A 57,001-nucleotide genomic window follows, 5' to 3' on the forward strand; every position below is an offset into this window, starting at 1 on the left:
ACACCATCAGTATTCCTATGTCGAACCCGTTGCAACATCGCTGTTCACAGTTCGGGCTCCCATTAAACAGCCTCTTACGTTGTGTTCAAAGGGATATATACTTTTGTATATGTCCTCTCGAACTTACATTCGAGCCATTTGCCACGTTCGTGATGAGCGTGGGATAATAAAGTTGCATCATATTCTATATATTATTTTTTATTTCTTCTTCACATAGTAATTCATTAATTATCAACATGATAATCTAGAATTAACAGTCCGTCTGCTCTTGCGGTGAGAAAAAGGAGTTGGTGTGCTGACAGAAGATTTTGATTTTCGGGATAACTCATCTGATTCTGAAGAGATCATTCGTGCAAGACTTCCGAACGAGCGCAATCGGGAGATATTCGCCATTGCCGAATTAATGATGGGTGCAAATCACATCAGGGTGAAGTGCGTGGATGGAGTATCCCGGCTTGGCAGGATTAAAGGAAAGATTAAGAAAAAAGTCTGGATACGTGAGGGTGATATTCTGATAGTAATACCCTGGAATTTTCAGGATGACAAAGCAGATATCATCTATCGGTATACTCGCCCTCAGGTAGAGTGGCTGAAGAAAAATGGCTATTTGTAACCACTTTTTCGTGTAATTTTTTTCTTCCTTACAAATATTACTTCCATCATCCAGTGCAATTTATTTGGTTATAATTAAAAATTATTTAATGTGAGTGTGATTGAAACCTTCCAACTGTAAAAAAACAAATGCGGCACATATCTCTTTTGTAAAACCCATCAAACATATACGAAGTCCATGAATATTGATACACCAACAAAACCCCCTTCTGGTGGTCCTACTAAAGATGAAATTCTTGCAATTTCTCTTTTCAAACTAAATCTGTCTCCTTGTGATATCTTTGCTGATCTTGGCTGTGGTACTGGCAGGATATCGCGGGAAGTAGCACCTCTGGTGAAACAGGTCCTAGCTGTAGATAAGCGGGCTGAAGCTTGCAAATGGACTGAAAAGGAAGCACATGCGAGCGGAATCTCAAATATGTCAGTATTCAATGATGATAATAGAACATTTCTTTCAACGATTGATCATCTGGATAGTGCCTTTGTCGGGGGTTCACAGGGGCTTGAGGAAGTAATAGATGCTCTAGCAAAACTTAAGGTTAGATCTTTGGTGATTAATGCAGTGATGCTTGAAACTGCCAATACTGCAGTCTCTTATCTGAAAAAACATGGCATGTTCAGGGAGATAATTATGGCACAGATCTCGAGAAGTTACTCAATTGGGTCAGGGATAATGTTCAAACCAATAGATCCAGTCTTTATTATCTGTGGAGGTTTCTGATGCTGACAGCAGTCGGACTAGGTCCTGGAGATCCTGAATTACTCACATTATCAGCAGTACGTCACTTAAGAGAGGCTGATCGTGTTTTTGTTCCCGGTGGTATTGCCAGAAATCTGGTGGAACCTTATTGCACCCCGGTTGAATTGTCATTCCCGATGAGTCATGATGAAACAGCGATCTCAAAGCAGATAGAACAAAATGCTGAAATTATTGCTCCTATTGCAGAAACCGGGAATGTAGTCTTTGGAATTATCGGCGACCCAAATATATTTTCCACATTTTCAAGACTCTGTGTTGTCATTAGGGAAAAACATCCAAACATTCAGATCAGTACAGTTCCTGGTGTTAGTTCTATTACAGCGCTTACATCAGTAACTGGCATACCTATCAACGGTGGTTTTTCAGTATCTGATGGAAGTTCTGATTCGGTGCGAATCCAGATGAAAGTCCGGCGTCCGCGTGAAACTGCAGAACGACTGAAAAAACAAGGATATCATCGGTTTGTTCTTGTAGAGCGGATGTATATGGAAGGAATGAAGATCTGGAGAGATGATCTTCCTGATGAAAGCAACTACTTCTCACTTCTGTTTGCGGAGAAGGCTCTATGAATTCAGTATGGTTTGTTGGTGCAGGACCGGGTGATCCTGATCTAATAACAGTAAAAGGAAATAATCTGATTAGTTCAGCTGATCTCCTGATCTATGCAGGCTCTCTCGTAAACCCGGAATTAGTAAGGAGATCCTCCGCATCGGAAAAATATGACAGCAATGGAATGTCACTAGAAGAGATGACTCCTCTAATGGTTCAGGCTGTCCGTGATGGGAAAAAAGTAGTAAGGCTTCATTCAGGAGATCCTGCTCTTTATGGTGCAATAATAGAACAGATGGAACTTCTTAAGAAAGAAGGAATATCTTTCGAGGTCGTCCCTGGTGTTTCATCTCTATTTGGGGCTGCTGCCGCGCTACAGACTCAACTTACCCTACGTGGTGTTTCTGAGTCTGTTATCATCACAAGGCCAGCAGGAAAGACTCTTGAGCACGATCATATTACAGAATATTCGCAGCATCATGAGACGATGGCAATATTTCTCGGATCAGATCGTCTGGCTGAAGTAGTTGCAAAAATATCACATCCACCTGCGACACCAGCTGTGGTCATCTATCATGCTACCTGGCCTGATCAGAAGATTATCAGGGGAACTGTTGGAACCATCGCGCAACAGGCAAAGGATGCTGGTATTTGCCGGTCAGCACTCCTGTTAATTGGTGATGTTTTTGGTGATGAACTTCCCGGACATGTCAGATCTGAATTGTATTCATGACTGGGACTATCGTTACTGCTCTTCCTTACTTTTCAGATCCTGCAAAGCGGATTGCTGAGTCAATCAGTGGAACTTTTGTGCCATATCACGACTCAGTTTTTACTGAAGTTATTGGGTCAGCAGATCGGATTGTAGCTCTGATGGCAACCGGGATTGTGGTGCGAAAGATTGCTCCACTTCTTACTGACAAATGGCGTGATCCAGCCATTGTGGTAATAAGCCCTGATCTGAAGTATGCTATTCCAATATCGGGGGGTCATCATGGTGCAAACGATCTTGCATATGACCTTGAAGAGAAACTAGGTTTTATCCCTGTTATCACAACAGCAACAGAATCAACCGGAAGAGATTCGGCAGAGGGTATTGCCAGGGAGAAATGCCTTCGCATTGTAAACCCTGCTTCAACACGGAGATCGAATGCAGCAGTCCTTGAGGGTATTGCGGGTATTTATTCTGTTGAAGGGCCTGGGATGGTCATCGCTGGAAGTGGCGTTTCATTTCTTGTATCCGATGCCCCTTGCACAGCGGGCATAGGGTGCCGGAAAGGAACACCTTCTCACGAAATAACTGATGCCATTGATACAGCTTTACAATCGGTTTCATTGACGCGGGCTGATGTCAGTATTTATGCAACAAGTACTCTGAAACTTCATGAACAGGGCTTGACTGAAGCAATTCGTGAGATAGGGGGGAATCTGATATTTCTTGATCATGAAACACTGAACAAAGAATCTGTTCATTCAGTATCGGCAGCTGAACGATTTGGTCTTCCTGGTGTTGCTGAACCGGCTGCCCTGGCAGTATCATACAAAAAAGAACTAATTATGGAGAAAAAAGTTTATGGAAATGTCACGGTTGCCTTCGCCCGATAAGTTAGTTACAGGCAGGCTTTATATTGTAGGGATTGGTCCCGGGTCCCCGGAAATGCTAACTCGTCGTGCTGAAAAGGTGATCGCAGAATCAGATGTCGTTATCGGCAATGATTTCTACCTGGATCAGATTTCTCATCTGGTTCAGGGAAAAAATGTCATAAGAAGCAGAATGGGAAAAGAGGTTGATCGAGCAAAGGAGTGTATCAATCTTGCCAAAACCACGAGCGTATCTATGGTGTCCGGTGGCGATCCCGGTGTGTATGGAATGGCAAGCATTGTTCTTGAGGTCCTTGAACATACCGGACTTGCTATTCCTGTAGAGATTGTCCCAGGTATAACTGCCGCAACTGCTGGAGCTGCACGGCTGGGGTCCCCACTATCCGGGGATTTCGCTGTGGTAAGTCTGTCTGATCTCCTCACCCCTCGTGAAGTTATAAAAGCGAGATTATCAGCCCTCTTTTCAGTGAAGATGCCGGTTGTTCTCTATAATCCAAAAAGCAGAACCCGGACTGAACAACTGGGTGAGGCCATTGCCCTTGCATTAGAATATCTCCCCTCTGATACACCTGTAGGCATAGTACGAAATGCGTACCGTGAAGATGAATCAGTTCTCTATACAACCCTCGGAAAAGTCTGGGAAATAGAGGATTTAGTTGATATGCATGCTGTTGTTTTTATTGGTGGAGAGGAGACAAGAATCTGGAAGAGAGGAGAAGATGTCAAAGGAATCATTACACCCCGGGGATATCATCGAAAATACCTATATTGATATTGGCGCTGATACCGAGGAGGGATATGATATATCATCCCGATCCAGGGAGATCGCACGTAATACTATCGGTGATAAGACACCCGAAGACCGAATCAGGCAACGATGTTCCATTGCAGTAGGTGACTTTGCAATGGCTGAACTGATGCGGTTCTGCTATGATCCTGTGTTAGCAGGTCTTACAGCCCTTGCCAAAGGGGTACCCATATTTACTGATATCAGGATGGTAGAGACAGGTATTCAGAAGAAAGGGCATACAAGTCAAGTGCACTGTGTTCTTGATATTCCCGCTGAAACAGAACAGTCTGGTACGATTACCCGGACCTCTGCGGGATTTCTTGCTGCCCGTGATCAACTTGATGGATCTATAATTGTTATTGGTAATGCTCCTTCGGCACTACTGGTTGTATGCGACATGATCAGGGATGGCTGTAAGCCCGCATTGGTAATCGGGACACCGGTCGGTTTTGTAAATGCAGCCGAATCAAAAGAGGTACTCAGAACCATATTGATCCCCTCCATCTCAAATGAAGGAACCCGTGGTGGAACACCCATTGCAGTAGCAGCGTTGAACGAGATCATCACGATGTTTGTTTCCAGGCAGTAATCGGAGAATTGTATGTTCGATCCGGTGAGTGGATTTGTTTATCCTGAATCATGGGTCGATGCCTGTGAGGATCCCAAGGCTCTGGAGGCAGTAGAATCCGGTCTTGCAGTTCTCACCGCAGATGGTAAAATTCTCCACCGAGGTTTTACTACCGGAACCACCGCTGCAGCGGCGGTAAAAGCAGCGATCCTCTCACTGAAGGATCCTGTTTCCGGACTCGTTACAATCCTCACCCCTTCTGGTATCAGGGTCCTGGTGAAGGCAAGTGGTGAGAACGGGCATGGAATATCAGAAAAGTATTCTGGTGACTATCCAGATGATGTCACCGCGGGAATCCGGTTTCACGCCTTTGCTACACTTATAGCAGGGGGCTGTGAGGTTATTACAGGAGATGGAATTGGGAAGTGGGATCGTGAAAACCCCCGTTACCCAAAAGGGTCGCCTGCAATTAGTCCTCCGGCAATGGCTGAGATTCGGGATGCCATGAACGAGGCGTTGAATGAGATTAATCTTTCAGGAGTCAGGGTAATCCTATCTGCTGAAAACGGTTCTTATATTGCATCCCTGACACTTAATGCAAAGGTAGGGGTAAGTGGCGGTATTTCAGTTTTGGGTTCCACAGGTTTTGTTGAGCCATGGGATGATCACCTGGAAGAAACAATGATAAACCGGATTTCCGGTACATCACGGGTTGTTTTGACCACCGGGAGGATTGGTCTCAAATATTCACGACTTCTATTCCCAAGCCATGAAGTAATTCTCATCGGGTCTCGTATTGGTCCCGCATTACACCATGCTCATGGTGACGTAATCCTCTGCGGGCTTCCTGCTCTGATTCTAAAGTTTATTAATCCCGCAATCCTCGAAGGTTCAGGGTTTGGGACAGTTGAAGAGATGATAGGAACATCAGAGTTTGATAAACGGGTGCAGGAGTCGATGTTATGGTTCTGTGCAAAAAAGCCAGGGCTCCGCATTATTCTTCTAGATCGTATAGGGCGGATACTGAAGGAGGCTCCATGAAAATTGTAGGTGTCGGATGCGGCCCAAATCTCCTTACCTGCCAGGCAAAAATGGTTATTAAATCCGCGACTCTCATTTTCGGATCAGAACGGGCTATCGCTCTGGTACAGGATTCAATACCTCCTGAATGCGAAGTGAAAACCATAGAAGATTATCGGGCACTCAAGTCTCTTCCTGATGAAACAGTCCTCTTGTCTACAGGGGATCCTATGTTATCAGGTCTTGGTTATCTCCCAGGTGAGGTTATTCCAGGGATCTCTTCTGTTCAACTTGGGGCAGCACGACTCCATATCCCTCTCACAAATCTCCTGGTACTAACGGCGCATGGCCGTGGCTATGATGAAACAATGCATACCGTCTGCGATGAAGTGAAACGGGATCGCTCACTTTGTTTGATAACAGATCCTGAGTTCAATATTGGAAATCTTGCGGATAGGCTCAATCCATATCCTGATTACCGTCTTGTGATCTGTCAGGATATTGGTTACCCTGAGGAAAAGATCATTAAAGGAACTGTGGATAGTCCTCCTCATGCGACATCTGGGATGTATATCCTGTTTCTTCTACCCTCTGTATAATCTGTTTTTTACAGCGCTTTTGCTATGCAATAAGAATTCTTCAAAAGGGATTGGCCCCTGTGGTGACCTTTGGGCAGTCAACCGGTTGATTCAGGTTTCACAAGGGCCAATGGGGTCTTCATCGAACAATGCCCTCCTACAACAACAGAAGTGATAACCGCATTTGATGGGGGGTGTGAAATGAGGTATTTCACATGTATGCGTCAGGTGTTATTCGGATGGGGGGATGTGTTATCACTACTTTGTCTGCTGCAGAGAGGTGATAAGTAGTCTATTTTTGAGCTATATTAATTTTAGGGCTTGTTGGAAGGCATTTATCAAAACAGGCCAATAATTAGTGCTCAAAGATTAGGCAACCCAAATGTTGTCTAAATTGAAACCTTATCTCTTGTGTAATGGGACAAGATTAAATAAAACGACTGCCTATTATGCTATGTGAAGACTACTACCCGGGTCAAGAAAATTAACGGGCATGACTACTTGTACGAAATAACATATTATTACGACAAGGAAACCCGTAGAACCAGACAAAAAAGCAGGTACCTGGGTAAGTATGTTGATGGAAAACCTGTCCGGGTACGGGAGAAGGCAAAGAACCCTGAACGGGTATATGTATATGGAGAATTGATTCCGTACCTGAATGCAATTCGCTCTCTTGAGCTTCATGAGATTCTGGGAACACATCTGACTGAACATGAGGCACGTATTAGTCTCACACTGGCTATTATCGCTCTTACCTGTCCTGATGCGATCTATAATCCTGGAGCGTGGTTTGAGGGAACAGCTCTCTCCCGCATCTATCCCGGCCTAAAAATATCGTCACAAACCGTCTCTAAATTGCTTAAAAAACTGGGGGAAACTGGCCTCCCAATGGATATATGCCGTTCCTGTATAAGTAAACAGGAAAGTGGTGATAGCAGAGTATATGATCTGATGATCCCTAAACGTCACCATTCCACCTCTTTAAGAAGACAGCAGGTAAATACCCAGTTCTTTGATCAGATCTCACTCTATTATGATTGGAGTATGAGTGTTCCTGCGGCATACTTTCCCCACCCTAAAAACCTGACTGCAACAAGACTGGTAAAAAATGCAGTAGCGGGGATGCATATCTTTCATTATCGCAGCACTACTCTAATCTCTGGCAGAGAGTTTAATTCTTCAATGAATATTTATGGACTCATTTTCAGTGGTACTCCGTTTGTAATTCCCATCAATCCGGATAATGAACTCGTGAGGGAGGAGATAAAACGGCGCCGAAGTGAATTGATGCATCCAAAGAATCTGAAGATATTTCACGGTGAAACACTCTTCGTGGTTCCAATATCCATTCCGGTTGAATCCGTACAGATGCATGGATATGTCTGTTATAGTCCCAGACAGGACGAAGAAGAGAGAAATGAGTACAATGAGGATCTTGAACTCATCCTGGACAGTCTGCACAATACCCCAATTTATAAATGGACCGATCCCGCAGCAGCTGTTCATGATATAGCGGGAAGATATGAGCCATTTATTCAGTGGAAAGTTGAGGAAGGACGGCTCCATGTTAGTATCAAGCAGAAGGCTGTGTCACGCCAGCTTCGCGATGGAGGGATATCTGTTATCCTATATGGTGGGGGAGATTTTCAATGGGATCAATGCATGCAATGGACCAGTGAACAAAAAGAAGATGAACTATTTTTTGGCACTGTTATTAGCAGCCTTCAGATTTATCCCCACACAGTAGATGCTGATATGATTAGGCAGGGTCTTTTTTTCATTGCATACATCAGCCTGATGCTTAAACGGTGGGTTGAACGACAGTTTGAATCTGCGGGCCTTCTGAGTGTGTCAAGTGTCCAGAAGATCATGATTGATCTCGCCAAAATCCGTCTTATTGGGTTAGGCAATGACCGTACTGTTGTTACTGGGTTGCATTCAAGGCAGCACGATATCCTTGAATGTCTAAAATGGCCTGCAGATCTTCAGGCTTGAACCCTCCACGATGAGCCATATCAATCGATTTCGGTTGATCGTGGAATTCAGTATTTAGGCCTATATTTCTTCCTTTACTTCAATAATAATAGGTATTAGGCTTGTCAATAATCCATCCCTGTTGATTTTTTGCTAAATGGTCTGTTAATTTAAGGTAATCCTTGAAGATAATGCCAATTAATCAGATTTTATTCTGCAATCGTTATGATCCCGTTGTTTATACTGAGAAGCCCTTCTTTGACCATACCTGCAATTATTCGTCTTATTCTCTGCGTATCCTCTTCGGAATTTTTTATTATTTCCTCAAGGGGTGAACTTTTTGTAGCAAGCAGTCTTTTAAGAAGAGAACTTCTGATTTGGCGATCTGACCCTTCAAACACTGATTGTCTGGAATAATGGTGGCTTTTTCTGTTTGGGTTTTCAATCCTCCCGGCAAGCCAGGTACCGTAGTCCATAAGAGCATAATACCAGTCGCGGGGATTCTCATGATCAAGCGTTCTCTCTACAAGGGGACGAATTTCTGAATCCGCAATCTTTTCCCTATCAACAAAAAAATGATGAATAAACACTCGTCTGATATTGGTTTCAATAAAAACAACAGGTTTGTTGAAGGCAAAAGCAGTAATTGAACCAGCGGTAGCGCTGCCTATTCCGGGAAATGTTACCAGTATTTCTGGATCTGTGGGGAGCGCACCGTTCCAGTCGTTCACTACCGAACGCGCGAGTCCATGAAGATACTTTGCCCTTCTATTATACCCAAGGCCCTGCCATGCTTCCATTACATCTGTCAGAGAAGCATCAGCGAGAGATATAAAATTCGGGAACCTGTTAATGAAAAGAGGGAATTTTTCTATCACTCTCGAAACCTGGGTCTGTTGAAGCATGATTTCAGATACTACGACCCTATATTGGGTTATCTCATCGCGCCATGGCATGGGGCGCCTCATTCTAGTGTAAAACTCATGGATAAGATTAATAAACGCTTCTAGATCATCAGGATCAGAGCCTTGGAAGGTATGGGCGACACCGGTTTCGAGTTGATGCTGAGTCAATGGATATATCCTCCCATATCACTGAAAGAATCACATCAAAGATGGAGACTTCATCTCCTCCTGAAAAGTTCTTCCAGTTTAGACCTTGTGAATGAGATGATAGTGGGTCTTCCATGTGGGCAGGTATATGGTTCAGAGGTGCGGGAGAGCTGACTGATGATCTCCTCTCCCTGTTCTGGTGTAAGGATGACTCCTGCCTTTACTGCGCCACGGCAGGCAACCATCCGGGAGACAGATTCACTCATCCTGTTCTCCTGTCCTCCAACAAGAGCACTGGAGATGATCTCCTTGATTGCATCCGGATCCTCACATCGTCCGAGTACAACCGGAACACTTCTCACGCACCAGGTATCTTTCCCAAACGGTTCAAGATGAAACCCTTCCTTTTCGAGATCTGATCTGATCTCGCTGAGAAGATGGACTTCTGATGTGCTTAACTGAAGGACGATGGGAACGAGCAACTCCTGTGAGAGGGTTCCCTCTTTCTGTTCCCTTTTTAATTGGTCATATCTGATCCGTTCGTGTGCTGCATGTTGATCGATGAGGATCAGATCACCGGAACTATTTGAGGCAAGAAGGTAGGTTGCAGCAACCTGCCCGATATATTTTAGAGGGGGGAACAGTGATTCCTCTTCTGCTCCTGTTGGTTCCATTAAAAGTCGGGTCCGTCTGAGTTGTCTTGCAGTGGTCCGATATCCTGCGAGAGTGGCCTCACAGACACGCTGCGCTGGTGTTTCAGATGTCCGGTATATTAGGCCCGGGCTTTGATTCTCTTGATCATCAGCCACAAGATGGAGTTCACTCTTAATGGAAATGCCTGAATGAGAGAGATCCTGGCCCTGCAGTGCTTCTTTTACTCTGGTAACGATAAACCTGAGAAACTCAGGTTCATCAGATATCCTGATCTCCCGCTTAGTCGGATGGATGTTTGCATCAACACGAGCAGGATCCAGATTTATTTTCAGAACCGCAACAGGAAACGAATGGGACGGGATAAGTGTACCATACCCTGATCGTATTGCCCCGGAAATACGTGACGAGACGATCATCCTTCCATTGACCGCTACAAGGATCCGCTGGGTATTCTGCCTGATAAGTTCTGGATGTGAGATGTATCCTTCCAGGGAGATTCCATTCTCTTCCCCACTTACCTGGATCATCTGTGCTGCTTCATCGGGCCTCAACGCCCGTAGTACCTCTCCGAGGGTCCTGGTTCCATGACTTGTGGATTTTTCCTGTCCGTTCAGAAGGTATCTGAAGGTTAGTTCCGGGTATAAAAGGCTGAAAACCTCGATCACCGACGATATCCGGGAGAGTTCTGTTGCAAGGCTCTTGAGAAATTTTCTCCGTGCAGGTGTGGTAAAAAAAATCTCTTCCACTGTGAGGGTTGTTCCGGTAGGGGCGCCTGTTGCCCTATTCTCAAGAATCTCCCCTCCACTGATGATAAGATGGGTTCCTGCATCTTCACCCTTCGAACGGGTCACCATGGTGACGTATGCGATGGCGGCGATGCTCGCAAGTGCCTCTCCTCTGAATCCGAGCGTGCGACAGGTGTTCAGATCCTCTGCGGTCTGGATCTTACTTGTGGCATGAGGAGAGAAGGCGAGTGAAACTTCCTCTGTCGGTATGCCACAGCCGTCATCAATAATGCGTATCCTGGTGACTTCTTTTCTGTTTGAACTGATCTCAACGGTTATTGTGGTTGCTTTGGCATCAATGGCATTTTCGATGAGTTCTTTAACGATAGACGCCGGACGTTCAACTACTTCACCAGCTGCGATCTGATTGATTGTATCCCCGTCAAGAAGCCTGATATGCGGATTTGGCATCTCTATCACGTCAGATCCTTGGCTCTACTCTTGAGATCAGCTAGCAGGGAGAGGGCCTGAAGAGGAGTGAGTGAGTTTACATCTATCGAATCTAGTTCTTCCCTGATGGGATCTGGTTCTGGTGTCACGGCTGAATGGGTAGCAGGTGCATCAAGCAGTATCATTTGGGTATATCTTTTAACACCACCCCCTGGTGATTCCTCTCCCCTCATAACCTTCTTCATCAGGTCTTCAGCACGAATAATCACAGGGCTAGGAACTCCTGCAAGTGACGCAACGTGGATACCGTAACTGCGGTCAGTTGCACCGGGTATGAGTTTTCTGAGAAATACCACGTCTTTGTCTGTCTCCCTGACTGCAAAGTGGCAGTTTCGCACCCGTTTCAAATCCTCTTCCACTCCGACGAGTTCATGGAAATGTGTAGCAAAAAGAGTTCTCGGCCCTTTGCTCTTCTTTCCATGCAGGTGTTCAAGCACTGACCTGGCTATACAGTACCCGTCAAGCGTGCTGGTACCTCTCCCTATCTCGTCAAGAATTACCAGACTCTGATCAGTCGCATGGTTCATGATTGTGGCGAGTTCGAGCATCTCTACCATGAATGTACTCTGCCCACTAGCGAGGTCATCAAACGCCCCGACCCTGGTGAATATCCGATCTACCAGGCCCACTTTTGCGTATCCCGCAGGAACAAAACTCCCCATCTGTGCCATAACGATGATCAGAGCAACACTTCGCATATACGTGGATTTCCCAGCCATGTTTGCGCCTGTGATGATCAGGATCTGCTCACCAGAAGCACTCATTTCTGCGTCATTTGGCACAAAACCTGTCTCAAGTGAGGCTTCAACAACCGGGTGACGCCCCTCCCGCACGAGAAGAACAGGTTCATCAGTGAGATGGGGTCTCACGTATCTGAATTTTAGGGCAGATTCAGCAAGACCGGCAAAGAGGTCGATTCTTGCCATTGAATGTGCTGTCTCCTGAAGAGCCGAAACGTGCTCACGCAGGGTATCAAGAAGGGCAGTATAGAGTTCTTCTTCAAGACTTAGCAGACGTTCATCAGCGGTTGCTATCTGTGACTCTACTTCACGAAGAGCAGGAATCGTAAACCGCTCACCATTTGCTGTTGTCTGGCGCCTTTCATAATCATCAGGGACTGATGAAAGATTTGCTTTTGTGATTTCTATGAAAAATCCGAAAACTGCGTTATACTTGATCTTCAGTGACTTTATCCCGGTCCGTTCTTTTTCCTGCTGCTCCAGGTCAGCGACCCATTGACGTCCGTCTCTTGAGATGAGCCGGAGCCGGTCTAGTTCTTCGTGGTATCCATCCCTAATGACTCCGCCTTTTCTTATTAACAGAGGTGGTTCGTCCACGATGGCTTGTCCGATTAGGGTGACAAGAGTCTGAAGATCTGAAATTTCTCTGACTGATATCCTAATCGATTCAGGGATATCTGCAAGACTATCAAAGAGTCCCCTGACAGATGAAGCCACCGTGAGAGCATCGCTTAAAGTTACCAGGTCACGCGGACTTGCATTTCCATATGATATTCTGCCCGCAATGCGTTCAAGATCTGCATATCTGTAAAGTAGTTGCCTGAGGTCCTGGCGTAAAATGGTTTCATGAGTAAAAAATTCCACTGCATCAAGACGCTGGTTGATGGCCTCAACTGATTTTAACGGTGCAGTAATCCATCGCCTGAGCAGACGTCTCCCCATAGGGGTCTGTGTCATGTCAATGGTTTTGACTAGTGTTCCCTCTTCAGTTCGATCACGGATGTTTGAAACAACCTCAAGGTTTCTAAGGGTGACTGCATCAAGAACAAGATATTCTGATTGTAGATTCCGTGAGAGTGATCTGATATGCGAAAGCGGATCGAACTGCGTTTTCTGAGCATACGTGAGTGCAGCTCCAGCAGCAGTAATGGCTGCAGGAATGTCACAACAGCCAAGGGAGTCAAGGGATTGTATACTGAATTGCCGACAGAGGAGATCTTCTGCCCCCTGAAGATCAAAGATGGAGTTATCCTGTGGTGATATGAGAGGAATAATGCGATTTAGTTTTCTCTCTATCTCCTGTTCAACCCCTTTTGGTACAATACACTCGGCTGGTCTGAACCTGACTGCCTCTGCTCTCAGTTCCTCACCATGCCCTTCAGCAGGTACTTCTGATATCTGAAAATCTCCTGTTGAAATATCGAGAAATGCGATTCCTATCCGCTTTCGTTTCTTATCTGGAACTGCTGCCATCAGGTAACGGGCCCCTTCTCCTGGGAGAAGGGCTGCATCTATTACAGTTCCAGGTGTGACTACCCTGACAACATCCCGTTTTACAATCCCTTTTGCCTTCTTGGGGTCTTCGATCTGTTCACAGATAGCAACCTTGTACCCCCGGCTTATCATCCGGGAGAGATACCCGTCAAGTGCATGATACGGTATACCAGCGAGTGGAATATCCTGACCATCTGGCATCCTTCCACGGGAGGTGAGTGTAATCTCCATCTCTCTGGCGCATATTTCCGCATCCTCACAGAAGGTCTCGTAAAAATCACCCATCCGGAAAAAAATGATACAATCCGGGTATTGTCGTTTAGCCTCGTAAAACTGCTGCATTGCCGGTGTTACCTTTCCCGGCTTTTCGCGCAGACCAGTGCCTGATTCCTGGGATGATGTCATATCTGGAGGAGTTCTCTCATGCCTTATGTTCTGATATTAGTCTCTCTTACTGGTGAAGGAAAGGAGCGTAACCTGATATTTACGTTAATAAATATTTAGTCGCAATGCGATAAACACCCTCTCATCAGCAATTAAGATCCATTTTCAAGCCTTGTGTCCTGATGATGACTCTGAAAAAGGGAAGGGAGGTTAATACCCGATGCAGAGCAGATATTGATATTATGAAAGTTGCCATTATCGGCGCTTCCGGCTATACCGGGGGGGAGCTCTTCCGGCTCCTGCATGTACATCCCCGGGCCGAGATTGTCTGTGCAACCTCCCGGCAGCTGGCCGGAAAACCGGTGACCTCCCGGCACCCCCATCTCACCGGGTTTACAGATCTGACCTTTACGAACCCGGAAATCTCATCCATTGATGTGGATGTTGCCTTCCTGGCAGTACCTCATACAGCGGCAATGGCATATGCCCCTTCCATGGTTGAACAGGGGATAAAAGTCGTTGATCTCTCAGCTGACTACCGTCTTCCAAAGGATGTGTTCGAAAAGGTATATGGTGTCCCTCACACGGCATACTTCCCGGCTCCTTACGGACTCTGTGAACTGCACCGCGAACAGTGCAAAAATGCATCCTTTGTTGCAAATCCCGGGTGCTTTCCGACCGGGGCAACCCTGGCAGCAGCACCACTTGCGGAACGTGCCCACACAATCATTTATGATTCAAAATCAGGGGTCTCGGGGATGGGAGACAATGCCTCCGAAGGATCCCATTATCCAAATGTAGGAGACAATTTCATTGCGTATAAATGGACAAGTCATCGGCATCTTGCCGAGATGCGCCAGGAGATTGGATTCCTGAAGTCGGGAGCTAAGGCATACTTCACTCCCCATCTCCTCCCTGTAAACCGGGGTATCCTGACCACTGCTCATATACTTCTGAATGAGCCGATGGAGCAGAGGGAGGTGGAGCGGCTCTACCATGATTATTACAAAGACGAGCCCTTTGTCAGGTACCAGCGTCCGTCCCTGAACTCGGTACGTGGGTCAAACTTCTGCGACCTGATGGTGGAAGTATCAGAAGAGCGGGTTGTCGTTGTATCTGCAATAGACAACCTAGTGAAGGGTGCAAGTGGACAGGCAATACAGAATATGAATCTCATGTGCGGATTCAGCGAGACAGAAGGATTATGGAGTCCGGCGATTCTGCCGTAGAATTACAATGTTAGTAAAGGATGCAATGACCCCGGACCCGGTGACCTGCAGTGTAGATGACACTGTCTCTTCAATTGGGGGAGTGATGAGGACCAAACATATCGGTGGTATTCCGGTGATGGATGGAACCCGTCTAGCGGGAATGGTGACTGAAACCGATCTGCTGAAACTTCTCATGACCAAAGGCCCGTCTGATGACCTCTGGCTTCCATCACCGCTTGAGGTGATAGAACTCCCGATCCGTGAGTTCATCAATTGGGAGCGGACCAAAGAGGCCCTCACTGATATTGGCAGTAAAAAGGTGGGAATGATCATGAGCAGCCCGATCATAACCATAACACCTGAAGAGGACATTGAGGCTGCTGCAGATCTCATGCTCAAAAAGAAGATAGACCGGCTTGCAGTAGTGAGCGGTGAAACTCTGAAAGGAATAATTACCAGGGAAGATATCGTCTGGGCGATCTCTGGTGGTAAAGGGGCGAGTCCATGAGTGAGATGCAATCCATTTGTGCAGTCGAAGGTGTGACCGCAGCAGGTATCAAGGAAGGGAAGTATGGACTGGCCCTAATTAAGGCAGAGGGCACTGCAGCAGCAGCTTTTACAAAGAATATCGCCCGGGCAGGTCCGGTTATCCTGATGCAGGAGAGAATCAAGCATGGACGGCTCGCAGCAATCATTTCTAACAGCGGCTGTGCCAATGCCCTGACTGGACAGCGGGGTATTGATGATGCCGTGGAGATGGCCTCAATTGCCGCAGAAGAACTCTCTCTCGATCCACGTGAGGTAGGAGTTGCAAGCACCGGCGTAATAAGCAGATACCTGAATCTCCCTCTTATCAAGGATCAATGTCATCGGATTGCACCTCTACTTGAGCGCAGCCCTTTAGCAGAGATCAGTGCAGCAAAAGCGATCATGACAACTGATCTTGTTGAGAAGCACTCACTTGTGAGACGTGAAGGATTCACCATTGGTGGAATTTGCAAGGGTTCCGGGATGATAGCTCCCAATATGGGAACCATGCTAGGGTACGTTTATACTGATGCAGAGATCAGTGCATCAGATCTTCAGGTTGCGTTGAAGACCGCGGTAAAACGAAGTTTCAACAGGGTTGTTGTGGATGGGGATACCAGTACCAACGATGTGGTCTTCTGTACCGCAACCAGTACTGCAGGAAAAGTACCCCTGAATGAGTTTACAGCAGCACTTGAGGAGTGTTGTGTCAGCCTCGGACGACAGATAGCCAGCGATGGTGAGGGTGCGACCAAACTGATCGAGGTAATTGTCCGGGGGGCCCGCAGTGAGGATGAAGCAGACCTTGCTGCAAGAACCGTGGTTGGTTCTCCGCTGGTCAAGACAGCAATATATGGCGAAGATCCAAACTGGGGACGGATTGTCGCAGCAGCAGGACGCTCGGGTGCTGAGTTTGATCCTGAAAAGGTCTCATGCTGGATATCAGGATCAGGACTCAAAGCAGCAGTATGTGAGAGAGGAGTACTTACAGAGGATCTGAAAACTGCTAAGGCATCGCTTGCCGGACGTGAGGTCCAGATAGAACTTGATCTTGCTGCAGGAAATGGTAAGGCAATCGCATGGGGATGCGATCTGACCGAGAAATATGTCGAGATAAACGGAAAGTACACAACATGAAACGCGAAGACGTCCTCATGGAGGCCCTCCCCTATATACGCAAGTTTCACGGCAGAACCATGGTTATCAAACTTGGTGGTCATGCCATGGTTGAGGGGGAGATTCTTGATACCGTAGTCAGTGATGTAGTTCTTCTTCAGCTGGTCGGGATCAAAGTCGTCCTGGTTCATGGCGGAGGTCCTGAAATCACCGAGAAGATGAAGGCTCTTGGAAAAGAGCCAAAGTTCGTAGGAGGTCTCAGGATTACTGATGATGAAACTCTGGAAGTAGCCCAGATGGTTCTTGTCGGCAAGATCAACACAAATATTGTATCCCTGATTTCAAAGGCTGGAGGAAAAGCAATTGGGATCTCAGGTAATGATGCGAATTTGATTATTGCACGTAAGATGGAAAGGCAGCGTGTCCGGGTAAACAACAAAGAAGAGGAGGTCGATCTTGGCCATGTGGGAGAGATTGAGACGATCAATCCTGATATCCTGAATACCCTGCTGGATAATGGATACGTTCCGGTCATTGCTCCTCTTGCAATTGATCGTTCTGGTAATGATCTGAATATCAATGCAGACACGGCAGCAGGGGAGATCGCAATTGCGCTCAAAGCCTACAAATTCATCAGTATGACTGATGTTGACGGGATCATGGACAAGGAGCGAACCAAGGTCTTCCGCCAGGTTACCAAATCAGATGCAGAACACCTGATAACAACCGGTGTTGTATCAGAAGGAATGATCCCCAAGGTTCAGGCTGTCCTTCATGCGATCCAGGATGGTGTACCATACTCTCATATCATCAATGGGAATATCAGCCACAACCTGATTCTTGAACTCTTCACTTCAGAAGGTGTCGGAACCATGATCACCATGAAAGAGGTCGGCCTCTGATGAGTATAAGGCAGTCTTGTCAGCACTATGACAGGGTTCTTGCCTCTGTGCTGGCCGGCCTGCTTTTTGTGCTGATACTCTGTACAGGACCCGCATCAGCAGGGGTCTTCCTCAAAAACGGAAGCGATGTAATCGGTGATCATCCTGCAGATACGATCCTCTCTGATCCAAACACCACACCAGGAGATTACTCTGCAACCTTTTTTTATAACACACACTGTGGTGCCTGTCATCTTGCGATGACCTATCTCAACGAATACAGCGCTGCCCATCCGGGAGTTGTGATCACCTCCTATGATCTCTTCAACAGTAGTGAAAACAAGGTCCTGTTCGAACAATATAAAGCAGAATATCACCGCCAGTATGTCTCGGTTCCTTCAGTCTTCATCGGGAATGCAGGCCTTGAGGGAGAGTCAGCAATCAGAGAGAATTTTGATTCACTCGTAACCTGGTATGGGCAGAATAAAAAAACCGGTTTATCTGACCCGAATTCGACGAATGTTCCAGTAAAAAAAGGAACCTGGAATGTTATCAGTATCCCCCTGGTTCTCATTGCCGGGTTGGTTGACGGAATAAATCCCTGTGCATCTGCAGTGCTTGTGTTCCTGCTCGCTCTTCTGATGACAATCAGACAGAAACAGCGGTTACTTCTGGCCGGTATTGTGTTCACGTGTGCAGTCTACTTGATGTACTTCATATCAGGAACTGGGATATACAGCCTGCCTGCTATCGCCGGTATTCTCCGGGGTTACACTCTTATAGCCGGGATACTTGCAGTGGTAATCGGACTCCTGTGGATCAGGGAAGGTATAATCTCTTCAAGAGTTGCCGAAACACCTGATCAGGGATCTTCCGGACTGCTCTGTGAGAAATTGCACACAATGACTATCCCAATTGCTTTCGGTCTTGGTCTACTCACCGGTGTCCTTGAACTCTCATGCACTGGTGGAATTTACCTGGCAATTCAGGATATGATTTCTTTCAGGGTGGACATTGTCCAGGGTCTTGTGTATCTGTTCCTGTACAATCTCGCCTTTATTGTACCACTCCTGTTGATAACACTGCTCTTCTATTGGTGGATTCCGACTGAAGAAACCGAAGGAGGATGTGGCAGGAACCCGGGAAGGTTTACAATATTTGCCGGAATGTTACTGCTGGTCTTTGCATTTCTAATTATGTCTGGCCTGTATTGAGACCGCTATTCACTTCCCCTCTTTTTGTCCTGGAGACTCTCGCTCATCCTGATAAGCGTTGAAAAGATATCCCTTATTGGACCGGGATCAATACCTGATAATCCAGCCTGCCTGGCAACCTGGTTCAGGACCACTTCCACGCGTTCAGGATCCCGGGTGGGAGCACCGACAGCCGCCTTTTCCTCTGCGATTTTAATTGCGATATCCATCCGCGCTTTAATCAGCTTTATGATCTCAAGATCAACAGCTTCTATCTCACCCCTGAGCTTATCCAGTGACATATTCTGAGTACAGATATCTGCCTGGCAGAAATAAGGGCGTCGGGTCATTACAGTGAAGGTACCTTGACATGGATTGATGACCCTGATTTTTAAGACCTGATACTAAACCTGATACCCATGCATATCTGGGAACAAATACCGCAGCGAGAGAGACGAGATCTCCTGATCGCCTGGCTTGCACTTTCTGCGGCGTTCACCGTGGCTATGATCGGGACGAGCAGACTCATACCAACTCTGATCCTTGAAATGTTCCTGATCTCAATGATCACTGCGGGAGTGGCGTTTATCGTCCACGAGATGGCTCACAAATTCACTGCAATGCGGTATGGATACTGGGCAGAGTTTCAGATGAACCCTACCATGCTTGTGGTTGCAGTCGCGGTAGCAGCTCTTGCAAAAGTAGTATTTGCTGCACCCGGGGCAACCATGATCTACGGTTCTCAAATATCAGAGGGGGAGAATGGAAAGATTTCACTAGCAGGACCGCTGAGCAACCTGCTTCTTCTCATCCCGTTTTTCCTCCTCCTGATTGCCGGAATCAATATTGGCATATTCGAAGTTGCTCTTGTAGGCATTATGGGAATAAGGATCAACGCAATGATCGCGGCATTCAACCTCCTTCCTCTTGGTCCACTGGATGGAGCAAAAATCCTGCCCTGGAACACCCCTGTTTACATTGCGATGGTGCTCATAGCGTTTGCAATTCTCTTTTCAGCCCTGAATTATAATCTTGCAGGACCTTTCTTCTAGACTTTTTTTGTTCTCCCATAATTTTAACGGATGTTAGAGAGTCTGTTATTTTATCATAAGCAGTCCACCCATCTGTTATGAAAGTGGTGGCCTTCTCCGCAAGTCCCAGGAAGAAAGGAAACAGTGAGCTCATGATTAGAGTTGTTTTTGGTGTTCTTGAGGAAGAAGGGATAGAGACAGAACTGGTCAGGATTGGGTGCAACCCTCTCCAGGGATGCAAAGCCTGTAACCAGTGCTATGAAAATCAGGATAAGGAGTGCATCATCGGACTAGATTCTTTCAACGAGTTTGTGCAAAAGATGATTGAAGCAGATGGCATTATCCTCGCCTCCCCTATGTACTTCGCAGATGTAACTGCTGAAATGAAAGCGTTTATTGATCGCTGTGGAATGATTGGGAAGGCAAACGGTGACCTCTTTCAGCGTAAGGTCGGGGTAGCAGTAGTATCTATGCGAAGGGGAGGAGGCATCCATGCCTTTGATACCATTAACCACTTCTTTCTGACATCTCAAATGATCATTCCCGGGTCCAGTTACTGGAATGTGGGTCTTGGTGGCGGACCAGGTGAGGTTGAGGATGATGAAGAAGGACTTGCAGCAATGGAACTGCTGGGTCATAACATGGCATGGCTCTTGAAAAAGATACACTCATAAATGTCTTCTTTTTGTGGCTCAGGCTGCCGGCAAGGATATCATCAGCAGAAACAAAAGAAATGTGGAGTCCTCCATGGTTCTGGAAGAAGAGATCTATTTTTCATCACATGATATTGCAAGGGATTTTGTAAAGGTCCTGAAGGATATGGGAGTATCATCCCAGGTAAAACAGAAATTTTCCCTTGATGTACGGTTGATGCTCAGTGGAACCTACCTGAATCTCGCTGCAATGTTTGATTGCATGATATCAGATCCCAAGACCACAGAGGAGGAGTCAGAGTCTTTCTCTATGGCCCGCGATCAACTGACTCCGCAACGCGATGCAATCGCACAGGCGCTTGAGAAGTACCAGGTGGGAGATCGGGTGGGATCAGGTGTGATGGATCTCGTCACAGGCGACCGTACACTTGATGGAGATGAGAGCGAAGACATTCTTGAGCAGATCATCGAAGAAGTGTATCTTACCAGGTTGCTTCATCTGAATGAACTTCTGGATATCGGGGAGAGTGGTCTTGTTCTTTCAAAAAAGATAGAACCGGACGAGTCAACCCTGACGGTATTTGCAGATGAGATCCCTGAAATCAGGGATGAAATTCTTGAAAAATACAACGTGTCAAGCACCATAACAGCAGGTGATGACGGTGAATGGCTCGTCTCAATAGGTTCCGAATATGTATTCCTTGATGATCTGGATAAGATCGGGGAGTTTCTTGAGAAATATGAAGTTGAAGAAGAGGATGGTGCCTCATTCTTCCCAAGACTTCAGATCAAACACATCCTGGTATCTGAGATTCTCGCCCTGATAAAGGAAGAGGGAAAGGTCTCCAGAGAGAACATTATCAACGAGTTTGCAAACCGTGATGTAGAGACCAGCGACGATGGGGCTAAGATTGCACTCCATTTAAGCGCAGAGTACATCGATGGAATTCTGGATGATCTTAAAAAGGTCGGATTTCTCAAAGGAAAGGATCAGAAACTGCGAATTGCAGTCTGATCTTCTTATTTATTCTGTATGGATCTCCAGTTGTCAGAGAAGAGGTACTGGGGATTGAAGAGAGCAGTCAGACGGAAAACGATATTCTGAGCTTTTTCTTCGTCAATGATGGTCTGGATCATATCCTCAAAATCTATCCAGACAACTTCATCACTTCCAGTTGCATATTTTCTGCTTGACTGGTTGAGGAACCCGGTTAGTGAGAACGTAAAGAAGCCGATCATGAAATTATTCTGGATGCCTGTATTTGTCCGGTCAAGAAGAGAGACACAGTCTGAAGGGATCTCCATAATCCCATAGACTTCATCCACGACCATACCGAATCGTGTTGAGGAGTCGTTTTCAGGCACAAATACAATGATCTTCTTCTTTGTCCCTTCCCCGGATAACGGGATGATGCGTCTGATATCTATCACTTTGACAACATCACTTCGCAGATTGAAGACTCCCGGAATATAATCCGGGGCATTGGGAAGAGGAATCTTCTGTTGATCCTGCACTATTTCTCTGATGTACGAGACGTCTGCCGCGTAGGTTCCTTCCCCGAGGGAGAAAAGAAGCAGCCTGTGTAACTGTACAGTTGTATCCATGTCCCCTGCCCAAATCTTCTTGTACTTCAGCCCCTCGGCAGATGGCACCAAAGCATAAATGATCTTATATTATCAATGAATCTGGATAGACCTTTGTATCTCTGTCCTGATTAATCGAAACAGTAAGATCTATCTGGCGAGACTTTGAATATGACTTTTGTAAGGTGTAACTCAGGAAGATATCAATATGGGCGAGACACACACTGATATAATACGTCTCCTGTGGGAGACAGGGGGATGCAGGTGGAGGAATTCCTTACCCTTGTGGAGATACAACTTGGAAGAGATCATTACCTCATAGACAGCAACATTATCGATAAGTTCATTGTTCCACTCCCAACAGTCGAGGTGTATGATGCCCCCCCGTATATTGACGGTATGGTCGAATGGAAACAGGAAATGATCCCTGCTATTAATGTTGCACCACTTCTTGGGATGGAAAAGGCAGCAGAATCCAATCGCAGGCGAACTATGATCATTCCGGCAGGAAAGGTGATGGGGACTCCCATGGCTGTTTCTGTAGATGAGGTTTCCATGATCAGAAAAGTGGAATTCAGGGAGGTTATGCCTGTGGACATATCTGCCTGTCATGGGATTGAAGACTACGTGAAAGGGATAATACGAGTTGTGGAAGAATCTGTGGGCGGCACTGAACAGATGGTTCTTCTGTACCTGAACCTGGAGAAGATGATGCGTGAACTTCTCAAGGGAAAAGTTGCTCGCCCGACACCAGGGTTCTATGTATGGCGATGGGATAGTGCAATAAGTTCTCAATCAGGATAACGCCGACTATAGGCGTACTCATTTTTTACCGGGCATATCATACGTATATCGCATGGTGTGGACCGCTCTCACGCTTGATACCTGGCTCTCCCGTCAGCAGGCAACACTGACGGATGTCTCAGGCGCTGTTCAGAATATCATTGATGAGGTAGCAGGGAGGGGGGATGAGGCCCTTTTCGATCTGTGTGAGCGGTTTGACAAGATCAGGCTGGATCACCTCAGGGTTAGTGAAGATGAGATAGATGAGGCATACGAATCGGTAGATCCTGAGATCGTCGAAGCACTGACTGAAGCATTTTCACGGATATGGACCTTTCACGAACTGCAAAGGCAGAAAGATCTCTGGTTTTCCGGAACTGAAGATGGCATTACACTCGGGGTCAAAACTACTCCGCTAGAACGGATCGGGATGTATGTTCCCGGGGGTCGCGCGGCATACCCCTCAACTGTGTTGATGTGTGCAGTGCCGGCCCAGGTAGCGGGAGTGAGTGAGATCATCTGTTGTACTCCCCCTCCTGCAAACCCGCTGACCCTTGTTGCCGCTGACGTTGCAGGGGTGACAGATATTTATACAGTAGGAGGGGCGCAGGCTATTGCTGCGATGGCTCTTGGAACCGATACGATTAGGCCGGTCCAGAAGATCGTAGGTCCTGGTAATGCGTATGTTACCGCAGCAAAGATGATGCTCAGGGGAAGAGTTGAGATTGACTTTCCTGCCGGGCCGTCAGAGATCGCGATCATCGCTGATCATACCGCTCGTCCGGATTTTGTTGCGGCAGATATCCTTGCCCAGTCTGAGCATGATCCCCAGGCTGCCTCTGTACTAATCACTACAGATCCCGGTCTTCCTGAACAGGTCGGAGACTGGATCGAACGTCTCGTAGAAGAAGCCCCAAGACATGAGATCATCAGGCAGGCACTTGGCCAGTCAGGATATCTGATTGTGGATACTATTGCTGATGCGATAGCGTCATCAGACAAAATAGCACCAGAACATCTCTCAATCCAGGTACAGGATCCTCTTCCAGTTCTGCAGAAAGTAAGGAATGCCGGTTCAATATTTGTCGGCCAGTATGCTCCTGTTGCCTGTGGTGATTATGCTTCAGGCACAAATCACGTTCTTCCCACGGCAGGAAATGCCAAACTCTATTCCGGGCTTAATGTGTCACATTTTACCAAGACATCAACGGTCCAGATCATCTCACGTGAAGGCATAGATGCCATTGGTGATGTTGTTGAAAGACTGGCAACTGCTGAAGGATTGCATGCTCACGCAATATCATCCCGCATCAGAAGAGAGATTTGATCAGAATCTGATCTGCATTACCGCTTTTTCTTCGTCTGTGAGGATTTCCTGAAGGTCGAATGGATCTGTCTGGTACACTGACATCGGATCATAATCAGGGTACAGGTCACATTTATCGAGAATATCGATGAACTCCTTGAGAAAAACCCGCGGGATGATATCGATCCTTCCGCCAAATGCCGTGCTCACCCGGTTTACCATTGTTCTGATAAACCTGTGTGATATCCGGCTTCTGTCAACCTCGCCGTATGCTTCTTCGTATACTCCGGCTATTCGGTGGGCGACCTCTTCAAGCCGGTCAGGACTGAATGGTTTGAGCAGAATTTGTGGCTGTCTTGGGTTTGGAAACTCTCCTTCCTTTGGTGTCTGGCCTATTCGATCGTACAGGGGAGTAACCGGCCTCATTCCACGAGGTCCGTCATACAGCATGGGTGTTCCTGCACAGATAAGATACCAGCGGGGAAGCAAACCTCCGTCAATTGCATCGATTATTCTGACCAGGTTCTGAAATCCCCGCTCCCGAAGATTTCGTGGGAAGGTCTGGGTTATCTCAAGTTCATCTATGGCGACCACGCACCCCTGGTATCCGGCCCCGGTTACGAACACCGGGAGTGCTTCAAGCAGAGGGAATATTGATGAGTCACCGATATCGCCTCTGATTCCTGCCTTTTGCCTCAGGTCTCTCCCGATATTTGGATCCCCGCAGAGCCATCCAATGGCTGCCTGAGAAGTCCTGAAGTCTGCTGCGTTGTTTGCAAGATAATATGTTCTGATAACAGCAGCAATAGGAGCATTGAGCAAACTGATGTCATCAAGAGCATACTCGACCTCCTGGAGGGTGAGTTCTTCAAGACGTTCAGCTGGAATCGATGACCCCTCTCGTGCACTGACCCGCTGTTCTATCCCATACAGCCAGGCATCAATGATCGATCTGAACGCCTGCTGTTCACCTCCTGCATGAAGAGATGTTGCTATCTGCGCATACAGGGATCGAAGGCGGTGAAGAGGAGCAACCGGAGATATTGCCACATGGGCAGTTACAAATCCTTTTTTTCGTGCAATCTCGAGGGCCCGTGCTATGAGAAATGTCTTTCCGCTTCCGTACTCCCCTCTGATGAACTTGATATCTGCCCCACCTTTTGAGACAAGATCCATCTGATCCCCGATCACCTGCTCCTCAGTGGAAAGGCCAACTGCGAACCTTCCAAGTCCCTGGGCAGGAACTGTCCCACGCCTGAGTGCATTGATAATCCCGATGCTCTCAAGGACCGATGCGTCAGAGATGTCAGGGGCCTGCATATCGGTACACCTCCCCGAATTCAGAGCATCCTTCCTTGTCTGCAAGATGGATCCCATGCTCTTCAGATTTTCTCATGATTCTGTTCATCAGCCCGGCAACCCGGCGGGTTCCTGCCACTTTCCTGAGATCCATCTCATTACAGACCCGGTGTTTTCGAAGGTATTCAACGACTGCCCCTTCACCCGGATCAAGCCATGAGAAAGATATCTGTCCTGTGGTGCTCACAGAGCCCGGCGGTTTTGTTACAGGACATATCTGTGACGGAAGAAAGTCCGGAAGAACCTGAGTTTTAGATTCAACGAGGAGGGCAAAAAGTAACTCGGCAACACTACTTGCATCAACCGGTACAACTGATAACCCGGTCAGGGCATGTTTGAGAGCTTTATCCGGACTTCCTGCCTGGAGTTCATGCTTTGTTTCCATAGAAAGGCAGCGGGCGTATAATTCACGTCCCTCCTGGGAGAGCAGAGAGACATACCCTTCAAACCGCTGGTTCAGAAATGAGATGAGATCAGGTTCAGGCTCTGGTAATGTCAGGATTTTTCCTGCTATCATTTCAAGATCCCTTGCTTTTCTGATCGTTTTCAGAATATATCCCAGAATCTTTTTCTGTTCCCTCTTCTCACTATTCCGTCCGAGGTACTGGGCATACGAAAAACCTGAGTTTGTCAGGTCTGATCTGAATGCCTGAAGGAAAAGGCGTTTTGCATCTTCATGTCTCCTTTCCTCCTCACACCACTCTGCGATTCCAACCAGGATGGATGGCTGAAGATCAGGTCTGATTCGGGTAAGTGCTTCGTCTAGTGCTACAGTACTTCCTCTTGTTTCCACCAGAAGCCTGCGAAAGGAGGAGAGCCATATGTTCAGATTCAAATGTTCATGGATATCCTTTCCAAAAAGAACTTGTGAATAAAGTTCAAGCGCTTGTTCTGGCCCTGATACTGTCTCGATAAGAGAAGCTCCCTGCAATTGGTATGCCGGGTTTTCACTCTTTGCGAGCCAGGTTGACCAGACTCCGAGTGCTTCCCGGATAAGTCCCTGAGATTCAAGATATCTTGCATAATGGGAGGCAAGTTCGGCAGAGGGGTTTTTCCTGAGTTGGATGAGAAACTCCTGATCTGCCTTGTCTGAATTTATGTGAACCAGGGATTCACAGGAGAGGATTATAAGATCGTGATCATCTTTGTTTGGAGATTTTTCGATCTCGTCAGCAAGTTCCTGGAATTTTTCTGATGCCAAAAGCAGATTGAGATATATCCTGAAGCATTCGTCAGGGGCTCCTGCCTTTTTGTATCGTGCAATACCCTCTTCAAAAAATCCCAGAGCACTATAACAGAGCATGAGTCCAGCAATATCTTCACCCTTGCCCGTGAGCAGAACCAGTCTTTTGAGCAGACAGAGTGCAGCCCGATGATCTCCCGCTCCTGTAAGGTACCTGGCATATCTTCTGATACCTTCTGTCTGATCTGGTGCCAGCCTGACTGCTTCTGCAAACTCTGCCCTGGCTCCTTCGTCTCCTTTTCGTTCAAGTACTTTTCCCAGGTATAAGCAGACTTCAGATGAATCAGGAACCTTTGACCTGAGATCACGTAGGCAGACTTCTGCTTCATCAAGGGACCCTACACTATACAGGCAGATTGCTTCAAGGATCCGGATTCTTGTATCTATCGACCTCGGAGGAATGGATTGGATAAGGTCAAGACAGGCTGAATATTTTTCCTGCTCAAACAGCCTGAATGCCTCGGCCGTGATTCTGTCTGCGTCAATCATGGGCTCCGATACCCAGTCGCAGATGAAGAAGAGTGGAAAGCATGGAAAATGCGTCTGAAGTCTGAAGCCTGGAATCTCCGGTATCATTCCAGATAACCGGAACTTCCAGAACCTGAAATCCGGCCCTCCTCATGTGCCAGAGGAGTTCTACATCGAACTCAAACCCACGTGCCCGTAAAGCTGGGAGAATTTTATCAATCGCATCCTTGCGAAAGATCTTTGCCCCACATTGGGTATCATAGAACTGCAGACCAAAAAGCAGTCTGATGATGATATTAAATGCCCTGCTCTGGACCCGTCGCGACAGGGGCTGATGAATCTCCACGGTCGAATCAGGCATATGGCGTGAGCCAATGATCCCGTCATAATCACCGATCTGGTCAATAAGGCGGAGCATCTCAGAATATTGTGTTGAATTGTCTGCGTCCATGAATCCAATCAGGGGAGCTGTTGCAGCCCTGAAACCCTCATAAACCCCACCACCCTTTCCAAGCCTGTGTGAATAATTATTCAGACACCGGACTGTGAGATCCGGGTGCCCTGATGAGAATTCCTGTATTACTTCCGGGGTCCTGTCTGTTCCATCGCAGACAAAGATAAACTCTGCATGTGGGTCAGAGAGATTTTGCAGAAGATGTCCTATCCGTTTCTCTTCATTATATGCCGGAATAACGATACTGTATCTCATCGATCGTGGCTTCCCAGCTGTTCTCCGTCAGTGGTATTATAGATTCTGGGGACTGCTTCCCGTTATCGTACCGTAAATGACGCAGAACACCTGGCAAGTTCATACTTTGCGTCCGCACTGCAGACTCTCCCTTCTGTAAAGATGATCTGTCTGCCTTTCCTGACTACCCAGGCTTCTGCTACAACACACTCTCTGGCCCTGACACCCCGGAGAAATGTGGTAGTACAGGATATTGTTGCTATCATCTGACCGTCTTCAAGCAGAGTGTAAATAGCCAAAGCCATCGCCTCATCGACTAAGGACGTATACATCCCACCCTGGAGCCATCCCTCCCCGTTGGTCATATCGGGCCTGACGGTCATCATGAGAGATGCTTTGCCCTCTCCCCATTTTTTTGGTTCTATCCCCATAAGACAGAAAAATGGGTTTGCTTTCTGGCCTGAATTTATGACATCATCAAGATATGACATATTACTTAGGGCTTCTTTAACCAGAGGGAAGAAGATAACGATGATCTGTTTCTTTGAATGCTCAAGTTCATCGGGTTTGGGAATTCTCCAGTTAAGTTTTCAGACAATCCTGCTTTCTGGTCTGGGGCCGTTTGGTATTAGAGGGATCGGAGCCAACTCTTTTGCTGAGTTTTTTGAGGGGAGGCATGAAGTATATCTTTATTACCGGCGGTGTGATGAGTGGTCTTGGGAAAGGGATCACCGCCGCATCAATTGGGAGGCTTTTGAAAAACCGGGGATATAATGTCACCGCGGTCAAGATTGATCCCTACCTGAATATCGATGCGGGAACTATGAATCCAGCCCAACATGGAGAAGTGTATGTTCTTCATGACGGGGGCGAGGTGGATCTGGACCTCGGCAACTACGAACGGTTCCTGGACATTGAGCTCAACTCATCCCACAATATTACCACCGGGAAGGTGTACCGCCTCGTCATCGATAAGGAACGCAGGGGCGATTATCTTGGTCAGACTGTGCAGATCATCCCGCATATTACAGATCAGATCAAGGAATGCATCAGGATTGCGGCATCTGAGAAGGTCTTTGATGGGAAAGAAGCAGACATCTGCATTGTAGAGGTTGGAGGGACTGTCGGAGATATCGAGAGCATGCCATTCCTTGAATCTGTCAGGCAGATGCGTAGTGAACTGCCACCCGAAGACCGCGCACTAGTTCATGTCACCCTGATGCCTTCTGACTCTATGGGGGATCTTAAGACCAAACCTACCCAGCACTCAGTCAAGGCACTGCGTGAACTCGGGTTGTTTACTGATATCATCGTTGGAAGAAGTGAACGCCCGATCTCAATCAATACCAAGAAAAAGATCTCCTCTCTCTGTGACATCCCCCAGTATGCAGTTATCAGTGCAACTACTGCACCTGATATCTATCAGGTTCCGATGGAACTTGAGAAAGAAGGGCTCTCAAAGGTGCTCTGTCAGCATCTGAAACTGGCAAACGAATCCCTTGATCCTGACTGGTACCGCGTGGTGACCCGGGAATATACCCAGCGGGTAACTATCGGGATTGTGAGCAAGTACGGAAAAGAGGATGTGTATCTCTCGATAAAGGAGGCCCTCAAGCATGCAGGACGGTCGCTATCAACCGAGGTTTCAATCAGGTGGCTTGATGCAGAGCGTGTTGAGAAAGCTGAACTCAAGGAATGCGATGGTATCCTGATCCCTGGAGGATTTGGTGTCAGGGGGATCGAAGGGAAAATCTGTGCAATTCAGTTTGCACGTGAAGAGAAGGTCCCACTACTCGGACTCTGTCTCGGGTTCCAGCTCTCGGTTGTTGAGTACGCCCGTCATGTTCTGGGGTGGAGCGATGCGTGTAGCAGTGAGTGCAGCGCCGGCACTGAAGTGATTACCATCCTGCCTGAACAGGACGGTGTCGAAGAACTTGGAGGGACTATGCGTCTTGGTGATTATCAGATCACGGTCAAGCCAGGGACCCTTGCGATGAAGTTGTATGGTGGGGATGAAATCACCGAACGTCATCGTCATCGTTACGAGGTGGATCCATCATATATCGCTGAAATGGAGGCTGCGGGTCTTATCTTCTCAGGAACCTGGGGGAACAGAATGGAGATCGTCGAGATACCGGATCATCCGTTCTTCTTTGCAACCCAGTTCCATCCTGAGTTCAGATCACGTCCGACAAGACCCTCACCACCGTTCCTCGGGTTTGTTGAAGCAGCGCTGAAGATGAAGAAGGGAGCAGAATAATGGTCAAGGTTGAGAAGTTCATTACAGAATCAATCAGAAGGATTCAGGAAGAGGCAGGAGGTGAACATGCAGTCATTGCCCTGTCTGGTGGTGTTGATAGTTCAGTCTGTGCTGAACTGGCATCGCGTGCAATCGGTGACAAACTCATCCCGATTTATGTTGATACCGGGTTGATGCGCAAGGGAGAAACCGCACGGATAAAGGAAATATTTGGTCACCTGGGTGTCAGGATTATTGACGCAGGCGAGGAGTTCATTTCAGCCCTTGCCGGTGAGTCAGATCCTGAGAAAAAACGTAAGATCATTGGTGAGAAGTTTATCAGGATCTTTGAACGTGAAGCCCGTGCAACAGGTGCCAGGTACCTGCTCCAGGGAACGATCTACCCGGATTGTATTGAGAGTGAGGGAGGCATCAAAAGTCATCACAATGTTGGTGGTATGCCCCTCTCGATAGAGTTCAGCAAAGTGATTGAGCCACTCCGTGAACTATACAAGGATGAAGTAAGAGATGTGGCTGAAGCCCTTGGACTACCAGGTGAGATAGCACATCGAATGCCGTTCCCAGGTCCTGGTCTCTCAGTCAGGGTGGTCGGAGCGATCACCCGTGAAGCGATTGAGGTGGTCAGGGAAGCAAATGCAATCGTTGAAGATGTCCTGGTTGAGAAGTACCGTCCATGGCAATGCCTTGCAGCACTCGTCGGTCTTGGTACCGGTGTAAAAGGTGATAACCGATTACATGGGTGGATCGTTGCAGTGAGAGCAGTGAACTCACGCGATGGAATGACCGCTGATCCAATAGAGATCACCTGGGAAGACCTGGCAGAGATCCAGGGTCGTATAACCTCAACTATCCCGGCAGTTTCACGGGTGGTCTATGATATCACGCCCAAACCGCCGGCAACTATCGAATATGAATGAGATGTAACAATGAATTTCGAATCAAATTATCGGGAACTTGAATCACAATATATCATGCCTGCATTCAGCAGGGAGATCATGATCACCAAAGGGTCCGGATGCACTGTCACCGATGCTGACGGGAAGCAATATCTTGATCTTGTAGCAGGAATCGCAGTGTGCAGTACCGGCCACTGCCATCCAAAGGTAGTCAAAGCAATAGCAGAGCAGGCAGCAGAACTGATCCATTGTTCGAACCTGTTCTATGTTCCGCATCAGGGTGCTCTCGCAAAAAAACTGGTAGAGATATCAGGACTTCCAGGAAACGCGAAAGCATTCTTCTCCAACTCTGGAGCAGAGGCAATGGAAGGAGCCCTGAAATTGGCACGGATCAGAACCGGAAGAAAAGAGTTCATTGCATGCGAGGGAGGTTTTCATGGGCGGACTATGGGGTCCCTTGCCTGTACCCATAAACCTGCTATCAGAGAGCCTTTCATGCCTCTTCAGCCGTTTACATCGTTTGTACCCTACGGTGATGTACAAGCACTGAAGGGTGCAATTACAGAGGAGACAGCTGCCGTAATTCTTGAACCGATTCAGGGTGAAGGGGGTGTCATTATTCCCCCTCCAGGATACCTGAAGCAGGTCAGGGAGATCTGTGATGCCAAAGGTGTCCTCCTCATCGTTGACGAGGTTCAGAGTGGTATGGGTAGGACAGGTCACTGGTTTGCATTCCAGGAAGAAGGAATTCATCCTGATATTATTACCATGGCTAAGGCTATGGCGAGTGGATTTCCCATGGGAGCTATCGTTGCACGGGAAGGACTTGAATTTGGGAAATCAGAGCATGGAAGCACCTTTGCAGGGGGGCCAATAGCCTGCGCTGCAGCTCTTGCATCGATTGATGTTATTGGTAAAGTACTTCCTGAAGTTGCAGCAAAGGGTGAGCGGTTCAGGGCAGCACTCGCTCATCTCAATCCCCGGGTTAAGGGACTGATGATCGGGATAACAATTGGCGATCATTGTGCTGACGTTCAGAAAGAATGTGCAGTACATGGCCTGCTTGTTAACTGTGCAGCACACGGGAACCTGAGGCTTGTCCCCCCATTGACAATCACGAATGCCGAAATAGACAAGGCAACAGGTATCATCAATGCAGCAGTCAGTAAATTCGCGAGTTCGTGATATCTACAAGCAGGAAGGGTATGTGTATGCCCGCTCCCCTGAAGAGATAGCAGAGACCTATGGTTTTTCAAGGGTTGCACGGCTGGCAAGCAATGAAAATCCCTTCGGTCCTTCTCCTCTTGCGGTTGCTGAAGTACAGAAAGCACTTGCTACTATTCACCGGTATCCTGATACCGGAGGAGCCGGGAGACTGATTCAGGCACTCAAGGATTACCATGGTGACTATGAGTTTGTAACCGGTGTTGGGATGGACGGGGTTATTGAGACCTGTATCCGTGTACTGGTAAATCCGGGTGAGGCCGTTGCCGTATCAGTCCCGACCTTTTCATTTTACGGGCTTGCAGCAAAGGCCCAGGGAGCAGAGGTTATCAAAATCCCACGGAGAGATGACTTCACAGTAGATGTTGATACTTTCATATCTGCAGCCAAAAATGCAAAGATAGCATTCCTATGCAGTCCTAACAACCCAACCGGAACCATGACTTCTCTGGAAGATGTTGAAAGGATCGCAGATGCACTGGATGGCATCCTCTTTCTGGATAATGCATATGTTGAATTTTCAGAGATCGATTACCGCTCCCTGATGGAAAAGCACGATAACCTTGTTATCGGACGGACCATGTCGAAGGTCTTCGGCCTTGCCGGCTGTCGGATCGGGTATGCTTTTGTTCCATCGTGGCTGAAACCGGTGTATGAAAAGGCAGCAACCCCGTTCACGGTTAATACTCTGTCACTTTCTGCAGCAACCGGTGCCCTTGCTGATAAGGAGTACGTTGAGCGCACAATCAGGCATGTGAGATCCTGGATCCAGAAATTCCACGATATATGCAAACTACCGGTTCTGCCGGGAGGAGCCAACTTTGTGATGATCGACACCGCACCAATGAGTGGAGATGAGTGCGCGGCACGGCTTGCAGAGAAAGGTGTCATCGTTAGATCATGCCGGTCCTTCCCCGGTCTTGCTGATCACTACATCAGGGTCTGTGTGGGTGAGGACTGGGAATGTGAACAGTTCCTCTCAGGAATTAACCAGATATGCTGATTGCCCTGACCGGGACTCCCGGGACCGGGAAATCTACCGTATCTGATGAACTTACAAACCGTGGTCATCAGGTCATCAGGGCAAACGATACTATCGGTCCATACATCATCGAAGAAGATGATGAAAGACAGGCACACGTCATAGATACAGATCGGTGGCGTGATGAGTTCCCTCTACTGGATGGAATTGTTGAAGGACATCTTACTCATCTCCTTCCTGTATCACGGGTTATCGTTATCAGGTGTCGTCCTGATGTTCTAAAAGAGCGACTTGTTGCCAGGGGGTATCCTGACGAGAAGGTTGCCGAGAATGTGGAGGCAGAACTACTTGATGTTGTCCTCATTGAGGCAATGGAAGAGCATACCCCTGAGATGATATATGAGATGGATGTAACCGATAAGACAGTTGCCGAGGTTGCAGATATGATAGAAGGGATCCTGACCGGAGATGTACCCCCCAAACATGGTGTTGTTGATTGGCTTTCCACCTGTGTGGACTTATTATGACACTTGACTCGTACCGGGCACAGGTTAAACCTTTCATAGATCCTGTTGTATCCGCAACTGTCCGGATAGGTCTCACCCCCAACTTCTGTACGATACTCTCATTGATTGCTGCAGCAGGTGGAGGATATGCATTTTTCAGAGGCGATATTCTCTTCGGCACCTTTGGGGTGATTCTGAATGCGTTCTTTGATGGGCTTGACGGGGCAATGGCACGGGCACTCGGACAGCAGGGGCTCAGGGGTGATTTTCTGGATCACACCGTTGACCGGTATGCTGACATCTTCATCCTGTGTGGTATATTTTCAGGCCCTCTCTGTGCCTGGTGGATTGGGATTTTCGGTCTCACAGGCGTTCTGATGTCATCGTACATGGGGACACAGGCGCAGGCTGTAGGTGTAGGCCGCTTTTATGGAGGTCTACTTGGCAGGGCTGACCGGCTCGTACTTCTGATGGGTGTCTGCATCGCCAGCCTGTTCATCCCGGCAGAAATTCTTGGGCTCAGTCTCTTTGCATGGCTGCTTCTGATCTTTGGTATATTCGGGCATGTGACCGCAGCACAGCGCTTTGCCCATGTTTGGAAACAACTTCCCTGATTCCGGGAAACAAAATTTTTGATTATATTGCCGGTACCACAAGTGTTCCTGGTTTCTCCATATAGAGCCAGTATCCCTGCTTTGGGTCTAGTAACTGCTCTCCATTTCCTTTCTGAATAGGTGGATAGTACTGCTGGGATTGTGCATTAAAGCCCAGAATATATGACCATTGAAGGTCATCGAATACTTCTTCAGGGGCCGTTGCGTTTGCTCCTGGAAAACTTATCAGATTCCAGCCTGCTGAAAGTGATCTGGTCAGGTTTCCTTCAGGCCCTGATGTAGCAACCTGCAAACTGATGTCTACTGGTTTTGCTACATAGATCCAGACCGCTGTCAGGGGATCGAGATCTGAATCTTTGGTCAATCGCTTCCACTGTCCTGTAGTACTATCCCAGGAATAAAGTGAATGGCTTGCTGTATCTACTCCAGAAAATAAACTTATTGTATCCTGTCCTGGCTCAAGGGTAACCGGGGTTGATATGAGGTTCCATCCTTTTGAGAGAGTGATAGTCTGATAGGAGGATGGGATTGCAACAATATATCCGGATTTTATTATATCCTGACATCCGTCTGCATCGCAGACATGAAGTTTTGGACTGTACACACCGGAGGTTGTATAGGTGTGAAAAGGATTCTGCTCTGATGTAGGCTGACTTCCATCCCCGAAATCGATTGACCACTGGTAGGGACTCCCAGTAATTTTAAAAGATGTTGACAGAGGGGCAACTCCTCTTCTTGGAAGTCCGGAAAGGTCATATTTCACCTCTTTCGGGTTGGATATCTGAACCTCTTTAGTTGTTGTACCATGACAGTCACCCTGACCCCAGACTGTGAGAGAAGCGTTGAACGTTCCTTCCTCTGTGTACTGGTGTTCCATCCGTGTATCAGTTCCGGTTACGCCATCTCCAAAGTCCCATGATCGTTTGGACTCATATCCTGTTGTTGTATCAGTGAACGTAATAGTTGCCGGTGCAACTCCTGTTGTTGGATTCATTGAAAAGGACGGGTGAGGCACATCAAAAATATGGATCAAATCAGGCTTGGTTATGTTCTCCTGATGGCCTGGATATTCTTTCACCAGGGTAACTGAGTATGTTCCTGCAAACTGGTAACTGTGGAATGGATTATTATCTGTGCTTTTCTCACCATCCCCAAAGTCCCACTTTTGCTTCTCTGCAAGTGATGCAGGTGGGGCAGTACTAAACTGAACACTGTGCGGAGCACACCCCTCAAGGGGGGTTGCTGTAAAATCAAGTACCTGTTTGGGGTTCACCGAAACTTTTGCAGAGGACTTAGCAGTACACCCGCAGGTTCCAAGCACAGAAAGGGTCACATTGTAGTCGCCAGGTTTCTCATACCGGTGAGTGGGACCTGCACTCTCTGATGTTGCAGAATCACCAAAATCCCAGATATATCTGAGCCCCTCACCTGCATCTGTTCTGAATTTTATCGTTGCCTCATCATCACCACGTTCAGCAAAAATTTTTGGTGAATCTACTGTGACAAAACCAGGTTTGACAACATCGCTGCAGTATCCGTTGTAGCAGTAATGAAGCCCGACATCATAACTTCCACTGAACCCGTAACAATGTGAACCATGGGATTCAGGTGATGTTGTGTTGTCTCCAAACATCCAAGTCCATGACTGGGGTTGGTTAATCATATCAAGATCAACGCAAAGGGGAGCGATTCCTCTCCGGGGAGACCCGTTGAAATCAGGAGCATATTTTGAGGTTGTATGGATGTAATCGGGTCGTGTCAGAGTATAACTTGCCTCTTCTATCGAGTAGGTCAGGGTTACCATGTAATTGCCTGGTTTTTCATAGTAATGGTTGGGATCTTTCTCATAAGATGTAGTCCCGTCTCCAAAGTCCCATGAAAATGTTTCAGCAGGTCCGGTGACTGAAAACTTAGTGGAGAGGGGAGCCACTCCCTCCAGTTTTTCTGCAGTAAAATTGACCTCTTCTCCCTGGGAAACCTGGATGTAATTATATTTTGAGATCTTATCGCAGTTTCCTTGGGCGCAGTAGGTCAAAGTTGGGGAGTAGAACCCAGGGTGCTGATACTGATGTTGAGGATTTGAATCAGAACTCTCTTGTCCGTCATCAAAATTCCAGAGAATATTTGTCGGATTTCCGGCAATCGTAAACTGAACATTAAGTGGAACTGTCCCGTTAACAGGGTCTGCAGAATAATCCACCAGGTTTGCGGGATCTTTAACTTTGATATAATCTTCTTTATTTACCTCACCAGATTTCTGACCAATTGAATACTTCAGTTTCACCCAATATGAACCCGATTTCTGATAACAGTGAACCGGGCTACGGGAGTTTGAAGTTGTCCCATCACCAAAATCCCAGAGGTAGTCAGCGAGGGGTCCGGAAACAGTGAATTTGGCACAAACCGGTGGGTAACCTTCAAGAGGAGTGGCTGAAAAATCAACAGCCCATTCTGAAGTCATGGTCCCGTTCTCATATTGTGCCATGACCGATTCATTTTCCTGATTCTGATTATCAGCAGTTACAGAACAGATGATGGAAGATCCGAGTATCATTCCTACGAGTAAGAACCCTAGCAAACTCCTGTGTGTATTCAAACCGGTCGTTCCGATCATATTCTCCTGATCAGATATCGATGCAGACAAGAAAAAGTGTACCTGGTTCTGTTCTTTTATAATGGCAAGCTTTGAATTTAGAACCAACTGTCAAGAGTCCGTTGTTTTCCCCTGCCACTGATCTTCTCAAGCACCGGGTTTATTCTGTCTTCAGAAAATCCGTAATCCCCACAGAGAAATGATATGATCCTATCATGATCTGGTTTTTTCCATTCGATAGGGTAATTCCCGGATACTGGGGGATTCAGGAAAAAATTCCGTATTGGTTCAGGATCTATGTCCGGAAGTTTTAAGGCAACAACCTCTTTGAATTCACCAGCTTTGATCTTTTTGAGTGCGGTCTTTGCACCGACTCCGACTGCTCCCTCGTTGAAATCAGTCCCAACCAGAATAGCCACATCAATAAGTTCCTCTCTTGTTAGATTGAGGCCCGTGAGTACATCATCAAGGACTACTGTTTCTGGCAGGACATTTACCATCCTGCCGTGAGATCTTCTCTTTCCTGACACTGTCAGGTTCCGAACTAGGAGTGGTGCCCCAAAGAGCAGAGTATCGTAATCCTGGGATGCAACGTACCTGGCAACACCTGTTCTTACCATATTGGAGGCATCAGCCTCACCTTCTGATGGAGCATTAATAACCGGGATTCCGAGCAGATCAAGTAAATTACGGGCTGAAGATAAGACTTCGTCATCAAGTTTTGATGACGCCATTGCATACCTGAATGCTCCGGCAGTATCGCCTTCTCGTTTTGCCTGATCCCATTTCTCCTGAGCTTCTTCTCTGACTGCCCGTCGTTCCCCTATTGTCCGTGCCTTTAATTCGGGAGGTTTACCGTCAAAGATCCAAACCGGCTGAATTCCCTGTTGGAGAAAGTTAGTGGTACGGAAAAAGATCCCTGACAGATGTGAGGTTATCCTCCCTTCTTTATCCATGAGCGGTGTTCCATCCGGCTGTCTGATGATGGACAGAAACTGATAGAGCGCGTTGAATGCATCAACAGATGCAACTCCGGTAAGATCCTGTGATTCCGCCGGATGTTTATATGGGGCAATAATATCGCGTAAGGCTACACCCATGTGATTCTCTCCATATCAGTCAAACCGGTCATTAAAATCGATATGTACCAGATCTATGATGGGCAATAATCCCACATTGAGAAAATTGATCTGATATGATTGTGACCGGTCTTCTGAGGTATGTTTTCTCTCTGTGTAATAGGGATTTGTTCTATGTAAGGCATGCGCGGGACTTATGGCGATAATGTGTTCCATCAGCGTGAAAGAGAACAAGTTGAGTTGCCTTTCCGTGTGGGATATAATTATGTACCATTCAGAGTCTTCCCTCTTAGGCACATGGAATCATCTGATAATCAGTTTGCAAATACTCACATCACAGGAGGAAGGGCACTAAATCCGATCCTTTCCCTTGCTGCAATGCCTCTGATGCTCCTCATTGTTGAAGCAGGAGCAGTTGTCCTGTCAGTTCCGATGATCCAGTCGGGGTATGCGGTCTTTGAAGATCCATCATCGTATGAAAACCCGATCTGGTTCATTGCAATGCTGCTTGGATTCACTGTGGTACTCCTTGCTCTGTTAAAGTACCGCCTGAAATGGGCTATACAACTAGTCATCTGGGCATCGCTTTTTCTCTCGTTTATCTATGTTTTCACAGGTCTGCTCTCTCTTGCAGGATTAGATATGGCTGTTTCTACTGCCATTGGATTACTCCTCTCGGTTGGGGCAACCGCTCTCCTTGCAAAATATCCTGAATGGTACGTGGTTGATGTACTTGGAGTACTTCTTTCAGCCGGGATTGCCTCGATATTTGGAATATCACTCGAACCTGTACCTGTCATACTGCTCCTCGTTCTTCTCGCAGTCTATGACGCGATATCAGTGTACCGGACAAAACACATGCTGACCCTTGCTGAAGGAATTATTGAAAACAGGATGCCTATCATGGTTGTTGTTCCCAAAAAAGAGGGGTACTCATTCATCAGGGACGGCGTCGGTGGTATGGTACAGCCTGCAAAAACTGGTGAAAGCTCTGATTCTCTTCATAGGGATCAGGACCAAAAACCCGAGCGGGCTGCATATCTGATGGGGCTTGGTGATCTTATCATGCCCTCTATCCTTGTAGTTTCAGCAGCGGTGTTTCTGCCAGCAAAAGGGATGTTTGGGTTTTCTATCCCTGTTATTACTACAATGATTGGTTCAGTTGCAGGGATGGCATTACTTCTCTATTTCGTCTCGTCTGGGAGGCCTCAAGCCGGACTCCCGCCACTTAATGGAGGGGCGATCATAGGATTCCTTATCGGCTGGTTCCTCGTCGGGATCTGAGTATCCCTGACGTCCGGGGTGGTGGGCTGCACCGGGAGCGGGTTTTTCTGAGAGGAGCATCTCAAGTACCTCTTCAACCCCTTCACCCGATGCTGTTGACATAGCCTTGTATCCTTCAAGTGTTTTTACATCTGATTTGTTTACAACAGCTATAATCGGAACATGGACTAATTCCCTGATCTCATCCAGTAGGCGCATCTGATCTTCAAGAGGAAATCCGCAGTAGGTACTTGGGTCAAGGATAAACAGGATAACATCAGCGGTGTTGATGATCGCTGAAATCGCCTGCTTTTCGATGGTGTTTCTCTCTTCTGCCGGGCGGTCAAGCAGGCCGGGTGTGTCGATTAACTGGATCTTTTCTCTGCGTTCAATCCGGTGACCGATAATCACACCCTTTGTTGTGAATGGATATGATGCGATCTCAGGCTCTGCTGAAGAGACTCTCCTAATGAATGAGGACTTGCCCACGTTTGGAAACCCTGCCACCACAATTGTGAAGACGTCCTCAATGACCGGGAGTTTACGCATGACATTCCTGACCTCATTGAGGTAGAGGAGTTGATCATCGATCTGATGAACCACCGATGCAAGTCGTGCCACGGCCTTTTTCCGGGAAGCGGTTGCATCCTCATCGCTGGAGAATCTGACATCCTTGGCAAGTCCTCCTTTATGATCTTTTGTCCATCTTGCTGCCCAGCCGACGGCTCCAAGAGCCTTGCGAAGATGTTCAGTGCCCCAGATTATGTCAAAGAGATCCTGGTAAAATCGGGGCAGATTATCCATTTCCGGGAAACCTTGGATTACTGAGACGAGTTTATCGTGAACCGAAAGGTATGCTGCTCTTACAAATTCTTCTGATGCACGTTTCTTCTGTTTCTTCTCACGCATCTTAGCTGCAGCCCGGCGAAGTGCCCTGTCAAGGACCTCGTCTGCGGTTGGTACAGTAGGTATCCGTTCGAAGTTCATTGCTTGCTTATTATTATTGATATCCATACGAAGCTCTGCGCTTGTGGGATTAGTGGGGGTGCTGACTGGATAATCGTTTACAACGATAAAAATTTCTTATCCATCTCTCTCGTTGTGGCTGATATTGCTTCATATTTTTTTGCCCCATAATTATTCTACCGGGACAGGTTCATGCGAACTAAAGACATAAGCCATGAGTGGGTTGCATCTCGCGGGAGAAAAATCAGACGATTAAGGGATTTGCACAGGTGAAAACATATTGAATCAGGTCTAACATGTGGTCGCGTTCATTTTTCTAGGTATTGAAAGGAGAAAATATTCAGGTAGGTTTCATCCTCTCTGGTTCTTTTTAAAGCTTAAAAACCATCATGATTTATCATGTAGATGAACTCAATTAAATCAGATATACCTGTACGCACTGTCCTACATGTGGATTCGCCAATTTAAGGAATAGTCGTGCAGTGAATAATGTCATGATCAACGTGCAAACGAGGTAATATTATGGATCTGTCTCTTATCCAGAACGATATCCTCATCACCCTCATCAGTCTCTATGAGAAGAAGTCGATACCGATCAAGGGGGAGGAGATCGCTGATATCATTCGCAGGAATCCTGGAACTGTCAGAAACCAGATGCAGGCACTAAAAGCAATAGGCCTTGTTGATGGTATTCCCGGGCCAAAGGGTGGATATCATCCAACTGCTGTGGCATACAAGGAACTCAATCTGAAACGTGATGGGGAGGTATATGAGGTTAAAATCTCTCGCGACAGCGAGGTCATCCCTGGTGTCAAGGTTGCCGAGATTATCTTCACCACCCTCTCACACGCTGATATCTGTCATGCCCAGATCAAGATCATCGGAAGCGTGAAACTCTTCAACATCGGAGATGTGATCACCATCGGTCCGACTCCGATGAATAAACTGATGATCAAGGGTGAAGTGTTTGGAAAAGATGAGAATGAGCCTGCACTCATTGTCTCAATCCTTGAAATGGTCTCACTTCCAAAAAAGCCTATCCGCAGTTACATGACTGCCCCCATTAAGATGCTCTCAACCAGGTCAACCCTGATGGACGCAATCCATCTCTTCAATAAATACCGGATCCACGGCGCACCGGTTATGGAAGGGAACTTTCTCATGGGAATCATCACGATGACCGATATTCTCCTGGCAATTGAAGAGAAGATAAGCCTGGAAGCACCGGTAAGCGAGGTTATGACCGAAGAGGTAATTCAGGCTGATGCTTCTGTCCAGATTTATGAAGTAATCCGCAAGTTTAAGGAGAAACAGATTGGGAGACTGGTTGTCGTAGAAGATGGACAGCCGATTGGGATCCTGACTCAGTCTGACATCTTCAGGGTTATTCCCACACACTAACCTGTTGTCGAGTATTATGTGACTTTGGTACCTACAGAGGGTATCCTGAATTTTTTCCTGTTATTGATATGGGTTTGATGACTAACACGGCAACATTGTCAAGTTTATCCTGAAAAAAGTTATCAACCGGGTATGACGCATATTTTTCAGAGAACACTTTGAGCAGGCGGTTCTTCTCCTTATATTCTTCGACAAACCTTACTGTGCCACGTCCGATGACGCTCCTGTACCGCATCCCATACCCGCATACATTGGTATCGGTGACGAGATCGATATCTGATTCAACCGCGAATGATGCGTGAGGATTGTTCTTAAGTAGACGTATCTTATCTCCGACAGGGGATGAGTGTAAAATAAGCCTCCCCTCATACCATACAAAATTCATCGGTACCAGACAGGGATACTCGTCGTCGCCAGGAATGGCAAGATGACAAAAAAGTGCCTTTTTGAGAACAGCATCAATCCATCCCTGATCCTGGACTTCTTTATCTGTTCTGTGCATATAAATGGATTTATTGCTTATTCTTTTCAATCACTGCGATCAAACCTGCACTGATTGCTGCAATCTTTCGGTCATTCCGAAGTGGGGTTGCAAGTTGGGTCATCCTGGTCTCGTCTTCCTGGATGTACCGCTTGAGAGTCTTTGAGATATGTTCTTCCTGGAGGAAGTGTGTGGATGTGTTCCCGGAAATGAATTCTGGGTTATGCATGATGGCATGATGTAGCGGGAGTGTCGTTTTCACACCCAGAATTACGTACTCATAGATTGCGCGACGCATTCTTGCAATTGCCAGATCCCGATTCATACCCCAGGCACAAAGTTTGGCAATCATAGAGTCATAGTGGGGAGGAATTGTATATCCAGCATGAATACCTGAGTCAAGCCTGATTCCAGGACCCCCGGGAGAGCGGTACCTGACAATCTTCCCGGGATCTGCAGCAAAGTTGTTCAGAGGATCCTCAGCATTGATACGACATTCGATGGCATGACCTCTGATGGTGATATCTTCCTGAGCATATTCTAGAGGATCTCCTGCAGCAACCACGATCTGTTGCCTGACAAGATCAATACCTGTTATAAGTTCTGTGATGGTGTGCTCGACCTGAAGCCTGGTGTTCATCTCCATGAAGTAATAGTTCCCGTTATCATACAGGAATTCAACAGTACCTGCGTTCACATAATCGGCCGCATCTGCAACTTTCAGGGCAGAATCTGTCATTCGCTCACGCAGTTCTGGTGTCATCACCGGGCAGGGTGCTTCTTCAATCAGTTTTTGGTGCCTGCGTTGGATTGAACACTCACGCTCGAACATATGGACGCCATTATTATGCTCGTCACAGAAGACCTGTACCTCAACGTGCCGTGGTTTCTGGAGGTACTTTTCGATAAAGACCGTCCTGTCTCCGAATGCAGACTCTGCAATTCGCATGGCTCCTTCGATCGCCTGTTCGATTTCTGAAGGGTCATGCACAATCTGCATCCCAATCCCGCCACCACCAGCACTGGCTTTAACAATCACCGGATATCCAATCTCATCAGCAATTTTTGCTGCCTTGCTGATATCATCAATACCTCCGTCTGTTCCTGGAAGGACCGGAACTCCGGCGTCTTTCATCGTCTGCTTGGACCTGATCTTGGATCCCATTGCCGCGATGGTCTTCTTCTTCGGCCCGATGAAGGTAATACCTTCTTCTTCACAAAGTCCCGAAAATGCAGCGTTTTCAGCTAAAAACCCGTAACCTGGATGGATTGCCTCAGCACCGGCGGTCTTTGCAACCGCAATGATCCGCTCCATGTTCAGGTAGGACTTTGATGGCGGAGCAGGTCCTACTGGAAAGGCTTCGTCTGCGTAATGTACAAAAAGTGAATTTTTGTCAGCTTCTGAGTAAATAGCGACTGTATCAATCCCGAGTTCGCGGCATGCCCGCATAACCCTGATTGCGATCTCTCCACGGTTGGCAATGAGTATTTTGTCAAAATACTTCATTCGATCACCATGAGCACGTCGCCGCTCAGGACCGTGTCGCCAGTGTCGACAAAGATATCGGTGACAACCCCGTCACGTGGGCTGCTTATCGGGTTCTCCATCTTCATGGCTTCAAGGATAAGCAGGGTCTCACCGGCTTTTACCTCATCTCCACGGCCGACCTTCATCTCGAGAATCATCCCCTGCATATTACTCCTGACTCCGCCTGGCATATCCTGCTTTGGCGGACCCGAGACCTTTGGCTTCTCCTTTGCCTGTTGATCACCGATTGCAAGGATCCGGACTGTGAAGGTCTCACCATCAACTTCCACCTGCATGGAATCGGGCATCTCAAAACCCGAACTCTTCTTAGCAGAACGAGTAGGGATCTTCTCAGCCTGCCTCTCACCCTTCAAAAATGATGGGGCAATTGCCGGATAAAGGATGTATGTCAAAACATCCTCTTCCTTCTTGATCAGGTCTGCATCCTGTGCCTCTTTCTTCATCTTTGCATACATTGGGTCCAGGAGATCAGCTGGGCGCTGAGTGATCACCTCCTCATCACCGATGATCAGATTGCGGATCTCATCAGAGACAGGGCCTGGTGAACGGCCGTAAAGCCCTTTGACATAGTCACGGACTTCTTTGGTAACGTTCTTGTACCGCTCTCCTCCAACCAGGACATTAAATACAGCCTGGCTCCCGACAATCTGAGATGTCGGTGTTACAAGCGGAGGATACCCGAGGTCACGACGTACCTCTGGGACCTCACGAAATACATCATCAAGCCGGTCAAGTGCATCCTGTTCCTGTAATTGGGAGACGAGGTTTGTGATCATGCCGCCAGGAAGTTGATAAATCAGAACATCACTATCCACCCGTTCGGCAACTGGTGTAAAGAGAGCATCGTACTTCTGCCTGATTTTCATACATTCATCCCTGATCTCACGAAGAATGAGCAGATCAATCCCGGTATCCCGTGGAGTTCCTTTGACAGATGCAACAGTGCTTTCAGTTGGTGGCTGGCTGGTTCCAAGTGCGAACGGAGACATGGCGGTATCAAGGATATCGACACCTGCCTCAATAGCTGCCTGATATGCCATTGAAGCGATCCCACTCGTGGAGTGGGAGTGCAGATCTACGATTACGTCCATCTCATCCTTTATTCCGGTGATAAGGGCTCGTGTCTCTTCAGGCATGGCAAGGCCTGCCATATCCTTGATGCAGATAGAGTCACAATCATGGGCGTAGAGTTCCCGAGCCATTTCAATAAACCCTTTTGTTGAATGAACCGGGCTTATTGTGTATGAGATGGTGGCCTGCAGGTGTGCCCCTGTCTCCTTAACCCGGGTCATTGACCTCTCCATGTTTCTGATGTCGTTGAGTGCATCAAAGACCCTGAAAATGTCTACCCCATTTTTGTATGAGAGATCGATGAACCGATCTACGACATCATCTGAGTAATGCCGGTATCCGACAAGATTCTGGCCGCGGAGGAGCATCTGGATTGGGGTGTGTTTAAGTTCCTCCTTCAGGGTGGTGAGACGGTGCCATGGGTCCTCATTCAGGAATCTGATGCAACTGTCAAAAGTTGCACCTCCCCATGCCTCAACTGAAAAAAAACCGGCTTTGTCTATTGCCCGTGCGAGCGGGATCATATCCTCGGTCCTCATCCGTGTTGCGATAAGAGACTGATGGGCATCCCTGAGTGTGGTATCGGTGATCTGAAGCTTCGTATTCCGGGCTGGACTCATATTGCCACCTCTGAATCGGCAGGTTGCGATTCAAACAGAAAAGGTTCAACCGGAGACTTTAAAAAAGTCTCAGAGTATCACGGAGACTGCCAAAATCAGCACGCAAAATGCTCCGGCACCGATATCAAAATATGAGGTCACAAAAGAGGGACACAGGCTGCCACCCCCCTGATATCCTCGAAGTGCAAGGACATCAGCTCGTTCACGGGCAAGCCTCAATTGCCTGACAAGAAGACTGGCAATAATTGGCGGGAGATTTGTTCCTGAAAGCCGCTGATCTTTCTGCGAGAGCGCGATCCGGGTTCGTCTGAGCTCGTCAGCAAGGATCTCAATTGTAGATATACTCATTTCCCCGACAAGTCCGAGATCGAATCCATTTCTCCTCCCGAAAAGCCAGACTGAAACATCAAGGAGTTCTCCCGGATACCGCTCATTGTAGGCCCATGAGGCGATTACAAGTACAATCGATATTCGTATGAGATAGGACACTCCATCGCCTCCCGACCACTCTGTTGCAATAGCAGCTATTGCAGGAAGCATGAAGACCATGGCACCGGTGCGGAGATCGTGGAATGAGGTTCTTCGATTAGTACAGGTTAACCACCAGACCACTGTGAGAAATGCTCCGGTAAGGGAGAGAAAGGAAACAATCGAGAGGAGTAACACAACACCGAGCCTTATCCGCGGATCCTGCATGCCGCCTCCACAAGATCCTGCCATGAGAGTCCTGAAAGTTCAGGGTCATTCTTCAGAAGAAACCTGATGAGTGGAGGAGGGTTTTTCCAGTGGCGAAGTGCCCCTGGAATATTCCCGATTTCTGAAAGAATCCCCTCCTGCATCTCCCATAGATGGTTAATTGAGGGAAGAGTAGTGATATCATGACTGATGATAATAGTGATTCCATCCCGATTTTGAGAGAGGTGAGATGAAATCCAGTACCTGGCTTCCTCATCAAGGCCGGCAAATGGCTCATCGAGTACCATTAGATCATACTTGCCAAGAAGCATGCACGCGAGATGAATCCGTTTGAGTTCTCCCCGAGAGAGAGTAAGAAGGTCGTCGCAGCCCCTACCCTGAAGTCCGGCAGTCTCAAGAACCTGGTCGGGATCGCGTTTCCAACTAAGGATCTCTTCCACGACTGTTGTTGTAGTGATGTGGTATTCAGGAAACTGCATTGAGAGTACAGAAGTCCGTATCCCGTCATATGTCATCCTGCCATCTGCTGGTTCAATCACCCTGCAAAGAATCTCTCCGAGGGTAGATTTCCCCGATCCCACCTTTCCTGTGAGAAGGTGAACTCCCTGATAAAATGTCCCGCTTGCCAGGAGTGAAAAGTTATCTCTCCTGATTGAGACCTTCTCAAGAGTCAGATGCATATACGGCCCTCCAGAGGGCGGGGTCTCTAAGTGTCCGGAGAAGGGGGAATCGTTTAGAGCCTTTTATTGAGCTTTGGTATATCTCATCGGGGGTCCCTGTACGAAGGACCTCTCCTTGTTTTATTACGATCACATGATCAGCAGATGTTACTCGTTCAGGCCGATGGGTTGCAAACAGAACATGTGGCACACCCACATTCCTGATGATAATATCCACTGTGCCAAGTGTGAATGAATCAAGGTGGGAATCAGTCTCATCTAGGATTAGAACCTCAGGGTTTGTGATGAGGGCAGAAGCAAGTGCAATAAGGACTTTCTCTCCTCCAGAAAGGGAACGAACTGGCCTGTTAAGCAGATGTATAATGCCCATGGTCCTAGCAAGTTCACGTACTGACTCCTCTATTACCCTGCATGGTTGAAATGAGAATCTGAGTGGTGAAGCGATCTCATCCATAACCCGGGTGAAAGTCATGTTGAGATCAGGGAACTCACCGACCCATCCGACAGTAGTCTTCCGGGGTTCCGTGTTGTTGATCCATATGTATCCTTGAATCGGAATTTGAATCCCTGCAATCATCTCAAGGAGTGTTGTCTTACCTGATCCATTCGGTCCGGTGATCGCTACCAGCCCTGGTTTAATAGTTAACTCAGGGATGGATAGACATCCGCACCTGATCGAACTGATGTGTATCATTGACGGGCTGAGTTATGCGGATTTTTTTCGAGCCTTGCCGCAATCACATAGACTGCTACACCTTTGATAAGATCTCCGGGAAGGAAAGGAATCATTCCAGAAACAAGGGCTGCATTGATTGACATTCCTGTAGATAAAACAAGCCAGATGATCCCGAAGAAGTAGATGAATGCCGTGGCCAGAAGAAGGCCCGCGATCCTGATTTCACGGGAGACATACTCATATGCAATCCCTGCTGTGAGAACTGCAGGAATAAACCCAATCAGGTATCCTCCGGTTGGGCCGAAGATGACCCCAAGTCCTGCCATTCCGTTATGAAAGACAGGAAGGCCAAGTGCACCAAGGACGAGATAGAGAACCAGAGGGATGATTGCCTGTCTCTTCATCACAGCAGCTGCAAGAAGTACTGCAAGAGTCTGGAGGGTGATAGGGACCGGAAAGATAGGAAGAGGGATAGGTATTGAAATCCAGGAAAAAACTGCTATAAGGGCAACAAAAAGGGAACTATTGGTTAGTGTTGTTGCACGGTCCAGGTTGCCAAACATCTTCAGATATGTACGCAGTCACCAGCTATGACTTTCTCTATTTTACCGTTGTCTTTTCTGACTACCAGGGCACCACTCGGATCTATATCAACAGCCTCACCTTCGAAACTATTCCTGAGCGTGTTGATCCTGACTCTGCGTCCGATAGTGGAGGAGAAGTTTTTCCACTCTCTGATGACTGCATCGTACTCTCCAAGGGTAATCATGTCATACCGGGCCTCAAACTCTTTTAGGAATGCAGCCAGAAGAGCTGCACGATCGATGTCGTGGTTCACCTCTTCACTTATTGAGGTGATAAGGTGCTTGATGGGCTCGTTCAGTTTATCAATACTGATGTTAGCATCGATGCCCAAACTTACGAGGCAGTACTTGACCTGTTCTCCCTCAGCACCGAGTTCGAGCAGGATTCCTGCAACCTTCTTATCACCGATAATGATATCATTGGGCCATTTGATGAGTGCACCAATATCAAACATCTTGCGAAGGACCCGTGCAACAGAAACAGCACCAGCTAAGGTGAGCATAAACAAGTGGTCGATGGGGATCTTTGGGGTAAGTACGATGGTGATCCAGATTCCTCCGCTTGGGGAGACCCAGGCCCTGCCCATCCGTCCATAGCCCCCTGTCTGTTCTTCGGCGATGATCACTAAACCGTGGAGGTCGTCAAGTTCACCCTGGTCAGCGAGATCTTTGCCATACCAGATTGTGGAGGGGATACTGTCGAAGTACCGCATTCTTCTGCCGATAACCTTCGTCTTCAGATGCTTGTACACCACATGGGGTCTGAAATCCATGTTGCTCTTATCAAGCATGTATCCCTCTTCATCAGAAGCGACAATGTCGTATCCGATTATCCGGAGTTCATTGATATGTTTCCATACAGCTGAACTGGAGATGGAAAGTTCTGTGCTGATATCGCTGCTTGGTACCGGTTTATCGCTCTTTTCAAGGATTTCAAGGACTTTAAAGGCAGTTGCGTACATACGTTCACCGTTTAGCGTTGATCTGTTCTGATGGAAGCGGACAAGGATCCTTTCCGCAGACTTGTTTTAGGATCATGGTCTGATGTTCCATGAGTGTGGCAAGGTCAAAAATGCCAGTGATATCGACGAGACCGATAGCTGCAATGGAATCTCCTGATTTGTCCCGGACCGGGGCAACGATGACCGGGACCCCTTTGTATGGTCCGGTTTTCGGGGTCTTTTTTATGACCTTGTTTGAGGAGAGAACCTCATCCAGTACAGGGCCCAGGTATGCACGATCAATAACAACTCCCTCCTCAATTCTGACGCCTGGAGTGTTACGAGCTTTTGCAGTCACCGGAAGTCTGCCGACAATCTCGTGGATTGACAAGCAGATGGGGATGAGATCTTCGGCTGTTGCATCAGCCGATATGATATAGTGGTCCATCGATATCCCTCATATTTCCCTCGCATGCAGCTACAATAAGGTTTCGCCCTCGGTCCGGCAAATATCGCGCAGAAATCTTCTGGAAGGGTATTCATGGAGGCTTGTCAGGATGATCCTACCTGCGCCGAGCGAGTATTCTACCAAAACCGGAGCCCCCCGCATTCTCATCCTGACTGCCGGCCCTTGTTTGTCAGGTCTATAGCCCTGAATATGAGCGTCAGTTTCTGTGTCTGGGATCTGAAAATCACCATCAATAGAAATTGTTTCCGGATAATCCTCGATAATACAGTTGAGGGGATGATCATCCCTGTCTTCTGGTTTCCCTTCAGAGAACCCGAATCTATATTGAATTATCACTGGAAGCCAATCATATACATCCGGACGATCGATACCTGCGCCAAATGCTATGAGTGTTCCTCCTCCCTGGATAAACCGACGTATTCTGCCTTCACATGCCCGTAATGCAGGAATGACTGAAGAGTATGCGGGGTTGGCGAACCCTCCGGGAATAATTACAGATGAGAATGTTCTTCGGAAAAAGGGTGCTGCGAGCAGATGGGGGGTGACCAGCTCAGCAGTAAAGCCACAGTCCTCTATGAGACGGGTGAACATGGTCGGACTGTCCCATATGATTCCAACCCGTCCAGTCATGGCTATCCCTTGATGACTCCGAGTGGTTCGAACCGTACAACAAGCCGCGAGATTCCAAGCCTGTCAACAACCGAGACAACCTCACTACTTGACTTGTATGCTCCAGGTGCTTCCTCTGCTATGGCTCCATCATGAGGGGCCTTCACCATGATTCCTTCACGGCCAAGACTTTCCCTCACCTGGCTACCTTTTATGGTCTTTTTTGCCTGGGAGCGCGATAGGATCCGTCCGGCTCCGTGGCAGGTGGACCCGAAGGTCCGCATCATTGCCTCATCTGTTCCTTTCAGGAGGTATGATGAGGAACCCATGCTTCCTGGAATAATGACTGGCTGACCTATCTTTGAGTAATCATGGGGGACATCGGGGCATCCCGGACCGAATGCCCTGGTTGCGCCTTTACGGTGAACGCAGACCTTTGTCAGTTTCCCATCGACAACGTGTTCCTCTATCTTAGCTACATTGTGGGCCACATCATAGACTAACTTGATATCATCGTATCCAATCCCACAGCATTTTGCGAGGACGTTACGGATCTGATGGGTGATCACCTGCCGGTTTGCCCAGGCATAGTTCGCAGATGCAGCCATTCCTCCAAAATATGCTCTCCCTTCTGGTGATGTCAAGGGGGCACACGCGAGTTGCCTGTCCGGCAGGCTGATGTGATACTTATCTACTGCCCGTTCCAGAATCTGAAGATGGTCTGTGCAGACCTGGTGACCCAATCCTCGTGATCCACAGTGGACCATAATACAGATCTGTCCTGCTTCGACTCCGAATACTTTTGCCGCTTCAGGATCGCAAATCTCGGATGCAACCTGAATTTCAAGAAAATGGTTACCTGCCCCAAGGGTTCCACTCTGTGGTACTCCTCGTGACCGTGCTTTTTGTGAGACATGAGAGGGGTCTGCCCCCTTCATACTCCCTCCCTCTTCGCAGTGGGCAACATCCTCCTTCGTTCCGAATCCTTCCTCAACAGCCCATGTAGATCCATGGATCATCATCTCATCAAGTTGTTTTGGAGAGAGTCGAAGTGAGGACCGGGCTCCGACCCCGACAGGCACTGCATCATAGAGTTGATCCAGGATCTCCTTTTTCTTCGTGATATCGTTGATTGTGAGCGGGGTAGTAAGCAGCCTTACTCCGCAATTGATGTCAAACCCGACACCTCCCGGTGAGATCACGCCGGTATCGTAATCAAATGCTGCAACACCTCCGATGGGAAATCCATATCCCCAGTGAATGTCAGGCATTGCGAGTGAATGCCTGATAATACCCGGCATGGTTGCAACATTGGCCAATTGTGTAACCGCTCCTTCCTCAAGTGTTGCTGTCAGGTTTTCAGAGAGGAAAAACCTGCCAGGCACTCTCATTCCTTCTATAAATCCTATCGGAACCTCCCACTCGAGATCACCGGTCCGCTTTAAACCATTAATCATTGAAGGACTCACACATCGAACAATATATCCAGTACATACTCATCGTTCTGTCTGCTGATAGACAGGCCTGAAAATGATATTCCTTTCACTTCACTCCCACCTCCATGAATCTTTCGATCAAACGGCTCTCCTGAAAGCCTGGCAGTCAGGCCTCCCTCGTTCAAACTCACAGCGATCTCAGAGAAGACGACATTTTCGGTCTCGGTAAGACAGAGAAGTTCAGAGAGAAAAGCCTGGAGTATTTGTTCATGATCGATACCCGTAACAGTAAAAGAGTAAGTGCAATCAGGGCGGGCAGAACCCTGGTACATGACAGCCATAAGAGCGTGCCCACATTCTTCAAAGAGCGTCGGTATATCCTGTGCCCAGACGTGCATCAGGATGTCAGCGGTATGTTCACGCTCTTCATAGGGCATAATCAGGTAGAACCTTCGATCATAGATTCGAGGTGATAGGGAATCATATCCATGTGAATATGATCGATGTACCGTGCCTGGTACATTGAGATGTAAATAAGGTGGTCTCCTGCTTTAAGCGTAATATCAGTAGGCTTAGCAGGTTTGTATGAGACAGGTAGCAGAACTGGACCACCACAGGAAGTTGAGATTCGGAAATTGGTATTTCGCTTATTAATATAGGCGATTACGTCATCATCGATGAAGACAGAGTGTGCTCCGGCATCCACTTGGGTTCCGGTGTAGAGATCAGACATCTTCCAGACAGGTCAGACGGTCAGGGAAAAAATGCTTCTGATGAGGATCTGAAGAAGGTGTCTGCTCTGGTCTTCCACAGTGGGATGAGATAATCCTGCGCACAATTGGGGTATGTTTCTCACGCAGACGGTAGATGCGACACCGGTCACGGTCACTACGTGTTCCTACCAATATCCCTATCCTAGATGATACAATTCCGATCATACCTGATACTGAATGATAACTTGTCCTGAACGAAAGAGATAATTTTTCGTATATCTCCTGAATCGAGAGGTCATTGTGGTTTAGAAAGATTCTGAGCATTGCGTACCGGATTCCCTCATCATCCCCGGCGAGCCAGGACCTAAGGCGCTCCTCAACAATATCATGGCGCTCATCCTGATCAGTCATAATCCGAGGTATCTGGAACATCGGCTAAATGGTTTCTTCTCTTGTATTTCTGATGATTAAACGGCTCCTCTCCGCGCAGAAGGCTAATGGTTTAATCTCTATACGAACCCAACTCAGTAATGTATGGGTTTTTTCAAATACGATATCAGCTCCTCCTCTCCTGCGAAACTCTGCACATTCCCAATGATAGTGCTTGCTCTTTCGCTGGTTATCGTGGGGATGACTTTTATTCACACCGGGCTTCCGATTAAACCCGGCATGGAGTTTACTGGAGGTATCGGGGTGACTATTGTTACCGATGATACCGCAGATCAACTCAAAGCCATGTTTGCAGACTATCCTCTCATCAGTGTTGAGGAAGGGATCAATCAGGGGAAATATCTCAAGTTTGATACGATGAGTGACGATAAGGTCCTCTCCCTGAATAAGTTGATTGAGAGTAAATACAATGGTGCCAAGATTGATCAGATTGGCTCCTCATTTGGAAAGACCCTTCAGGATCAGGCGGCCTTTGCGTTGATCATCTCCTTTATCGGTATGTCAATCGTCGTTTTCCTGATCTTCCGGACCTTTGTTCCATCTGCAGCAGTGGTTATTTCAGCTTTTGCTGACATGACCATGGCAGCTGCGGTTATGAACCTCCTTGGGATCCAACTCTCCCTCGGAACAACTGCAGCACTCCTGATGCTGATTGGTTATTCTGTGGACAGCGATATTTTACTGACCTCAAGGGTTCTGAAAAGACAGGGTAAGTTTGATGATAAAGTCCATGGGGCATTTATTACCGGTATCATCATGACCTCCACAGCGTTTTGTGCCGTCTTTGCGATGTGGGTGGTCTCATGGATCGGGGGAATTGAGATCATTCACGTGATGTCTCAGGTTCTGCTGATTGGCCTTATTTTTGATGTAATGAACACCTGGCTGACCAATGTTGGTATTCTGAAATGGTATGCCACTAAGGGGAAAAGCAAACTCTCCTCAACCCTTCGTGGAGGTGCATAAATGGATACTGAGAAACTCAAGACGACACTCAAGGACTACAGGGTAGCCATCTATCTCATACTCATAATAGCCTCTATCATCGTTATATTCCCACATCCAGGCCCAAACGGAATTCAGACAAACCTCCAGTTTGGTCTGGATCTGTCTGGAGGATCCTGGATTCAGCTCGAGTTCCAGTCAGCAGTTGTAACATTCAAGACCAGTCAGCCGGTGGATCAGTTTGTATCTGATCTGAGTAAAAAGCTCAATGCTGATGTCTCACTTGTGGGCACAGATAAAATAGAAATACGTAAACTGGTGCCTGAAGATGAACTGCGTCAGATCTTCAGTGAGAACAAGACTGAATTGGTCTCATACAGCCAGGGTGTTTCCAAGGAAACTGCTGATGATATCAAACGTATCCTTGAGAACAAGATTAACAGCCTTGGTACTCGTGATGCCAAGACTTACGTAATCACCGGCCTGAACGGAGTTAGCAGGTACATCAGGATAGAGATGGCCGGCGTATCAATGAGTCAGGCTCAGGAGATCGTTGGTAAACAGGGTAAATTCGAGATTCGGGTTGTAACCACTGGAAACGAAACCGAGCATGTTGTGTTTGGTGACTCAATTGAGAGTGTTGCCAACCCGTCACAGAACCCGCCAAACAGTAACAGTTGGGGTGTCTCGTTTGCACTCAGTCCTGAAGGAGCGGAAGAGTTCAGACAGGCTGCAATCAAGTATGGTGCAGTCAAGGATCCATCAAATCACAACCTAGCAATGATGCTTGACGGTAAGATGGTATATAGCGCTCCGCTCTCACCAGACCTTGCAGGAACCCTCCAGAGCCGTGCAAGCCCGAATCTGGTTGCTTCAACCGGTGCTGGTGACAAAGGAAAAGAGGATGCAAAAAATCTTGAGATTCACCTTCGTAACGGTGCACTCCCGGTAGAAGTTAAGATAGCAGGTTCAGGTTCTGTATCTCCAGAGCTTGGTGGCCAGTTCAAGATGTGGTGCGTAATTGCAGGTATCTTTGCCCTGGTTGCAGTTGGAATCAGTATCCTGGTCAGGTATCACGAGCCAGCTATTGTGCTCCCGATGGTTCTGATCAATGCTTCAGAGGTTATCATCCTGCTGGCTATCACGTCATTCTTCCTCCAGCTCGATCTTGCCACTATTGCGGGGCTGATTGCAGTGCTTGGTACTGGTATCGATCAGCTGGTTATCCTGACTGATGAGATTCTTCACGAGGGGAAAGTTCCCTCACCAAATATCTACCTTAAACGGTTGAAACGGGCACTTGGGATCATCATCGCCTCTGCAGCAACGGTATTTATCGCCATGCTCCCTCTCGCACTTATGGATCTCTCAACACTACGTGGGTTTGCCGTTGTCACCATCCTTGGTGTTCTGGTAGGAGTACTGGTTACGAGACCGGCATACGGTCATATAATCATGGCTATCCTCTCCAAATAACCAATACCATACTTTTATCTGTTTTTTTAACGCAATTTCTGATTAGGTTATCATTATGGCAAAACCGATCCTAATCGACTTTTTCGCTGAGTGGTGCGGACCGTGTAAAAGAATGGGCCCGATCATTGAGGAACTCAAAGGCATGATGGGTGACAAGGTGGAGATCAAGAAACTCGACGTTGATCAACACATGGCAGAAGCCCAGAAGTACCAGATATCTGTAGTTCCTACTATCATTATCGAAAAAGATGGTCTCCTGGTGCAGAAGATCCAGGGAGTTACCGATGCAGAGACCCTGGCATCTATACTGAAACCACTGGTGGAGTAACGTGAAGATAGGGATCGTCGGGGGAACTGGTAAGATCGGCGAGGGAATGGCGATGCGCCTGTCCCGGATCTATGACGTACTGGTAGGCTCGCGAGAAATTGAGAAGGCACAAGATACCTGCGAGTCTTGTTTGAGATATGCCGATGATAACGGGTTGTCCTGTACTGTCAGAGGCCTTACAAACCAGGAGGTTGTGGATGGAGCGGATGTAATTATCCTGGCTATCCCATACAAGCATCTTGATTCAACGATTGCAGGGCTCCATGGTCTTGAAGGGAAGATTGTGATAAGTCCAATCAATCCCATGGAAAAGCACGATTTCTTTGAGTATATTCCTCCTACAGAGGGATCTGCTGCTCTTCACCTGAAGAAGATTCTTCCCGAATCAACCCGTCTCTGCGTCGCATTCAACAATATTGCAGGAAACCGGTGGCGTGACATCGATGGAGAACTGGAATATTCAGTTGCAGTATGCGGTGATGATGAAGAATCCAAACTCATTGTTATGGATATGATCGATAGAATCTCCCTGCTCAAATCATATGATGCTGGTCCGCTCACGATGTCACCAGTCATTGAGGGTCTGACTGCCCTGGTGAATAATATCGCCAAGTGTAATCATATGAAAGACGTTGGGGTCAGATTCGTCTGATTATTATCAGGTAAATTTATGGTATCAGGAGAAGAGGTGAGTGCTGATTTCAAGAGGTTCGGCAACCGGCTGGTTGTTGAGCATCTTGTCGGTGCTAACTTCGGTAATATGAGCGTCAAAACAGAGGATGACGGGTTTTTAATAACCAGAACCGGTTCTTATCTGGATGATCCGGGAGAATTGGTTTACGCTCCAATGTCTGGAGAAGTTTCAAAAACAGCATCCAGTGAGTGGCGTGTTCACCGGGCAGTATACCAGAATACAAGGCATCGTGCTATTGTCCATGCTCATCCTCCTTATGCGATCGCTGCATCTCTCATGCTTGATGAAGTGGTTCCTCTTGATAGTGAAGGAAAGATGTTCTGTCCTATCATTCCAATTGCTCATGGCGAACCTGGAACACAGGAGCTCGCTGAAGATATTGCCGAATGTCTTGCACTCTCGCCGCTCTGCATTGCCCGGGGTCATGGGACATTTGCAGCAGGCAAGACAATTGAGGAGGGTTACCTCTTCACCTCTCTTGGAGAACATGCATGCCGTGTTCTCTCGCTCACACGATCGTTCCAGGGGTAGAACATGAGTATTGAAGAGAAGTTTCAAAGACTGAACCCAGCAGCTCAGAATGCAGCAGAGGCTTTCATTGATTTTCTTCTCTCCCGTGAAGAGCGTGATTTCTCTTCCGATGAAGAGATGAGTGAAGAGTTTGGAAGTATTGAATCAGATCCTGCCGTGAATCAGGTAGAAAGTAATGCATTCCGATCCTCTAAGACTGATAACTCTGG

At 47.4% G+C, this 57,001-nt stretch carries 60 protein-coding genes (1 of these 60 cut by a window edge); 34 read left to right on the plus strand and 26 right to left on the minus strand.

Annotated features, from left to right (window positions below; all coding sequences use genetic code 11):
* Positions 1–295 precede the first annotated feature (295 nt).
* The 10 genes from eif1A (at position 296) to DK846_RS14020 (ending at position 8,477) form a co-directional block, all read left to right on the plus strand.
* Positions 296–613, plus strand: coding sequence for a translation initiation factor eIF-1A (gene eif1A, locus DK846_RS13975; RefSeq protein WP_109969759.1), 318 nt, complete (start codon positions 296–298; stop codon positions 611–613).
* A 177-nt stretch (positions 614–790) separates the two neighbouring features.
* On the plus strand, positions 791–1,333 hold the full coding sequence (locus tag DK846_RS13980) for a bifunctional cobalt-precorrin-7 (C(5))-methyltransferase/cobalt-precorrin-6B (C(15))-methyltransferase (protein WP_109969587.1): 543 nt from the start codon (positions 791–793) through the stop codon (positions 1,331–1,333).
* The gene (locus tag DK846_RS13985; protein ID WP_109969588.1) at positions 1,333–1,941 is read left to right on the plus strand and encodes a cobalt-factor II C(20)-methyltransferase; all 609 of its coding nucleotides are present in this window, start codon (positions 1,333–1,335) and stop codon (positions 1,939–1,941) included. Before DK846_RS13980 ends, DK846_RS13985 begins: the two co-directional genes overlap by 1 nt.
* Positions 1,938–2,654, plus strand: a complete 717-nt coding sequence (cobM, locus tag DK846_RS13990; RefSeq protein WP_109969589.1) for a precorrin-4 C(11)-methyltransferase — start codon at positions 1,938–1,940, stop codon at positions 2,652–2,654. The genes DK846_RS13985 and cobM overlap by 4 nt, the downstream gene beginning before the upstream one ends.
* Positions 2,651–3,526: a cobalt-precorrin 5A hydrolase gene (gene cbiG / locus DK846_RS13995; RefSeq protein ID WP_109969590.1), complete on the plus strand. Its 876-nt coding sequence runs from the start codon at positions 2,651–2,653 to the stop codon at positions 3,524–3,526. The genes cobM and cbiG overlap by 4 nt, the downstream gene beginning before the upstream one ends.
* Entirely contained in the window at positions 3,501–4,295 is a 795-nt protein-coding gene (gene cobJ / locus DK846_RS14000) for a precorrin-3B C(17)-methyltransferase (RefSeq protein ID WP_342769672.1), read from the plus strand. The genes cbiG and cobJ overlap by 26 nt, the downstream gene beginning before the upstream one ends.
* Positions 4,243–4,902, plus strand: a complete 660-nt coding sequence (locus DK846_RS14005) for a precorrin-8X methylmutase (RefSeq protein ID WP_109969592.1) — start codon at positions 4,243–4,245, stop codon at positions 4,900–4,902. Before cobJ ends, DK846_RS14005 begins: the two co-directional genes overlap by 53 nt.
* A 12-nt stretch (positions 4,903–4,914) precedes the next feature.
* Entirely contained in the window at positions 4,915–5,922 is a 1,008-nt protein-coding gene (locus tag DK846_RS14010) for a cobalt-precorrin-5B (C(1))-methyltransferase (protein WP_109969593.1), read from the plus strand.
* Entirely contained in the window at positions 5,919–6,500 is a 582-nt protein-coding gene (locus DK846_RS14015; RefSeq protein WP_109969594.1) for a cobalt-precorrin-7 (C(5))-methyltransferase, read from the plus strand. Before DK846_RS14010 ends, DK846_RS14015 begins: the two co-directional genes overlap by 4 nt.
* A gap of 435 nt (positions 6,501–6,935) precedes the next feature.
* Positions 6,936–8,477, plus strand: coding sequence for a hypothetical protein (locus tag DK846_RS14020; protein ID WP_146201235.1), 1,542 nt, complete (start codon positions 6,936–6,938; stop codon positions 8,475–8,477).
* Positions 8,478–8,665: 188 nt separating this feature from the next.
* On the opposite strand, the gene DK846_RS14025 is transcribed toward DK846_RS14020, so the two are convergent.
* Genes DK846_RS14025 through mutS form a run of 3 tightly spaced genes read right to left on the minus strand, consistent with a single transcriptional unit; the run spans position 8,666 to position 14,036 of the window.
* Positions 8,666–9,529 carry an HhH-GPD family protein gene (locus tag DK846_RS14025; protein ID WP_245926566.1) on the minus strand — a complete coding sequence of 288 codons (864 nt, stop codon included), beginning with the start codon at positions 9,527–9,529 and terminating at the stop codon, positions 8,666–8,668.
* Between the two features lie 50 nt (positions 9,530–9,579).
* Positions 9,580–11,358, minus strand: a complete 1,779-nt coding sequence (gene mutL, locus DK846_RS14030; protein WP_146201236.1) for a DNA mismatch repair endonuclease MutL — start codon at positions 11,356–11,358, stop codon at positions 9,580–9,582.
* A 5-nt stretch (positions 11,359–11,363) separates the two neighbouring features.
* Positions 11,364–14,036, minus strand: coding sequence for a DNA mismatch repair protein MutS (gene mutS / locus DK846_RS14035; protein ID WP_109969597.1), 2,673 nt, complete (start codon positions 14,034–14,036; stop codon positions 11,364–11,366).
* A 221-nt stretch (positions 14,037–14,257) separates the two neighbouring features.
* Here mutS and argC point away from each other — a divergent pair, with 221 nt between their 5' ends.
* Genes argC through DK846_RS14060 form a run of 5 tightly spaced genes read left to right on the plus strand, consistent with a single transcriptional unit; the run spans position 14,258 to position 18,965 of the window.
* On the plus strand, positions 14,258–15,244 hold the full coding sequence (gene argC, locus DK846_RS14040; protein WP_109969761.1) for an N-acetyl-gamma-glutamyl-phosphate reductase: 987 nt from the start codon (positions 14,258–14,260) through the stop codon (positions 15,242–15,244).
* Positions 15,245–15,251: 7 nt separating this feature from the next.
* Complete coding sequence (locus tag DK846_RS14045) at positions 15,252–15,734, plus strand: CBS domain-containing protein (RefSeq protein ID WP_109969598.1); 483 nt, start codon at positions 15,252–15,254, stop codon at positions 15,732–15,734.
* A 5-nt stretch (positions 15,735–15,739) separates the two neighbouring features.
* Positions 15,740–16,891: a bifunctional glutamate N-acetyltransferase/amino-acid acetyltransferase ArgJ gene (gene argJ / locus DK846_RS14050; protein ID WP_109969762.1), complete on the plus strand. Its 1,152-nt coding sequence runs from the start codon at positions 15,740–15,742 to the stop codon at positions 16,889–16,891.
* Positions 16,888–17,772 carry an acetylglutamate kinase gene (argB, locus tag DK846_RS14055; protein ID WP_109969599.1) on the plus strand — a complete coding sequence of 295 codons (885 nt, stop codon included), beginning with the start codon at positions 16,888–16,890 and terminating at the stop codon, positions 17,770–17,772. The genes argJ and argB overlap by 4 nt, the downstream gene beginning before the upstream one ends.
* Positions 17,772–18,965 (plus strand): cytochrome c biogenesis CcdA family protein, encoded by a 1,194-nt coding sequence (locus tag DK846_RS14060; protein ID WP_109969600.1) that lies wholly within the window; start codon positions 17,772–17,774, stop codon positions 18,963–18,965. The genes argB and DK846_RS14060 overlap by 1 nt, the downstream gene beginning before the upstream one ends.
* Before the next feature lie 5 nt (positions 18,966–18,970).
* Here DK846_RS14060 and DK846_RS14065 read toward each other — a convergent pair whose 3' ends face one another.
* On the minus strand, positions 18,971–19,294 hold the full coding sequence (locus DK846_RS14065) for a chorismate mutase (RefSeq protein WP_109969601.1): 324 nt from the start codon (positions 19,292–19,294) through the stop codon (positions 18,971–18,973).
* Between the two features lie 69 nt (positions 19,295–19,363).
* Between DK846_RS14065 and DK846_RS14070 the strand changes: the two genes are divergently transcribed.
* From DK846_RS14070 to DK846_RS14080, 3 genes are all read left to right on the plus strand, one after another.
* A complete protein-coding gene (locus tag DK846_RS14070) occupies positions 19,364–19,996 on the plus strand; it encodes a zinc metalloprotease (RefSeq protein ID WP_245926567.1) in 633 nt (210 codons plus the stop codon).
* A gap of 77 nt (positions 19,997–20,073) precedes the next feature.
* On the plus strand, positions 20,074–20,649 hold the full coding sequence (locus DK846_RS14075; protein ID WP_109969603.1) for a flavodoxin family protein: 576 nt from the start codon (positions 20,074–20,076) through the stop codon (positions 20,647–20,649).
* Between the two features lie 73 nt (positions 20,650–20,722).
* A complete protein-coding gene (locus DK846_RS14080; RefSeq protein WP_181391799.1) occupies positions 20,723–21,643 on the plus strand; it encodes a hypothetical protein in 921 nt (306 codons plus the stop codon).
* A gap of 5 nt (positions 21,644–21,648) precedes the next feature.
* Here the strand turns inward: DK846_RS14080 and DK846_RS14085 are convergent, their stop codons facing one another.
* Positions 21,649–22,233, minus strand: coding sequence for a chemotaxis protein CheW (locus DK846_RS14085; RefSeq protein ID WP_146201237.1), 585 nt, complete (start codon positions 22,231–22,233; stop codon positions 21,649–21,651).
* 237 nt (positions 22,234–22,470) lie between these two features.
* Between DK846_RS14085 and DK846_RS14090 the strand changes: the two genes are divergently transcribed.
* Together DK846_RS14090 and hisD are read left to right on the plus strand one after the other, a co-directional pair.
* Complete coding sequence (locus tag DK846_RS14090) at positions 22,471–23,016, plus strand: chemotaxis protein CheW (protein WP_109969606.1); 546 nt, start codon at positions 22,471–22,473, stop codon at positions 23,014–23,016.
* A 55-nt stretch (positions 23,017–23,071) separates the two neighbouring features.
* Positions 23,072–24,322, plus strand: coding sequence for a histidinol dehydrogenase (gene hisD, locus DK846_RS14095; protein ID WP_109969763.1), 1,251 nt, complete (start codon positions 23,072–23,074; stop codon positions 24,320–24,322).
* Here the strand turns inward: hisD and brxD are convergent, their stop codons facing one another.
* From brxD to DK846_RS14115, 4 genes are all read right to left on the minus strand, one after another.
* Complete coding sequence (gene brxD, locus DK846_RS14100; RefSeq protein WP_109969607.1) at positions 24,323–25,621, minus strand: BREX system ATP-binding protein BrxD; 1,299 nt, start codon at positions 25,619–25,621, stop codon at positions 24,323–24,325.
* On the minus strand, positions 25,608–27,392 hold the full coding sequence (locus DK846_RS14105; protein WP_109969608.1) for a tetratricopeptide repeat protein: 1,785 nt from the start codon (positions 27,390–27,392) through the stop codon (positions 25,608–25,610). The genes brxD and DK846_RS14105 overlap by 14 nt, the downstream gene beginning before the upstream one ends.
* Positions 27,385–28,080 carry a dolichyl-phosphate beta-glucosyltransferase gene (locus DK846_RS14110; RefSeq protein WP_109969609.1) on the minus strand — a complete coding sequence of 232 codons (696 nt, stop codon included), beginning with the start codon at positions 28,078–28,080 and terminating at the stop codon, positions 27,385–27,387. Before DK846_RS14110 ends, DK846_RS14105 begins: the two co-directional genes overlap by 8 nt.
* A gap of 62 nt (positions 28,081–28,142) precedes the next feature.
* On the minus strand, positions 28,143–28,550 hold the full coding sequence (locus DK846_RS14115) for a PaaI family thioesterase (RefSeq protein ID WP_109969610.1): 408 nt from the start codon (positions 28,548–28,550) through the stop codon (positions 28,143–28,145).
* A 185-nt stretch (positions 28,551–28,735) separates the two neighbouring features.
* Between DK846_RS14115 and DK846_RS14120 the strand changes: the two genes are divergently transcribed.
* Genes DK846_RS14120 through DK846_RS14145 form a run of 6 tightly spaced genes read left to right on the plus strand, consistent with a single transcriptional unit; the run spans position 28,736 to position 34,541 of the window.
* Positions 28,736–30,319, plus strand: a complete 1,584-nt coding sequence (locus DK846_RS14120; RefSeq protein ID WP_109969611.1) for a CTP synthase — start codon at positions 28,736–28,738, stop codon at positions 30,317–30,319.
* Positions 30,319–31,236, plus strand: coding sequence for a glutamine-hydrolyzing GMP synthase (guaA, locus tag DK846_RS14125; protein ID WP_109969612.1), 918 nt, complete (start codon positions 30,319–30,321; stop codon positions 31,234–31,236). The genes DK846_RS14120 and guaA overlap by 1 nt, the downstream gene beginning before the upstream one ends.
* Before the next feature lie 9 nt (positions 31,237–31,245).
* Positions 31,246–32,400 (plus strand): acetylornithine transaminase, encoded by a 1,155-nt coding sequence (locus DK846_RS14130; RefSeq protein WP_109969613.1) that lies wholly within the window; start codon positions 31,246–31,248, stop codon positions 32,398–32,400.
* Positions 32,369–33,442: a histidinol-phosphate transaminase gene (hisC, locus tag DK846_RS14135; RefSeq protein ID WP_109969614.1), complete on the plus strand. Its 1,074-nt coding sequence runs from the start codon at positions 32,369–32,371 to the stop codon at positions 33,440–33,442. Before DK846_RS14130 ends, hisC begins: the two co-directional genes overlap by 32 nt.
* The gene (locus DK846_RS14140; RefSeq protein WP_109969615.1) at positions 33,436–33,948 is read left to right on the plus strand and encodes an adenylate kinase family protein; all 513 of its coding nucleotides are present in this window, start codon (positions 33,436–33,438) and stop codon (positions 33,946–33,948) included. Before hisC ends, DK846_RS14140 begins: the two co-directional genes overlap by 7 nt.
* Complete coding sequence (locus DK846_RS14145) at positions 33,945–34,541, plus strand: CDP-alcohol phosphatidyltransferase family protein (protein ID WP_109969616.1); 597 nt, start codon at positions 33,945–33,947, stop codon at positions 34,539–34,541. Before DK846_RS14140 ends, DK846_RS14145 begins: the two co-directional genes overlap by 4 nt.
* A gap of 22 nt (positions 34,542–34,563) precedes the next feature.
* Here DK846_RS14145 and DK846_RS14150 read toward each other — a convergent pair whose 3' ends face one another.
* Together DK846_RS14150 and fen are read right to left on the minus strand one after the other, a co-directional pair.
* Entirely contained in the window at positions 34,564–37,155 is a 2,592-nt protein-coding gene (locus tag DK846_RS14150; RefSeq protein ID WP_146201238.1) for a PKD domain-containing protein, read from the minus strand.
* Between the two features lie 77 nt (positions 37,156–37,232).
* Positions 37,233–38,234, minus strand: a complete 1,002-nt coding sequence (gene fen, locus DK846_RS14155; protein WP_109969618.1) for a flap endonuclease-1 — start codon at positions 38,232–38,234, stop codon at positions 37,233–37,235.
* A 276-nt stretch (positions 38,235–38,510) separates the two neighbouring features.
* On the opposite strand from fen, the gene DK846_RS14165 reads away from it, so the two are divergent.
* A complete protein-coding gene (locus DK846_RS14165) occupies positions 38,511–39,497 on the plus strand; it encodes a presenilin family intramembrane aspartyl protease PSH (RefSeq protein WP_109969620.1) in 987 nt (328 codons plus the stop codon).
* On the opposite strand, the gene DK846_RS14170 is transcribed toward DK846_RS14165, so the two are convergent.
* The gene (locus DK846_RS14170; RefSeq protein WP_394339600.1) at positions 39,390–40,490 is read right to left on the minus strand and encodes an NOG1 family protein; all 1,101 of its coding nucleotides are present in this window, start codon (positions 40,488–40,490) and stop codon (positions 39,390–39,392) included. The genes DK846_RS14165 and DK846_RS14170 overlap by 108 nt on opposite strands.
* A 474-nt stretch (positions 40,491–40,964) precedes the next feature.
* Between DK846_RS14170 and DK846_RS14175 the strand changes: the two genes are divergently transcribed.
* Positions 40,965–41,843 (plus strand): CBS domain-containing protein, encoded by an 879-nt coding sequence (locus DK846_RS14175; protein ID WP_109969621.1) that lies wholly within the window; start codon positions 40,965–40,967, stop codon positions 41,841–41,843.
* Between the two features lie 31 nt (positions 41,844–41,874).
* Here DK846_RS14175 and DK846_RS14180 read toward each other — a convergent pair whose 3' ends face one another.
* The 14 genes from DK846_RS14180 to DK846_RS14245 all read right to left on the minus strand — a co-directional run bounded on the left by DK846_RS14180 (position 41,875) and on the right by DK846_RS14245 (position 52,779).
* A complete protein-coding gene (locus DK846_RS14180; RefSeq protein ID WP_109969623.1) occupies positions 41,875–42,345 on the minus strand; it encodes a pyridoxamine 5'-phosphate oxidase family protein in 471 nt (156 codons plus the stop codon).
* Positions 42,346–42,355: 10 nt separating this feature from the next.
* Positions 42,356–43,831: an acetyl-CoA carboxylase biotin carboxylase subunit gene (locus tag DK846_RS14185; protein WP_109969624.1), complete on the minus strand. Its 1,476-nt coding sequence runs from the start codon at positions 43,829–43,831 to the stop codon at positions 42,356–42,358.
* Positions 43,828–45,564, minus strand: coding sequence for a pyruvate/oxaloacetate carboxyltransferase (locus DK846_RS14190; RefSeq protein ID WP_109969625.1), 1,737 nt, complete (start codon positions 45,562–45,564; stop codon positions 43,828–43,830). Before DK846_RS14190 ends, DK846_RS14185 begins: the two co-directional genes overlap by 4 nt.
* Positions 45,565–45,633: 69 nt before the next feature.
* Positions 45,634–46,260 carry a hypothetical protein gene (locus tag DK846_RS14195; protein WP_109969627.1) on the minus strand — a complete coding sequence of 209 codons (627 nt, stop codon included), beginning with the start codon at positions 46,258–46,260 and terminating at the stop codon, positions 45,634–45,636.
* Positions 46,242–46,940, minus strand: coding sequence for an ATP-binding cassette domain-containing protein (locus DK846_RS14200; RefSeq protein ID WP_109969628.1), 699 nt, complete (start codon positions 46,938–46,940; stop codon positions 46,242–46,244). Before DK846_RS14200 ends, DK846_RS14195 begins: the two co-directional genes overlap by 19 nt.
* On the minus strand, positions 46,924–47,634 hold the full coding sequence (locus DK846_RS14205) for an ATP-binding cassette domain-containing protein (RefSeq protein WP_109969629.1): 711 nt from the start codon (positions 47,632–47,634) through the stop codon (positions 46,924–46,926). The genes DK846_RS14200 and DK846_RS14205 overlap by 17 nt, the downstream gene beginning before the upstream one ends.
* Entirely contained in the window at positions 47,631–48,179 is a 549-nt protein-coding gene (locus DK846_RS14210; protein WP_109969630.1) for a biotin transporter BioY, read from the minus strand. The genes DK846_RS14205 and DK846_RS14210 overlap by 4 nt, the downstream gene beginning before the upstream one ends.
* A 2-nt stretch (positions 48,180–48,181) precedes the next feature.
* Complete coding sequence (locus DK846_RS14215) at positions 48,182–49,162, minus strand: biotin--[acetyl-CoA-carboxylase] ligase (RefSeq protein WP_109969632.1); 981 nt, start codon at positions 49,160–49,162, stop codon at positions 48,182–48,184.
* Between the two features lie 4 nt (positions 49,163–49,166).
* Positions 49,167–49,589: a DUF2111 domain-containing protein gene (locus DK846_RS14220; RefSeq protein WP_109969633.1), complete on the minus strand. Its 423-nt coding sequence runs from the start codon at positions 49,587–49,589 to the stop codon at positions 49,167–49,169.
* A gap of 30 nt (positions 49,590–49,619) precedes the next feature.
* Positions 49,620–50,240, minus strand: coding sequence for a type 1 glutamine amidotransferase family protein (locus tag DK846_RS14225; protein WP_109969634.1), 621 nt, complete (start codon positions 50,238–50,240; stop codon positions 49,620–49,622).
* Between the two features lie 2 nt (positions 50,241–50,242).
* A complete protein-coding gene (locus DK846_RS14230) occupies positions 50,243–51,676 on the minus strand; it encodes an RtcB family protein (RefSeq protein WP_109969635.1) in 1,434 nt (477 codons plus the stop codon).
* A gap of 8 nt (positions 51,677–51,684) precedes the next feature.
* Positions 51,685–52,092: an archease gene (locus tag DK846_RS14235; RefSeq protein ID WP_109969637.1), complete on the minus strand. Its 408-nt coding sequence runs from the start codon at positions 52,090–52,092 to the stop codon at positions 51,685–51,687.
* Positions 52,093–52,094: 2 nt separating this feature from the next.
* Entirely contained in the window at positions 52,095–52,388 is a 294-nt protein-coding gene (locus tag DK846_RS14240; protein ID WP_109969638.1) for a hypothetical protein, read from the minus strand.
* Positions 52,381–52,779 carry a DUF2551 domain-containing protein gene (locus DK846_RS14245; RefSeq protein ID WP_181391800.1) on the minus strand — a complete coding sequence of 133 codons (399 nt, stop codon included), beginning with the start codon at positions 52,777–52,779 and terminating at the stop codon, positions 52,381–52,383. The genes DK846_RS14240 and DK846_RS14245 overlap by 8 nt, the downstream gene beginning before the upstream one ends.
* Positions 52,780–52,902: 123 nt before the next feature.
* Here DK846_RS14245 and DK846_RS14250 point away from each other — a divergent pair, with 123 nt between their 5' ends.
* The 6 genes in view from DK846_RS14250 to DK846_RS14275 are tightly spaced (at most 55 nt apart) and all read left to right on the plus strand, a layout consistent with a single transcriptional unit that may run on beyond the window.
* Entirely contained in the window at positions 52,903–53,784 is an 882-nt protein-coding gene (locus DK846_RS14250; protein WP_109969640.1) for a protein translocase subunit SecF, read from the plus strand.
* Positions 53,785–55,239: a preprotein translocase subunit SecD gene (locus tag DK846_RS14255; protein WP_109969642.1), complete on the plus strand. Its 1,455-nt coding sequence runs from the start codon at positions 53,785–53,787 to the stop codon at positions 55,237–55,239.
* Between the two features lie 55 nt (positions 55,240–55,294).
* Positions 55,295–55,567, plus strand: coding sequence for a thioredoxin family protein (locus tag DK846_RS14260; protein ID WP_109969643.1), 273 nt, complete (start codon positions 55,295–55,297; stop codon positions 55,565–55,567).
* A gap of 1 nt (position 55,568) precedes the next feature.
* Positions 55,569–56,219, plus strand: coding sequence for an NADPH-dependent F420 reductase (npdG, locus tag DK846_RS14265; RefSeq protein ID WP_109969644.1), 651 nt, complete (start codon positions 55,569–55,571; stop codon positions 56,217–56,219).
* 18 nt (positions 56,220–56,237) lie between these two features.
* On the plus strand, positions 56,238–56,792 hold the full coding sequence (locus tag DK846_RS14270) for an aldolase (RefSeq protein ID WP_109969645.1): 555 nt from the start codon (positions 56,238–56,240) through the stop codon (positions 56,790–56,792).
* 3 nt (positions 56,793–56,795) lie between these two features.
* A protein-coding gene (locus DK846_RS14275; protein WP_109969646.1) for a hypothetical protein crosses the window boundary here: on the plus strand, positions 56,796–57,001 show its 5' portion. The gene runs 151 nt beyond the window's last position; only the first 206 of its 357 coding nucleotides appear in the window; it begins with the start codon at positions 56,796–56,798; its stop codon lies off the right edge, out of view.

It is taken from the genome of Methanospirillum lacunae, assembly GCF_003173355.1.
In the GTDB taxonomy this organism is placed as follows: Archaea; Halobacteriota; Methanomicrobia; order Methanomicrobiales; family Methanospirillaceae; genus Methanospirillum; species Methanospirillum lacunae.

Excerpts from the sequence above, each read along its gene's own strand:
- DK846_RS13980 (WP_109969587.1), top strand. The coding sequence starts at position 791 with ATGAATATTGATACACCAACAAAACCCCCTTCTGGTGGTCCTACTAAA.
- DK846_RS13985 (WP_109969588.1), top strand. The coding sequence starts at position 1,333 with ATGCTGACAGCAGTCGGACTAGGTCCTGGAGATCCTGAATTACTCACA.
- cobM (WP_109969589.1), top strand. The coding sequence starts at position 1,938 with ATGAATTCAGTATGGTTTGTTGGTGCAGGACCGGGTGATCCTGATCTA.
- cbiG (WP_109969590.1), top strand. The coding sequence starts at position 2,651 with ATGACTGGGACTATCGTTACTGCTCTTCCTTACTTTTCAGATCCTGCA.
- cobJ (WP_342769672.1), top strand. The coding sequence starts at position 3,501 with ATGTCACGGTTGCCTTCGCCCGATAAGTTAGTTACAGGCAGGCTTTAT.
- DK846_RS14005 (WP_109969592.1), top strand. The coding sequence starts at position 4,243 with ATGTCAAAGGAATCATTACACCCCGGGGATATCATCGAAAATACCTAT.
- DK846_RS14010 (WP_109969593.1), top strand. The coding sequence starts at position 4,915 with ATGTTCGATCCGGTGAGTGGATTTGTTTATCCTGAATCATGGGTCGAT.
- DK846_RS14015 (WP_109969594.1), top strand. The coding sequence starts at position 5,919 with ATGAAAATTGTAGGTGTCGGATGCGGCCCAAATCTCCTTACCTGCCAG.
- mutL (WP_146201236.1), bottom strand. The coding sequence starts at position 11,358 with ATGCCAAATCCGCATATCAGGCTTCTTGACGGGGATACAATCAATCAG.
- mutS (WP_109969597.1), bottom strand. The coding sequence starts at position 14,036 with ATGACATCATCCCAGGAATCAGGCACTGGTCTGCGCGAAAAGCCGGGA.
- argC (WP_109969761.1), top strand. The coding sequence starts at position 14,258 with ATGAAAGTTGCCATTATCGGCGCTTCCGGCTATACCGGGGGGGAGCTC.
- DK846_RS14045 (WP_109969598.1), top strand. The coding sequence starts at position 15,252 with ATGTTAGTAAAGGATGCAATGACCCCGGACCCGGTGACCTGCAGTGTA.
- argJ (WP_109969762.1), top strand. The coding sequence starts at position 15,740 with ATGCAATCCATTTGTGCAGTCGAAGGTGTGACCGCAGCAGGTATCAAG.
- argB (WP_109969599.1), top strand. The coding sequence starts at position 16,888 with ATGAAACGCGAAGACGTCCTCATGGAGGCCCTCCCCTATATACGCAAG.
- DK846_RS14060 (WP_109969600.1), top strand. The coding sequence starts at position 17,772 with ATGAGTATAAGGCAGTCTTGTCAGCACTATGACAGGGTTCTTGCCTCT.
- DK846_RS14065 (WP_109969601.1), bottom strand. The coding sequence starts at position 19,294 with ATGACCCGACGCCCTTATTTCTGCCAGGCAGATATCTGTACTCAGAAT.
- DK846_RS14070 (WP_245926567.1), top strand. The coding sequence starts at position 19,364 with ATGCATATCTGGGAACAAATACCGCAGCGAGAGAGACGAGATCTCCTG.
- DK846_RS14075 (WP_109969603.1), top strand. The coding sequence starts at position 20,074 with ATGAAAGTGGTGGCCTTCTCCGCAAGTCCCAGGAAGAAAGGAAACAGT.
- DK846_RS14080 (WP_181391799.1), top strand. The coding sequence starts at position 20,723 with ATGGTTCTGGAAGAAGAGATCTATTTTTCATCACATGATATTGCAAGG.
- DK846_RS14085 (WP_146201237.1), bottom strand. The coding sequence starts at position 22,233 with ATGGATACAACTGTACAGTTACACAGGCTGCTTCTTTTCTCCCTCGGG.
- DK846_RS14090 (WP_109969606.1), top strand. The coding sequence starts at position 22,471 with ATGCAGGTGGAGGAATTCCTTACCCTTGTGGAGATACAACTTGGAAGA.
- brxD (WP_109969607.1), bottom strand. The coding sequence starts at position 25,621 with ATGCAGGCCCCTGACATCTCTGACGCATCGGTCCTTGAGAGCATCGGG.
- DK846_RS14105 (WP_109969608.1), bottom strand. The coding sequence starts at position 27,392 with ATGATTGACGCAGACAGAATCACGGCCGAGGCATTCAGGCTGTTTGAG.
- DK846_RS14110 (WP_109969609.1), bottom strand. The coding sequence starts at position 28,080 with ATGAGATACAGTATCGTTATTCCGGCATATAATGAAGAGAAACGGATA.
- DK846_RS14115 (WP_109969610.1), bottom strand. The coding sequence starts at position 28,550 with ATGTCATATCTTGATGATGTCATAAATTCAGGCCAGAAAGCAAACCCA.
- DK846_RS14120 (WP_109969611.1), top strand. The coding sequence starts at position 28,736 with ATGAAGTATATCTTTATTACCGGCGGTGTGATGAGTGGTCTTGGGAAA.
- guaA (WP_109969612.1), top strand. The coding sequence starts at position 30,319 with ATGGTCAAGGTTGAGAAGTTCATTACAGAATCAATCAGAAGGATTCAG.
- DK846_RS14130 (WP_109969613.1), top strand. The coding sequence starts at position 31,246 with ATGAATTTCGAATCAAATTATCGGGAACTTGAATCACAATATATCATG.
- hisC (WP_109969614.1), top strand. The coding sequence starts at position 32,369 with ATGCAGCAGTCAGTAAATTCGCGAGTTCGTGATATCTACAAGCAGGAA.
- DK846_RS14140 (WP_109969615.1), top strand. The coding sequence starts at position 33,436 with ATGCTGATTGCCCTGACCGGGACTCCCGGGACCGGGAAATCTACCGTA.
- DK846_RS14145 (WP_109969616.1), top strand. The coding sequence starts at position 33,945 with ATGACACTTGACTCGTACCGGGCACAGGTTAAACCTTTCATAGATCCT.
- DK846_RS14150 (WP_146201238.1), bottom strand. The coding sequence starts at position 37,155 with ATGATCGGAACGACCGGTTTGAATACACACAGGAGTTTGCTAGGGTTC.
- fen (WP_109969618.1), bottom strand. The coding sequence starts at position 38,234 with ATGGGTGTAGCCTTACGCGATATTATTGCCCCATATAAACATCCGGCG.
- DK846_RS14165 (WP_109969620.1), top strand. The coding sequence starts at position 38,511 with ATGGAATCATCTGATAATCAGTTTGCAAATACTCACATCACAGGAGGA.
- DK846_RS14170 (WP_394339600.1), bottom strand. The coding sequence starts at position 40,490 with ATGGATATCAATAATAATAAGCAAGCAATGAACTTCGAACGGATACCT.
- DK846_RS14175 (WP_109969621.1), top strand. The coding sequence starts at position 40,965 with ATGGATCTGTCTCTTATCCAGAACGATATCCTCATCACCCTCATCAGT.
- DK846_RS14180 (WP_109969623.1), bottom strand. The coding sequence starts at position 42,345 with ATGCACAGAACAGATAAAGAAGTCCAGGATCAGGGATGGATTGATGCT.
- DK846_RS14185 (WP_109969624.1), bottom strand. The coding sequence starts at position 43,831 with ATGAAGTATTTTGACAAAATACTCATTGCCAACCGTGGAGAGATCGCA.
- DK846_RS14190 (WP_109969625.1), bottom strand. The coding sequence starts at position 45,564 with ATGAGTCCAGCCCGGAATACGAAGCTTCAGATCACCGATACCACACTC.
- DK846_RS14195 (WP_109969627.1), bottom strand. The coding sequence starts at position 46,260 with ATGCAGGATCCGCGGATAAGGCTCGGTGTTGTGTTACTCCTCTCGATT.
- DK846_RS14200 (WP_109969628.1), bottom strand. The coding sequence starts at position 46,940 with ATGCATCTGACTCTTGAGAAGGTCTCAATCAGGAGAGATAACTTTTCA.
- DK846_RS14205 (WP_109969629.1), bottom strand. The coding sequence starts at position 47,634 with ATGATACACATCAGTTCGATCAGGTGCGGATGTCTATCCATCCCTGAG.
- DK846_RS14210 (WP_109969630.1), bottom strand. The coding sequence starts at position 48,179 with ATGTTTGGCAACCTGGACCGTGCAACAACACTAACCAATAGTTCCCTT.
- DK846_RS14215 (WP_109969632.1), bottom strand. The coding sequence starts at position 49,162 with ATGTACGCAACTGCCTTTAAAGTCCTTGAAATCCTTGAAAAGAGCGAT.
- DK846_RS14220 (WP_109969633.1), bottom strand. The coding sequence starts at position 49,589 with ATGGACCACTATATCATATCGGCTGATGCAACAGCCGAAGATCTCATC.
- DK846_RS14225 (WP_109969634.1), bottom strand. The coding sequence starts at position 50,240 with ATGACTGGACGGGTTGGAATCATATGGGACAGTCCGACCATGTTCACC.
- DK846_RS14230 (WP_109969635.1), bottom strand. The coding sequence starts at position 51,676 with ATGATTAATGGTTTAAAGCGGACCGGTGATCTCGAGTGGGAGGTTCCG.
- DK846_RS14235 (WP_109969637.1), bottom strand. The coding sequence starts at position 52,092 with ATGCCCTATGAAGAGCGTGAACATACCGCTGACATCCTGATGCACGTC.
- DK846_RS14240 (WP_109969638.1), bottom strand. The coding sequence starts at position 52,388 with ATGTCTGATCTCTACACCGGAACCCAAGTGGATGCCGGAGCACACTCT.
- DK846_RS14245 (WP_181391800.1), bottom strand. The coding sequence starts at position 52,779 with ATGACTGATCAGGATGAGCGCCATGATATTGTTGAGGAGCGCCTTAGG.
- DK846_RS14250 (WP_109969640.1), top strand. The coding sequence starts at position 52,903 with ATGGGTTTTTTCAAATACGATATCAGCTCCTCCTCTCCTGCGAAACTC.
- DK846_RS14255 (WP_109969642.1), top strand. The coding sequence starts at position 53,785 with ATGGATACTGAGAAACTCAAGACGACACTCAAGGACTACAGGGTAGCC.
- DK846_RS14260 (WP_109969643.1), top strand. The coding sequence starts at position 55,295 with ATGGCAAAACCGATCCTAATCGACTTTTTCGCTGAGTGGTGCGGACCG.
- DK846_RS14270 (WP_109969645.1), top strand. The coding sequence starts at position 56,238 with ATGGTATCAGGAGAAGAGGTGAGTGCTGATTTCAAGAGGTTCGGCAAC.